This is a genomic window from Ideonella azotifigens, assembly GCF_021043325.1.
Classification (GTDB): Bacteria; Pseudomonadota; Gammaproteobacteria; order Burkholderiales; family Burkholderiaceae_C; genus Ideonella; species Ideonella azotifigens.
The window spans coordinates 111,469-167,369 of record NZ_JAJNKD010000008.1 but is presented as its reverse complement, the minus strand read 5'-3'; the positions used below and the strand labels follow the sequence as shown (position 1 = coordinate 167,369).

The following is a 55,901-nucleotide window of genomic DNA, read 5'->3' as shown; positions in this document are numbered from 1 at the left end:
GCGGCAGGCCAGCGGGTCCTCGGGCATCAGCGCCTGCGCCTGGCGGCTGGCGTCGATGGCGGCGTCCAGCGCGCCGCCGGCCAGTTGCGCGCGGGCCAGGTTCAGCCACATCAGCCGGTCAGAGGGCGCAAGACGCGCGCCCTGGCCGAACTCGGCGATGGCGCGGTCCCAGGCGCGGTTTTTCAAGGCTTGCAGCCCCGCTTGCCAATGGCGTTCGAGGGCATTGGGGACGGCGGTGGCATGGCGGCTCATCCTTGCCACTGTGGCAGCGCTGGCGCGGCGGCAGGCGCGGATAAGCAGGCCCGCAGCCGGCCAGTTCCCTGCTATTCGACCCGCAGCCGGTCCAGCGCCGGGTCGGACGGCGGGTAGCGCAGCTTGAGCCGCTGCAGCTGGTCCTTCAGCACGGTGGCAATCATCAGGTTGCGGTGGGTCTTGGAGTCTGCCGGCACGATGGTCCATGGCGCCCAGGCGGTCGCGGTGGCGGCGATGGCCCGCTGGTAGGCCTGCTGGTAGGCGTCCCACTGCTTGCGCACGGTGAGGTCGCCGGACTGGAATTTCCAGCGCTTGGTCGGGTCGTCCAGCCGGTCCTGCAGGCGCTGGCGCTGCTCCTTGTTGGAGATGTGCAGCATGAACTTGACGATGACCGTGCCGGTTTCGCTCAGCAGGCGCTCGAAGTCGTTGATCTGGGCGTAGCGCTGCGAGGTCTGCCTGGGGCTCAGCTGGCCATTGACGACCGGCACCAGCACGTCTTCATAGTGGCTGCGGTTGAAGACGGCGATCTCGCCGGCAGCGGGCAACTGCTGGTGGATGCGCCAGAGGAAGTCATGCGCGCGCTCCGGTTCGGTCGGCGCCTTCCAGCCCACGGTGCGCACGCCCAGCGGGCTCATGCGGCCGAACACGCCGCGCAGCGTGCCGTCCTTGCCGCTGGTGTCCAGGCCTTGCAGCACGACCAGCAGCTTGAAGCGGCGGTCGGCGAAGAAGAGGTTCTGCAGCGTGTCGAGCTCCAGCGCCAGCGCGTCGACCGCGGCCTTGTCATCGGCCTTGTCGCCGCCGGAGAAGGGCTTGGCGGCGGTGTCGATGGCCGCAAGCTTGAATTCGCGGTTGGGCTTGGCGAACTGGTGGTTGGCCAGCAGCTGTTTCAGGGGGGGTTGGCGGGCAGGCATGCCGCCATGATGACAGGCGGAAGCTGGTCGACCCCGGCTTCAGCCTGCGTCAGCCAGGGCGCGGCAGGAGGCGGCTTCGGCCGGGCGGTCCATCAAGTCGTACAGCAGTGCCAGGTTGTTGGCCGCCAGCACGCTGCCGCGGCCGGCCACCGCGCCTTCCAGCTCCGGCCGCTCGCCCAGGTGCAGGCAGCGCTGCCAGGCCTGTTCGATGATCGGCAGCAGGTGTTCGGCGCGGTGGGGTTCGTCGGCGGCCCAGTCCAGCAGCAGGTCGCCCAAGGCAAAGAAGAAGTCGGGTGATTCGGCCCAGGCCACCAGCGCTTCCTCGGCCCATTGCAAGGCCTGGGCGTGGCGGCCACAGCGCTTCCAGGCGTGCAGGCGGCGGATCACCAGGTCGTGCAGCCAGGCCGGACGGCCGCGGCCGGCGCTGAGGGTCAGTGCCTCGGCGCGGTCGAAGGCGGCCACGGCGTCTGCGTAACGCTCGTACACGTCGTGGTCCTTGCCCAGCTGGTACCAGAGGTAGGCATCGGCTGGCTGTTCGCGCAAATCTGCCAGCAGCAGCCTGGCATTGCGGCCGGCCTTGGCGGCCAGTGCGGCCGGCGCGTAGCCGCTGTGGCCCACGGCCACCGGCAGGCGCTGCACATCCAGTTGGTGCTGCGGCTGTTCATGGATCCGGCCGGCGTAGCGCACATGGCCTGGCAGCACGCGGCTGAGCCAACTGGGCGCGGTGCTGGCCTGCGGGCCTTCGCCCTGGCGACTGTCCACCCGCACGGCGCCAACAAAAGTGGGTGCAAACTCACTCAGAGAAGCAAGCGCAGGGCCGCCCTCGGCAATCCATTCGTCGGCGTCCAGCACCAGGTGCCAGTCCGCACCGGCGAGGGCGAGCGCGGCATTGCGCGCCGCAGCAAAGTCATGGGTCCACTGGAAATGGGCCACGCGCGCGCCTGCGGCGCGTGCGAGGGCCACGGTGTTGTCGGTGGAGCCGGTGTCCAGCACCAGCGCTTCGTCCACCCAGGGCAGGGCACTGGCCAGCGCCCTGCCGAGCTGCTGCGACTCGTTGCGCACGATCATCACCAGCGCCACCCGGAAGCGCTGGGTGCCGGGCGGTGGGTCTTGCGGGCGGGGAGGCGGGGGCTTGGCCGTCATTTTGGAAACTTTAGGACTGCAGGGTGTCTTCAATCGGTCGATAAGCAGGGTGGGCGGTGGCCATTTGGTCGGCAAGACGACCGGCTGCCACCCAGGCCGCAAAGCGCGTCCGGTTGATCGAAGGAAAAGCGGGAAAAAAAACCCTCAAGTCCGGCGATCAAGGTTCCGAAATCCAGGGTACGGCCCCAACAAACTGAAGCGGGGGCGCAACCCCAGGGCCATTCCGGTCCTTGTTATCAAGCCCCGTGCAGGAGTTATCCCAATGTCTTCCACCATCAACACCAACGTTGCTTCGCTGAACGCACAGCGCAACCTGTCGGCCTCGCAATCGTCGTTGTCCACTTCGATGCAACGCCTGTCTTCCGGCTTGCGCATCAATTCAGCCAAGGACGACGCTGCCGGCCTGTCGATCGCCGAACGCATGAATGCGCAGGTCAGGGGCATGAACGTGGCCATCCGCAATGCCAACGACGGCATCTCGATGGCGCAGACCGCTGAAGGCGCGCTGGCCAAGGTGGGCGACTCGCTGCAGCGCATGCGTGAACTGGCGGTCCAGGCCCGCAACTCGACCAACACCAGCTCCGACAAGGACTCGCTGAACAAGGAGTTTGGCCAGCTGCAGAGCGAAATCAACCGAGTGATGGGCGGCACCAGCTTCAACGGCAAGCACATGCTGGGCGCCGATGCGACCGCCATGACCTTCCAGATCGGTGCCAACACCACCAACGACGACGTGATCAATGTCAGCACCACCAACATGGTGACTAACAGCGACATGCAGGCGGTGACCGGCTCCTCGGCGAGCATCGACGCCTCGGCCACCTCGGGCGCCATCGCCTCGGTGATCGACGACATCGACACCGCCCTGGACACGGTCAACAACCAGCGCGCGACCTTCGGTGCGACGCAAAGCCGCTTCGACGCCGTGATCTCCCAGCTGCAGCAGGGCGTAGAGGCGCAGAGCGCCGCCCGCGGCCGCATCATGGACGCCGACTTCGCGACCGAAACCGCCAACATGAGCCGCGCCCAGATCCTGCAGCAGGCAGGCACTGCGATGGTCGCCCAGGCGAACCAGCTGCCCCAGCAAGTGCTGTCGCTGCTTCGATGACGCCAAGGCGGCCCAGCAAGGGTCGCAGGTTGAACCGGTTCTGTCCGAACCGGCCTGAACCCACTGAATCCCCGAACCGGCGTTGCCAGGACGCTGCTTCGGGGTGCAGGCGCAGATAGTCCTAAAGGTTCCAAAAGTCGCATCCGATATCCCACTCACAGGACGCAAACAACGGTGTCCTGTAGGTCCGGTGAGATGGCCAAGGGTCAGGCAAATGAGTAGTTGCCCGACCGGAGGAGCACCCGGCGCTTAGGCGAAAGACGAACCGCCGGTGCTTTAACCGGAAGACTTTTGGAACCCATTCTGGAGTAACTATCATGGCTCAAACCATCAATACCAACGTTGCCTCGCTGAACGCTCAACGCAACCTGGCTTCTTCGCAATCGTCGCTGTCCACCTCGATGCAGCGCCTGTCTTCGGGCATGCGCATCAACTCGGCCAAGGACGACGCCGCTGGCCTGTCGATCGCCGAACGGATGAATTCGCAGGTTCGCGGCATGAACGTCGCGATCCGCAATGCCAACGACGGCATTTCGCTGGCGCAGACCGCTGAAGGTGCACTGGCCAAGGTGGGCGACTCGCTGCAACGCATGCGTGAACTGGCAGTGCAGGCACGCAACGCCACCAACACCAGCTCCGACAAGGATTCGCTGAACAAGGAATTCGGCCAGCTGCAGGAAGAAATCACCCGTGTGATGGGGGGTACCTCCTTCAACGGCAAGCACATGCTGGGCGCCGATGCGACCGCCATGACCTTCCAGATCGGCGCGAACACCAGCGCGGACGACACCATCACCGTGAACACCACCAACATGGTGACGAACACGGACATGATCGCTGTCACCGGCTCGTCGGCTGCCATCGATGCAAGCGCCACCTCGGGTGCCCTGGCGACGGTGATCGACAACATCGACACCGCCATCAACACGGTGAACGACCAGCGCGCCACCTTCGGTGCCACGCAAAGCCGCTTCGACGCGGTGATCGCCAACCTGCAGCAAGGCGTGGAATCGCAAAGCGCAGCCCGCGGCCGCATCATGGACGCTGACTTCGCGACGGAAACCGCGAACATGAGCCGCGCCCAGATCCTGCAGCAGGCCGGCACCGCGATGGTCGCCCAGGCCAACCAGCTGCCGCAGCAGGTCCTGCGTCTGCTGCAGTAAACAAAGGGCTGAGGAAGCCGGCGACACGGGGGCGACCCCGGCCTCGCTGGCCTCCTTCTGAACGTTGGCCCCCCATCCGCACCCGGCTTTTGGCCGGGTTCGGCGTCCCGGCGAAAGCCAGGATGGAAGAAGACCCGATTCGGCTTGCATTTCGCGGCTTTGCAGATCGGGCACTGCTTTGAGAATCACACCTAACGCATCGCCCTTGCTCGGGCGGCGTGGTCCGGAAGCACTGACGAGTCCGGTGCCGTGTCAATCCGACGCGGCGCTTTTCGACGGTGATCGAGTGCCGGGCTGTAGGGCCCGCGGCGGTTTCAAACCCGCAGCGGTTCATGCAAGCCGGCACGTTCGCCGGGTGTGGTTGATTCTTGAGGAGTGCTCACATGCCGCAGACCATTAACACGAACATCGCTTCGCTCAACGCGCAGCGAAACCTGAACATGTCGCAGTCGTCGTTGCAGACGTCGATGCAGCGACTGTCGTCCGGCATGCGTGTCAATTCCGCCAAGGATGACGCTGCAGGCCTGGCGATTGCAGAACGCATGAATTCGCAGGTGCGCGGCATGAACGTTGCGATCCGCAACGCGAATGACGGCATCTCGCTCTCGCAGACCGCGGAAGGCGCTTTGTCCAAGGTGGGCGACGCGTTGCAGCGCATGCGGGAACTGGCTGTCCAGGCACGAAACTCGACGAACTCGAGTTCCGACAAGGACTCGCTGAACAAGGAATTCACCCAGCTGCAGTCGGAAATCAACCGAGTGCTGGGTGGCACGACCTTCAACGGCAAGCACATCCTGGGCGCCGATGCGACGACGCTGACCTTCCAGATCGGCGCCAACACGACGACCGACGACGTGATCGACGTGGCGACGACCAACATGGCGACGTCCAGCGACATCACCACGGTCACCTCGACCAGCGCGGTGATCGATGCTGCGGCGACCTCGGGCGCGATTGCCGATGTGATCAACAACATCGACGCGGCCATCGACACCGTCAACAACACCCGTGCGACCTTCGGTGCGACCCAGAGCCGCTTCGACGCGATCATCTCCAACCTGCAGCAATCGGTCGAGAACCAGGCCGCCGCGCGCAGCCGGATCATGGACGCCGACTACGCGCAGGAAACCGCCAACATGAGCCGCGCGCAGATCCTGCAGCAGGCCGGCACGGCGATGGTGGCCCAGGCCAACCAGCTGCCGCAGTCGGTGCTGAAGCTGCTGGGCTGATCTCCGGCCGGGGGCCGCGCAAACGCGGCGCGACGCCGGCTTTCTTTCCGGTGCGCAGCCCCTCAAGTTCGTGGTGCTCGCGCCGACATTGTTGTCACAGAACCGGTGATTCCTCGCCGGACAGAAGGACGGGCCGACCATGACCAGCAGCACTCTTTCCTCGATGGGCGTTGGCTCCGGGCTGGACGTCACTTCCATCATCAAGTCGCTGATGGCGGTCGAGCACAGGCCGGTTGACCTGCTGGCCACCGAGCAGACGACGCTCAGCACCACGCTGTCCTCAATGGGCAAGATGCAGAGCTATGCCTCGACCATGGGCGACAAGGCCCAGGCGCTGGCCGACCTCAGCCTGTGGTCGAAGAAGAGTTTCACTTCCAGCGACAGCACGGCCGTTGCCGGCTCGGCCGAAGATGGCACAGCCGCTGGCAGCTATTCCGTCTCCGTGCAGGCCCTGGCCTCGTCCCAGACGCTCACCTCGGGCGCGTTTTCGTCTTCCAGCGCAACGCTGAGCGAAGGCACGTTGACGATCGAACTGGGCACCTGGGGCAGCGGCAGTCCTGCGAGTGGCTTCACTGCCAAGGATGGCAGCAGCGCGCTGAACATCACCATCGGCCCGGACGACACCAGCCTGACGTCCGTTCGGGACAAGATCAACGCGGCGGGTGCCGGCGTCACGGCCAGCATCGTCACTGACGCCAACGGCTCGCGCCTGTCGCTGCGCTCCACCGCCACCGGCGCCGAGAACGGCTTCCGCATCACGGCGAGCGAAACCAGTGACGATGGCGATGCCGGCACCGGTCTGTCGGCACTGGCTTATGACGCCACCGCGTCCAGCAACACGATGACACGTAACCTGGCGGCCGGCAATGCCAAAGCCACGGTCAACGGCATCCAGGTCGAGTCCAGCACCAACACCTTCAGCACCGTGGCCGAAGGCGTGACCTTCACCGTGGGCAAAGTGACTGGTGACGCGACCACCGAGATCACCATCACCGACAACACCGACGCGGTGACCACCGGCATCAAGGATTTCGTCAAGGCCTTCAATGACTTGGCCAGCTACATCAAGGACCAGACCAAGTACGACGAAACGGCCAAGAAGGGCGCGCCGCTGCAGGGTGACCGCACCGCCATCGGCTTCCAGTGGCAGATGCGCGGCATCATCAACGACGGCACCAAGGCCTCGTCTTCGCTGTCGCACCTGTCCGACATCGGCATCTCCATGGCCGCGGACGGCACCCTGAAGCTGGACAGCGCCAAGCTTGAAACTGCGATGAAGAATCCGGCCGAGGTGCGCAAGGCGCTGGCCACCGACGGCGCCGATGCCGAGAGCTCCGGCTTCATGGATCGCTTCCGCGACCTTGCCGACGCCGCCACCGCTTCGGACGGCAGCCTGCAGACCCGGCAGGATGCGCTGAACGCCGCGATCAAACGCAACCAGTCGCAGCAGGACTCGATGGAGGCCCGTTTGGTCGGCGTCCAGGCCCGCTACGAGGCCCAGTACCAGGCGCTGGACACGCAGATGGCGTCGCTCAACGCCTTGTCGTCCTATGTCACCCAGCAGATGGCGGCCTTGTCGTCGTCGTCCTGAGCGCCGGAAAGATAGGTACTTTCCCTAGGTTCATGTCATCGAAGGCGCCTGCGGGCGCCTTTTTTCATGGGCTTTCCAGGGCCGTTCCACAGAGGGAAAAGCCCCTGGATCTGTCTTGAAACTGTCCGGAAACCCGGGGTGATACGGGAGATCGGTCCGCCTCAAGTGCCCGCACGGGGCACCGATAAACAACACAAGCGGAACAACAAACGGACTTCACAAAATGTTCACCCCCAGCTTCTCCTACGCGCTCGGCCAAGCCGGTGCCATGGCCCACGCCTACCGCCGCGTGAGTGTCGAGACCAGCATCGTCGATGCTTCGCCGCACAAACTGGTGGAGATGTTGTTCGACGGCTTCATGGAATCCGTCAGCCAGGCCCGCGGCTACATGCGCTCTGGCGAGATCGAGTCCAAGGGCAAGGCCATCAGCCGTGCCGCCCGCATCGTCGAAGAAGGGCTGAAGGCCGGCCTGAACCTGAAGGATGGCGGCCGCCTGGCGCTGGACCTGCAGTCGCTCTACGCCTACCTGACCATGCGCCTGACGCTGGCCAACATCCGCAACGACGAAAAGATCCTCGATGAGTGCGCCTCGCTCGTCGATCCCCTGCGCCAAGCCTGGAAGGCCATTGGCCCTCAGGTCCACCAAGGCCTGAACTGAGCCGTGCGTTTTGACACGCCGAGACCCGACACGACATGCCGGAACACTGAAATGAGCACCAACTTGCTGAACTTTTACGAGGCGATCGAACGCGCCAGCGCCGACATGGTCGAAGCCGCCCGCGTTGGCAACTGGGATGAAGTCGTCAAGCTCGAAGGCGCTTGCGCCGTCCTGATTGCCCAGTTGAAGAACGCTGCCCACTCCGAATCGCTGCAGGCCGAGGAAAGCAAGGTCAAGTCGCGCATCATGCAGCGCATCTTGCTGAACGATGCCGAGATCCGCCATCTGGCCGAGCCCTGGCTGGACGACCTCGACCAGATGATGACCGGCCGCAGCAAGACGCTGCACTGAGCGGCTGTCCGCAGCCCCACGCGCTCATCGCCTCCGGACTGGATTCACCGATGTTTTCCGACACCCGCCCGGCCCCGATCAACCCGCATGCGGGTTCATCGATGCAGGAGTTCCGCATTGACGAGCCGCACGAGATCCGCGCACTGCTCAAGGCGCTGATGGACCGCAGCGTGGTGATCAACCTCAGCGGGTCCGACGGCACGGCCTACCAGACCACGCTGTGGAGCATCGACGCGACACAGGGCAAGCTGGCCTTCAGCGTGGACCTGATGTCGCCCGCCGCGCAGCGCCTGGTCGAGGCCGAAGAGGCCTCGGCCGTCGGCTATCTGGACCAGATCAAGCTGCAGTTCGACGTGACCGACCGGTTGCTGGTGCATGGCAAGAACGCCTGCGTGCTGCAGACCAGCATGCCGCGCGAACTCTTCCGCTTCCAGCGCCGCTCAGCCTACCGCGTGCGCACGCTGGAACGCACCTCGCCGACGGCGAGCTTTCGCCACCCGCAGATCCCCGACATGCGGCTCGAGCTGCGTGTGCTGGACGTCAGTGCTGGCGGTTGCGCGCTGTTCCTGCCGGAAAACGTGCCCCCGGTCGAGCCTGGCGTGGTCATCCACGGCACCCGGCTCTCGCTGGACGGCGACACCGAATTCCAGACCAGCCTGATGGTCCACCACGTCACCTCCATCCAGCCGCAAGCCAAGGGCGTGCGCCTGGGCTGCGAACTGACCCGCCTGGACGCCAACGCGACCCGCGCGCTTCAGCGGTATATCGACAACACCCAGAAGCGCCGACGCATGCTGTCGCTGGACTGAGGCCCTTCGGCCCGGCCTCAGCACCAGTCGCGCAGCGACGCCACCACGCGCCCGAGCACCGTCACGGCGGGCGTGGCCTCCAGGTCCAGGTCGAAGGCGGGATACGCCGGGTTGGCGCTGCTCACCCGGATCAAGCCGTCCGGCAGCCGCTGGCACAACCTCACCAGCGTTTCCGGGCCTTGCAGCAGCGCGTACATGAAGCCGCTGCGCGGCACGGTGTCCTTCAGATGGATCACCACCAGGTCGCCGCTTCGCAGGGCCGGCTCCATGGCATTGCCATCCACCGTGACCACGCAAAGGGCCTCCGGCTTCAGCTCCCGTGCCGCCAGCCAGTCCTCTGGCAGCCGCAGCGCATGGCCTGGCCCGTAGCGGGCCGTCGGCTCGTTCACGCCATCCACCCTGTGCCAGCCGATGGCCGGGGCTTGGTCCGCGCGCTGCATCGGCGATTCACCCGTCAACAGCCAGACGGGATTGATGCCATACGCCGCGTGCAGCCCGGCCAGGAACTCGGCGCTGGGCAGGCGCCTGCCTGAGAGATATGCCCGCACCGTGCTGAACGGAACACCGGCCCGGCTGGCGAACCGCGCCTGATCCACGCCCGCCTCGGCCATCGCCGAGCGCAGCCGCGCCGTGACCGCAGCGACGTCAAGTGCCGGCGCCTGACGGGAAGACGCGGCATCCGCGCTGGGCACGAAAGACTTGGAAGGCATGAGGGGTGGCGGAATTGATAGCGATTCGCTACGAATTCTCCCCCAGTTCACCCCTGTGCCCGGGTGAGCTTCGCCGTGACGAACCTGTGCCCTTGCGCTTTTCATCCCCATGCCAGAGGACAGGATGCTCTTGTGGATGTCCTTTATGGAGCTTTATCATTGATCCAAAACGAGCATCAAACTCAGGGGAATTGATCAATGAGGTCTCGAAAAGAGCAATGTCCTCCGCTTCTGACGCCGGAAGAGGTCAAGACCCGGTTGAAGCAGGAGGGCATGACACTCAAGCAGTGGGCAGAACTCAACGACTTTCGCTATCAGGCCGTGAGCCAGGTGCTCCGTGGCGTGAACCGTGCCACTTTCGGAGATGGCCATCGCATTGCCAAGGCGCTGGGGCTCAAATGACCGCGGCGCCCACCCCCTGGACCGCCGGCGACATGCGGCCCCGCCGGCTGTACCTGTCCATCTGCCATGCCTATGAGCGCCTGGGCCCTCATGCCCGCAGCGCGCTGCGCCAGGCTGTGGGCCCGGAAAGCTCGCTGCCGAATGTGATGGCGGCCGCCCAGCTCATCGTGGGCACCACCGATGCCGATGACCTCGCGCTGGTCGTGGCGCGACTCATCAGCATGAGCAACGAAAACGCCGCCAGCGTGGGTCTGCATTGGCCACAGCCGTCCGGCGATCCGGGAGACCCGTGATGAGAACTGCTGCCTGTATCCGTCAAATGCCTCACCAGATACCCCGTTTTGGGGATGGGCGACCACCCCTTCCTCACCTAATCTCCAACGCGCAAAAAACACGGAGGGTGGAATGTCCAGAACGATCAAATGCCTGATGGCATTGGCAGGCGCATTGCTGCTGCATGGGGTGCATGCGGACGAGTATGACGAAGCTTATAAGCGGGTAGGTGCACTCAAAACGATCACGGCTTACGGTCCCGATCTATTCGGTGACAAAGTCAATCTGTACGACGGTTCTCTTGAATTTATCCAGCAGGACGTTTCTCTGCCAGGAAATAATGGTTTGGAAGTGGCGGTGGGTCGACGGCGCGGCACGGGGACCCCTATCAACGTGTCGACATCTCAGCCTTCGGGGATGACTGGGTCCTTCGGAGACTGGGAGCTGGAGATCCCGCATTTGCACGGAAGATTCTCTTTCGGAGTTCGTAACAAGGGTTGGTCTCCGGATGATGGCGGCAGCTACAAGCGATGCACCAGGTTTGGCATCCCGATCGGCGCCGTCAGTTCCGACGGAACACTCTATACCGATTCGCGTGGTTTTTGGCATGGCTCATTTCTGTATATCCCGGGCAAGGGTGACCAAGAAATGGTTATCAGGTCCTCCGTCAATACGGCCGCGCCTGGCGGCAGTGCGACAAATTATCCCATCGTCACGCACGACGGCTATCAAGTCAGATGCGGCATTGATTTGGTCAATGGATCCGGTGAGGGATTTTTGGTTCTTTCACCTCAAGGGGTGACGTATCGTTTTGATCGGATCATGTCTTGGTATGCACCGGCATACCCGGTCAGTGGCACTGCACTGGCAAATCGGAGAAAGGCAGACCGGTTGAAGGCGGGTATCGCACCGTCAGGGGATGCCGGGGCGATTGGCGTTAGCACAGCGGAGTACTGGATCGTACCGAGTAGCGTAACCGACCGTTTTGGCAATACCGTCACCTACAACTGGGATGCGACGCAGCCGAAGAAGCTGAATTCGATTGTTGCAAGTGATGGGCGAAGAATAGATTTCGCTTACGATGCCATACCAAATATCACACAAATATCTGTTGGCTCCCAGATTTGGAAATATGGATATACCAATGGCTATCTAAGTTCCGTCACGTTGCCAGACAATTCTGCTTGGGGTTTTTCGATTTCGCCTGCTCAAGCAACTGCCTCATTTGTGGGGGGTGGCAATTGCAATGTCGAGGGCGATCTGTATGGTGCGAATCAAACAGTGACATTCGCACATCCCTCGGGAGCCATGGGGACGTTTCAGTTGGCACCTGTGAAGCATGGCCGTGCGCTTGTATCGAGCAATTGCGCATCAGCTGCAGGCAACCCTGCTTTAAGCTACCCGCTGTATCCCCGTTACTACCCGGTGATGTCGCTCATGTCCAAGAGCATCACCGGGCCGGGCTTGGGTAATTTGAGCTGGAACTATGGCTATCCAACGGCCGTCGGCTCGTGGAGCAGCTGCACTTCGGGTTGCGGGGGGACCAAGACTGTCGCTGTCACTGACAGCGAAGGCAAGGTCGTCAAGCACACCTTTGGCACCGTCTGGGGCGCCAACGACGGCCAGTTGCTGACCGTCGCGGAAGGCACGGCGACCACGGTCTTGAAGACCACCAACTACAGCTATGGCGCGTGGTCCGACGGCGGCGGCCAGCCCTTCCCGCAGCAGATCGGCTACAGCGACGCCGAAGGCGACCACTTCCGGGTGGAGCAACTCACGCCGCAACGCAGCAAGATCATCAGTCAGCAAGGTTCGACATTCCAGTGGTATGCCAATGCCTACGATAAATTTGCTCGCCCTATTGATGTGACCAGGTCGAGCAGCCTAGGCTATTCAAAGGAAGAGTCCCTTACCTACAAAGACCTTTTCTCCTATCCGGACAATTCTCCTTTGTGGGTCATCGGGTTGCCCCAGAGTTCGACGATTGTTCAACCTACCCCCGCGACGCAGCTCTATTGGAACTCCTATGACACGCTCGGTCGCCTGACCACCGACTACAGATTCGGTTTCTGGCAGCACATTCGCACCTACAACACTGACGGCACGTTGGCCACGGTAACGGACGGGGCACAGGCCGCGCACGTCATTGGACTGAGCAACTGGAAACGCGGCGTGCCGCAAACCATCAGTTACCCCACCGGCCACAGCAAGAGCGCCGTCGTCAACGACTACGGCCGCATCACATCGCTGACAGACGAGGCGGGCGCCACCACCGGCTATGACTACGACGCACTGGGCCGGCTCAAGACCATCACCTATCCCGCTGAAACCGGATTCACCTACAACGCCACCAACGTCACCTTCGCGCCCATCACCGGCAGCGCGCCCTACGGTCTGGCCGCAGGAACCTGGAAACAGACGCTGACCACCGGCAATCTGCTCGAAGAAAACTACTTCGACGCCCTGTGGCGCCCGGTGATCTCCCACCGCAAGGACACCGGCAGCGGCAAGGAACGCTTCGTCGTCAAGTCCTATGACGTGGACGGCCACACGCTGTTCGAGTCCTACCCGCTGGACAGCCTGAGCAGCTACAGCGGCGAGTTCGCCGGCACCAACACCTTGCGCGACGCGCTGAGCCGGCCGTACCAGATCCAGCAGTCGAGCGAGCTGGGCACGCTGCCCCTGACCACGTACATCGACTACCTCAGCGGCCTGCAGACCAAGACCACCAACCCGCGCGGCAAGGCCACCACCGTCTCGTACCAGGCGTTTGACGAGCCGGGCGACGGCGCGCCGGTGAAGATCGCAGCACCGATCGCCACCACCGCCATCGACCGCAACGTCTTTGGCGAAACCAAGGCCATCACGCGCTCGGGTGCCCTCAACGGCGCCACCGTCTCGGCCACGCGCAGCTACGTCTACGACGGCTACCACCGCCTGTGCAAGCGCATCGACCCGGAAAGCGGCGCCACCGTGATGGGCTACGACGCTGCGGGCAACATCGCCTGGCAGGCCGAAGGACTGGCGCTGCCGGACACGGCGGCCTGCAACCAGGGCTCCGTCGGCGCAACGGCCAAGGCCAACTTCGGCTACGACGCCCGCAACCGCCTGCTCACCACGTCCTACGGCGACGGCACGACCCTGGGCACCACCCGCACGCTGACCGGCGACGGCTTGCCCGCCACCGTGGCCAAGGGCAACACCAGCTGGACCTACACCTACAACAACCGCCGCCTGCTCACCGACGAAGTGCTCGCCTTCACCGGTGGCAGCAGCTACGCCATCAAGCACGAGTACAACGCCAACGGCGATGAAAGTTACTTGACCTATCCGGACAGTGCCCGCCCTGCCCAGAGCCCCACCGCCTTCGGCGAACAAGGCAGCGCCGGCACCCATGCCACAGCTGTCACCCGAAAAGCCAATGGCGCGCTGACTGGCTACACATTCGGCAATGGCATCGTGCGCCAGATTTCGTTGAACGACCGCTTCCTGCCCAGCAGCATCACCGACACCAACCCCGGCGCGGGCACGGTCTACCAGGTCGGCCTCACCTACGATGCCAATGCCAACGTCGCCACGCTGAACGACTACCTGGCCACGACCGACACCACCGCCGGCTCGCACAACCGCACGATGGGGTATGACGACCTGGACCGCCTGAAGACCGCCAGTTCACCCAACGAATGGGGAGACGCCGTCTATTGGTATGACCCGCTGGACAACCTGCGCACCCGAACCCGCACCGGGCAGGAAGTCTGGACCGGCTACGGCAGCGACAACCGCATCAACGGCTTCACCGTCAACGGCGTGGGCCACACCCTCACACAGGACGCCAGGGGCAACATCACCCAGCGCGGCAACCTGGTGATGAACTGGGACGCCGAGAACCGCCTCACCTCCGTCACCGGCCCCACCAGCCAGAGCTACGAATACGACGGCAACGGCCGCCGGGCGCTGGTGCACAACGCAGACGGCAGCAGCCTGGTGCAGGTCTACAGCAGCAAGGGCCTGCTGCTGTTCGGCCAGAAGCTCAACGCCAGCGGCGCCGTCACCCAGAACACCAAGACCTTCTTCCTCGACGGCAAACCCATCGTCGAGATCAACGGCAGCACGGCCAGCTACCTGCACACCGACGCGCTGGGCAGCCCCGTGCTGCGCACCGACAGCAGCCGCGCCGGCACCGCAGACACCGCCTACGACCCCTGGGGCGACACCTGGACCGGCAACGAACCCAGCACCTTCGGCTACACCGGCCACGTCAACGACACGGCCACCGGGCTGGTGCAGATGCAGCAGCGGTATTACGATCCGTTGCTGGGGAGGTTTTTGACGGCGGATCCGGAGCCGGTCAATACCAAGGATGGTTCGAACTTCAATCGGTATTGGTATGCGAATAATAATCCGTATCGCTTCACGGATCCGGATGGGCGACTCAGTTGTGCCGACATGGGAGGGAATTGCCAAAGCTTTGGCAGCTTGCCCTCAAGGCAGACCACGCTCGTCACAGCAGGCGCAGTATTGGGTGGCACCGTGGGAGCGGTCGGTGCGACCGCTTGCACTACCCTCACTGGAGGTATTTGCGGGTTGGGTGCACCGACCATTGTGGTGGCCAGCATCACGGGCGGTGCCCTTGTGGGAGGGCTCATCAACAATGCCGCGTCCTGGCTTGAAGATGTGCTTCTCAACGAGGGGACAAACAGCGAAAATAAGCCGAAGAATACGGTAAGTCCCGGTACCTCGAATCCGATGGAAGGCGAGCCTGGTTCTACGAGCACCAGCAACAACAGCAAGGGCAACAAAAATCAAGTCCGAACCTATGGTACGGACGGCTGGCCGGAGAAGGACGTTGACTACGACCATAGTCATGGAAAGGGAAGGAATAACGTGGGAAGTCCGCACGCTCATGATTGGGGAAGGCCTGCAGGTGGTGGCCGCCCAACTCAGGCTGATCGTGGGCCTGCGCGACCACTCCTGCCCGGTGAAGGAAGTTGAGATGAACCCGCTTGTATTTGAAGAAACAGGCTCGCTGGGGGACCCGGCGCTGCACGATGCGTGCATCTATCGGATCGACTTCGGGGACAAGCAAGTAACTTTTTTTTGCCGTGCCCCAGACGGGCAGAGCACTCGACTAGAGCTTCGCGGAGTGGAGCACATGCTTTCGAACGGGCTTGCCGAGCAAAACGTCCTGCTAGACGTCTGCGTAGAGGATGATTCAGATGTCTGTGTTCAAGTCCTCAGTCGCGTTCTCCCGGGCGCAGGGGTATCCCAGCAGGCATACCGCGATCTAGTACTGCAACGGCTTCAACAGAAGCAATTGATGCTTCTTCGATTCTCTCCCTCGTACGGGGGCGAAATACTGGTGCTCTGCAAAGAGGCGCTGTACGAGAGTGAGTCATGACCAATCCACCGAACTTAAGCCATGTCATCCCTTGTAAGCAAAACGGGGATGAGGCTTGACACGATCAGTTGGGCGGGGAGTGGATCGGCCGGTGATGAACTGCTGGGTGTTGGCGGCCAAGGCAGCCAGGATCTCTTTGATGAGGCCCAGCACATCGCCCACCAGCAGCAACACCGCGGGCAACGTGCGTCCTGATTAGTCACGAGTCTCAGCTTGTTGACGAATATCCCGCTCAGTCAGTGGACGCCCTCGGGCCACATTACCGAGCAGATCCCGGAGCAAGCCGTGCAGGTCAAACCGATGGTTGAAGCGGTAGTTGAAGGCGCCAAGGTAGTGAGACGCGTACTTGGCGAACCGGAAGGCCTTGTGAGCGCCGCTGATGGCCGTCTTGAGGTTGCCCAGCACCGTGTTGACCCACTTGAGGATTTCCATCTCTCGTGGCTTGCGCTGGCCCACGACGATGAAAGAGTGCGCGCAGCCCGCATCGATCACCCCGGCAAAGCAGTTGAGCCCGTCGCTCAGCACGTCTGTGCCGGGCTGAAGGTTCAAGCCTGCCCACTGCGCAATGGCCTGACGGGTGAAGCCGCTCAAGGCCGAGATCCTGGCCTGCATCGGGTGGCCTTGCTGATTGAGCGAGACCGCCGCCACGATGGGCACCTTGTTGGGCGAACCCCGCCCGCCAGGGCCGGGGCGTTCTCCGCCGAGATAGGCATCATCAAGCAGCACCTGGCCTTGCAGCGGCACCTGGGCATCGGCCTGGGACATCGTGTCCATCAGCTTGTGTTGCACCAACCAGGCGGTGCGGTAGCTCACTCCCAGGTGACGCTTCAAGGCCAGGGCCGACAAGCCTGTCTTGGCCTGGCTGATGAGGTACATCGCCAGAAACCAAGTCCTCAGCGGCAGCTTGGTGCCTTCCAGCACCGTGCCCGCGGTCAGCGAAGTCTGATGCCGGCAAGCGCCGCACTGCAGCAACGTGCGGCTGCCATGGTGAACGCGGTAGTGCCCCGTCCAGCCATAGGCTGGGCAATGGAACCCGGTGGGCCAGCGCGCCTTCTCCAGCGCCAACGCACATTGCACCTCAGTGCCAAAGTCCTGCATGAACTCGTGCAGCGACATGCCTTGCTGAAACTGGACTCGGTTCATCGCCATCACGATCTCCTGGCCTGCGAATCCGTTCAGGCTACGCGGCCACTGGCTCACAGGGTGCGCCAGGCTGAGGGTCATGACTAATCAGGACGTGCGTTGCAGGCAGATGGCGGCGTGGCTGCGGTTGCAGCGGCGCTCGGCTTTGCGATCCCGGGTCACCCATTAGCCGCCTCCGTCAATAGGGACGAGCAGATTTCTGCGGCCGTCCCCGCATTTTTCAATTCAAAGCCTGCATTCCCAGCCGTTGAGGTCACTGCACACTTGGTTCTCGAAGATTGGTTGCGTCGCTGCGCAAGCGTCACCCATCAGGATCAAGGCCTGGGCGCTCTGTAGCGCTTGGCCCTTGGTGGCGTTTGCTGTCCCAAGAACCCCTGGCAGCCTGTTGGAAGAAAACTACTTCGACGCGCTGTGGCGCCCGGTGATCTCCCGTCGCAAGGACAACACCACCGGCAAGGAGCGCTTCGTCGTCAAATCCTACGACGTGGACGGCCACACCCTGTTCGAGTCCTACCCCCTGGACAGCCTGAGCAGCTACAGCGGCCAGTTCGCAGGCACCAACACCCTGCGTGATAGGGATTTGCGTCTTCGCGCAATCTCCTGACACTGCTCTGCACCACCACCCGCAGCCTCATGAGGGCTTGGGGCTGGCTTCGCGCATTGCGAAGCCGGCCGCGGGTGCCTCTTTGTCCTGCGGAGTATTTGATGTTGTTTGCTGCTGTCTGGCGCGCCGTGCTGGTGCTGGGAATTTCTTCTTCGGCGCTGGGTGCGTCGGCTGCCATCGCCGCGCCCTTGTGGCGTGACGTGCCGCCCGCGCAGGCGGCCCAGGCCTTTTCGGTGCAGGCTGCACTGGCTGCGCCCAAGGCCCGCTGGGTGCAGTGGGACAGCGCTTTGCTGCAGGCGCTGGTCGAGCGTGTGCCGGCCGCCAGCAGTGCCGAGGCCTTGCGCCCGCTGCTGGACCTGCCGATGCCCGATGGCAGCATGCTCACCTTCCGCCTCTCGCCGGTGGACGTGATGGCACCCGGCCTTGCCGCGCGCTACCCGCAGATCCACAGCCTGGTTGGCACAGCGGTCGACCAGCCTGGCGTGACGGCCCGCATCGACTTCAGCCCGCACGGCTTCAAGGCCATGGTGTTCACGCCGCAGGGCCGGGTCTTCATCGACCCGGGCCGCGATGCGAATGCCGGCCTGCACCAGGTCTACCTGCGCCAGGACCTGCCGCTGCGCCACCGCGACGCAGACCAGGTGCTCACGCCGCCGGGTGGCAAGGCCTCGTCTGCCCGCGCGACTGCAGGCCTGGCGGGCGCCACCACCGGCACCGAGCTGCTGACCTACCGGCTGGCGCTGGCCACCACCGGCGAATACGCCAAGTTCCAGGATCCGGACGCCTCGCCGACCAACAAAGCCGGCGTGCTGGCCGAACTGGTCAGCCTGACCAACCGCGTCACTGGCGTCTACGAGCGCGAGGTGGGCATTCGCCTGCAACTGATCGAAGGCGAAGACGCCATCATCTACACCGATGCCGGCACCGATCCGTATGCCAACAACAATGGCAGCTCGATGCTGGGCCAGAACATCCGCACGCTGCGCACGGTGCTGGGCAACGACGCCTTCGACATCGGCCATGTGGTGAGCACCGGCGGCGGCGGCGTGGCCTACCTGGGCGTGATCTGCAGCAGCAACAAAGCCGGCGGCGTGACCGGCCTCGGCTCGCCGGTGGGCGACGGTTTCTACATCGACTACGTGGCGCACGAGATGGGCCACCAGTTCGGTGCCAACCACACCTTCAACAGCGTGACCGGCTCTTGCGGCGGCGGCAACCGCGCTGCCAGCGCGGCCTACGAGCCGGGCAGCGGCACCACCATCATGGGCTATGCCGGCATCTGCGGCGCGGACGACATCCAGCCGCACAGCGACGCCCAGTTCCACAGCGCCAGCTACGACGAGATCGTGGCCTACACCCGCAGCGGCGGCGGCGCGAGCTGCGCCGCGGTGACCGCTTCGGGCAACACGCCGCCTACCGCCACGGCGCCAGCCGGTGGCTTCACCATCCCGGCCAACACGCCTTTCGAGCTCACCGGCAAGGGCAAGGACGCGGATGGCAAGAAGACGCTGAGCTACCAGTGGGAAGAGCGCGACCTGGGTCCCGGCGGCTCGCCTGACGCGCCCACCGGCACCGCGCCGCTGTTCCGCGCCTTCCCGCCGGTGGCCTCGACCACGCGCACCTTCCCGCAGCTGAGCGACCTGCTGGGCAACACCCACACGCTGGGCGAGCTGCTGCCCACCGAAACCCGCCCGCTGAACTTCCGCTTCATCGTGCGTGACAACCAGGCGGCGCCGTCTGCCGGTGGCCTGGCCAGCGCCGACCTGAGCTTCAACGTGACGGCAGACGCCGGCCCGTTCAAGGTCACCGCGCCGAACACCAACGTGCAGGCCACGGCTGGCGGCACGCTGAAGGTCAAGTGGGACGTGGCCAAGACCGACGTGGCGCCTGTGTCCTGCGCGGCCGTGGAGATCTGGCTGTCCACTGACGGCGGCCAGACCATGGGCTACCAACTGAAGGCCAAGGCTGCCAACACCGGCTCGGCGAAGGTCACGCTGCCGGCGGTGAGCACCTCGCAGGCCCGCATCAAGGTGAAGTGCCACGGCAACGTGTTCTTCGACATCTCGGACGTGGATTTCCGCATCGGCGGATGAAGCCGCTCGGGATTCGCCCATGAAAAAACGCGGCCTCGGCCGCGTTTTGCGTTGCGTTGCCGCCGAGGCGGCCTGGCAGATCAGCGTTCTTCGCCGGCAATCGTGCGGTAGGCGAAGGCGCCGAGCAGGGCACCGGCAATCGGTGCCACCCAGAACAGCCACAGCTGGCCGAGCGCCCAGTCGCCGACGAACACCGCCACGCCGGTGCTGCGCGCCGGGTTGACCGAGGTGTTGGTCACCGGGATGCTGATCAGGTGGATCAGCGTCAGCGCCAGGCCGATGGCGATCGGGGCGAAGCCGGCCGGCGCACGCTTGTCGGTCGCGCCCAGGATCACCAGCAGGAAGAACATCGTCATCACGACCTCGGTGACCAGCGCGGCCAGCAAGGAGTAGCCGCCTGGCGAGTGAGCGCCGTAGCCGTTGGAGGCAAAGCCCTTGCTGACGTCAAAGCCGGGCGCGCCGCTGGCAATCACGTACAGCACCGCGCCGGCCGCCAGGCCGCCCAGCACCTGGGCCACGATGTAGGGCAGCAACTGGTTGGCCGGAAAGCGGCCGCCGGCCCACAGGCCGACTGACACGGCCGGATTCAGGTGGCAGCCAGAGATGTGGCCGATGGCAAACGCCATCGTCAGCACTGTCAGGCCGAAAGCCAGTGACACGCCATGCAGGCCGATGCCCACATTCGGAAAGGCGGCCGCCAGCACCGCGCTGCCGCAGCCTCCCAGCACCAGCCAGAATGTTCCCAAAAACTCTGCGCCGTATTGCCGCATGTTGTTTTCCCGTTTGAATTGATCGAGCCAAGGTTTCAAAAGCCGGCGCAGCTTGCCACAAGCTGCTGGCCCGAAGGGTCAGGCGGCGTCATTCAAATTGGGGATGCTGGACGAGGCTGGCGGCAGCCTGCTGCGCCACCCGCGCGTGGGCCAGGCGGCTGAGGGCGGAGGGCTGCAGCCGGTTCAGGCCTTGCGGGTCATAGCGGGCGACCAGTTCAAGGTCGCTGCAATCAGCGAGCAGCTCGAAGCCCAGCGCCGCCAGGTCCAGCCTGTCACCCCAGGGGTCCCGAGATTGGCATCGCCGCCGCTTGCCAGGCCCTGGGAGAAGCGGCGGTTGCTCGCGGGTCCGTAGCATCGCGCAAAAGCGGCCGCCGCCGCAACGCTCTCCCCAAGCCCCTGCAGCGCGCGTTCAGGCGCGGCTCAGCACCCGGCTCACCGGCGCGTCAGCGCGCAGCCGCGTGGCCAGCGCATGCAGCACCTGCGGGAAGTCCTCGGTCACGGCCTTGCCGATCATCTCGGCTTCGGGCCCATGCACGGTTGCAGCGTAGGTGATGCGCACGCAGCCGTTGTCGGTCCGCTCGATGCGGTGGTCCACCAGCACGCGCACGTCGTCGATGACGGTTTCGTCGGTGAAGCCGAGGTTCTCCTGCACCGCCAGCAAGCGGCTGGTGAAAGCCGGCTGGCCGGGTGTCTTCATGACGAACTGGGTGCCGCTGGCAAACGGCCCTTCGAGCGTGATGTGTTCAATGCCGACGTTCCAGCGCGGCCAGCCGGCCACGTCTGAGAACAGCCGCCAGACGGCGGCGGGAGAGGCGGCTGCCAGGATGCTGAATTCGCTTTGCCACATGGTGTTGTCTGCCTGTTGAGTGGGTCAATCTGGCAGCCAGTGTCGGGGGGGCCTGCTGACAGCGTGATGGCAGCAGGCCGTGGCAATGCAGCTTCGCGGGCATCGCCGTGATGACCCGGTTGCCGGGTCATCGGGTGCCTGGCCTGGCTTACTTGCCGAGGCGGCCGCGCGGGCTGCCCACGCCGGTGCATTGGTCCCAGCCCACGGTGGCTGCAGCACCGTTGTTGCCGGTGGTCACGTCATAGAAGTTGGTGCCGTATTCCTTGGCGGTGTGCAGCTGCGCGTACAACAGGTTGTTCTCCATGTTGCCGTAGTAGCCGCCGGCCGAGGGCGCCACGCCCAGGCGGTTGCCTGCGCCGTTGACCAGGCCAGCCACCAACGGTGCAGACAGGCTGGTACCGCCGACGACGTACCAGGCGCCAGCGCTGTAGACGTATGCGCCGCTGGCCGGGTCGGCTGCGTACGAGATGTCGGGCGTGTGGCGGGCCGAGGGGCCGAACTGCGCGTACTGGAAGCCGGTCCATGGGCCGGTGCCGGTGCCGAAGGTGGTGCTCCAGGTCTCGTAGGCGCTGGTGCCACCGCCCGAGCCAGCCCAGCAGCTTTCGCTCAGGAAGGCGTTGGTGGTGGCGTCGCGGTTGATGGTGGTGCCGCCCACCGAGGTCACCCACGGCGAGGAGCTGGGCCACTGGGCGCCCAGGCCGGCGTCACCGGCCGAGAAGAAGAAGCTCACGGTCTTGCCTTCGAGCCAGTTCGAGCGGAAGACCCAATCCCAGTCCGAGGACTCGGTGCTCCACTCGGCGCCGCCCCAGCTGTTGGAGATCTGGCCGCCGCCGTAGGAATTGGCCTGCTGGATGGCGATCTGCTCGGCGTACATCATGTCGGCCCAGCTGTTGGAGCAGGCTTCGACCAGCACGATGTGGGCGCCAGGCGCCATCGCGTGGGCATATTGCAGGTCCAGCGCGGTTTCGAGCGCCCAGCCGGAGTTGGTGGGCGGGGTGACGCAGGCGCCGTTGCCGTTGGCGATCACCTTCTTGAACTTTGCCGCGGGCAGGCCGAAGTAGGTGCTGAAGTAGGCCAGGTCGGCTGCCGCCGTGGGGGTGTCGTACGCGTCGACGATGACGATCACGCGGCTGCCGCCGGTGGCGTTGTAGGCCGCGTTGTTGACCGGCTTGCAGCCGCTGTAGGCGGGGCCGGCCTTGGCGATGCAGGCCAGCGATGCCGGGTATTCGGTGCCCGAGGCATTCGGGCCCGGGTTGGCTTCGGGTTCCGGCACGGCCAGGTCTTCCAGCCGGTTGACCTGGACGCCGTGGCGGTTGTGCACCACGAAGTTGGTGTGCACCCGCAGGCCGCGGTCCGCGGCGCGGCGCACGCTGCTTTCCGGGCGGAACACGGTGGCCGGCAGCACGTAGCGGCCCACGGCCTCGGGCTGGGGGGCGGCCAGGGCTTCGGCGCCCGGGGTCATCGGGCTGTCGGAAGCGGCGGCGGCCATGGCGAGGCCGGGCAGGACCGCAACGGCGGCCGCCAGCAGGCAACGTGTCAGGTGGACAGAGGTGTCTCTCATGTATCTCTCCGAATGGAATGAATGCAAAGGCAGTGCGCACGGGCAGGCGGATGCATGCCTGCCGGCCGGCCGGCGTGTCAGACCTGGTGCCGGGCGAACGCGAGCGCAGTCTGTGCGTTTGCAAGCGGCTCCGCATCCTCTTTTTCGGGCTGCGTGAACCGTGTCCCACACTCCTGGGCAATCTGCTTCCGGAAGGGTGAGGCGGTGGCACTTCCGGGCCGGATTTCACGTTCAAGGCGCGTAGGTGACCACGCCTCGTCCACCGGCAGTTGCCGCTTCGGAACCGCGGAGTGCCGCCCACGAAAAAGCGGACCTGCAGGCGGGAAGGCCGTGGCCTTTGCCTTGCAGGTCCGCTGGAAGGCCTGGTGCCAGGCCGTCAGGAGGAGGGAGATGGACGCTGGCTTACTTGCCGACGCGGCCGCGCGGGCTGCCCACGCCGGTGCACTGGTCCCAGCCCACGGCGGCTGCGGCGCCGTTGTTGCCGGTGGTCACGTCATAGAAATTGACGCCGTAGTCCTTGTTCGTCAGCAGCTCGGCGTACAGCAGGTTGTTCTGCGCGTTCGTGTAGTAGCCGCCAGCCTTGGGCGCCATGCCCAGGCGGTTGTTGGACGTGTTGGTAATGCCGGCCACCAGCGGTGCGGCCAGGCTGGTGCCGCCGACCACGTACCAGTTGCCGGCGTTGTAGACCCAGGCGCCGCTGGCCGGGTCGGCGTCAAACGAGATGTCCGGCGAATGGCGTGCGGCCTGGCCGAACAGCGGGTACTGGTAGTTGGTCCAGGGGCCGGTGCCGCTGCCGAACGTGGTGCTGTAGGTTTCGTAGGCGCTGGTGCCGCCGCCCGAACCCGCCCAGCAGCTTTCGCTCAGGAAGGCCTGGGTGGTCGGGTCACGGTTGATGGTGGTGCCGCCCACCGAGGTCACCCACGGCGAGGCGCTGGGGTATTGGGCGCCCAGGCCAGAGTCGCCCGCCGAGAAGAAGAAGTTGACCGGCTTGTTCGCGACCCAGTTGGAACGGAAGACCCAGTCCCAGTCGGTGGATTCAGTGCTCCATTCGGCACCGCCCCAACTGTTCGAGATTTCCCCGCCACCGGCGGCATTCGCCTGCTGGATGGCGATCTGCTCGGCGTACATCATGTCGGCCCAGCTGTTGGAGCAGGCCTCGACCAGGATGATCTTGGCCTTGGGCGCCATGGCGTGGGCCCACTGCACGTCCAGCGCAGCTTCCAGCGCCCAGCCCGAGTTGTAGGGTGGGGTGACGCAGGCGCCGTTGCCGTTGGCGATCACCTTGGTGAAGTTGGCCGCCGGCAGGCCGAAGAAGGAGCTGAAGGTGGCCAGGTCGGCCGCCGCGGTGGGGTAGTCGTAGGCATCGACGATGACGATCGCACGGCCGCCGCCGGTGGCGTTGTAGGCCGAGTTGTTGGTCGGCACGCAGCCGCTGTAGGCGGGACCGACCTTGGCAATGCAGGCCAGCGAAGCCGGGTACTCGGCGAACGTGGCGTTGGGGGCGGGATTGGCCTCGGGGGCTGGCAGGGCAAGGTCTTCCAGGCGGTTGACCTTGACCCCGTTGCGGTTGTGCATCACGTAGTTGGTGTGGACACGCTGGCCGCGATCTTCGGCGCGGCGCACGCTGCTGTCCGGGCGGAACACGTTGGGCGGCAGGACATAGCGGCCCACCGCGTCAGGTTCGGGTGCGGCCAGCGCGTCTGCACCGGGGGTCATCGCGCTGTCGGTGGCTGCGGCCATGCTCAGGCCGGGCAGGGTGGCAACGGCGGCTGCGAGCAGGCAGCGCTTGAAGTGAGTAGAGGCGTCTCTCATGTTGTTCTCCAGAAGGAATGGATGCAGTCATCAGCGCCCCGGCGGCCGGTGCATTCCGGCCTGTGAGTCAGCCTTGTGAAGGCTTGGAGCGCGACCGCAGTCTGTGCTTCTGGCAGGAGAGCGACACCCCTCTTGCAGGGGGTGTCGTGCACGTCGTCCCCTTTTTGAGCGTCCCCCAAAACGGAGATGGTGCCGCGGCACCGGTGCGTCACACCTGCATGTTCATGATGTCGGTGTAGGCCTGCACCAGCCGGTTGCGCACCGACAGCGTGGCCTGGAAGCCGAGCTGCGATTTCTGCATCGCGATCATGGTGTCTTCCAGGCTGACGGACGGGTTGTCCAGCTGCAGTTCCTTCTGCATGCGCTGGGTTTCGAGCTGCGAGTCGCTGACCGACTTCAGCGCGCTGCTCATGGCCGTCTGGAAGCTGCCTTTTTCGACGCTGTTCGTCGCTTTGGCGCGCGAAAGCGGCATGCCGTCCTGGGACAGGCCTGCTTTGGCAACTGCTTGCGCGAAGTCGAAAGGTTTGAGCTTCAGGTCCATGGCATTTCCTTCTCTAGGGGCCCTAAAGAAGTGGAGGGCATGACCGAAATGGTAGAGATCGCCGGGCTTCTCTATGGATGGAACTGCGAGGCGATTGGCGGGTTTCTCGCGTCTTGGTGAACCGCGGCGCTGGCGAACAATTCGGTCCGTGCCCTCTTGTGGGGCCGTTGACCTTTTCGCTGCTGAGTGCCCGATCCCATGGACCAAGCCCTTGTCGCCCCCGTACCCGCCGAGCTGACCCCGGTCGCCCCCCAAGGCGCCGTGGCCAAGCTGATGGCCATGCCGCCCGCCACCAAGCTCAAGCTTGGCGGTGCGGTGGCCGCCGTGCTGGCGGCCATGGTGGCGATGATGCTGTGGGCCAGCCAGGGCGACTGGCGCATCCTCTACAGCGGCCTGCCGGACAAGGAAGCCGGCGCCATCCTGGCCCAGCTCCAGCAGATGGGCGTGCCCTACAAGCACAGCGACGGCGGCGCCTCCATCATGGTGCCGGCCGACAAGGTCTACGACCTGAAGATGAAGCTCGCCGCTGCCGGCCTGCCCAAGGCCAGCGTCACCGGCAACGAGCTGCTGGACAACGCCCGCTTCGGCCAGACCGATCGCCAGGAACGCCTGAACATGCAGCGCGCGCTGGAAGGCGAACTGGTGCGCACCATCACCAAGCTGGACGGCGTGGAAGATGCCCGCGTCCACCTGGCCCTGCCGAACCAGAACGGCTTCTTCCGCGAGCAGCAAAAACCCAGCGCCAGCGTGATGCTGACGCTGATGCCCGGTCGCACGCTGGACCGTGGGCAGTCCGCGGCCATCGTGCACCTGGTCTCGTCCAGCGTGCCGGACCTGAATGCCAAGGCCGTCAGCGTGCTGGACCAGCGCGGCACCCTGCTCTCTGGCCCTGGCGAAGACAGTGCCCGCAGCCTGGACGAACAGCAGCTGCAGTACGTGCATCAGATCGAGGCCAGCTACCTCAAGCGGGTGCAGGACCTGCTGGAGCCGGTGGTCGGCCGCGACAACCTGCGCGCCTCGGTGACCGCCGACATCGACTTCAACCAGACCGAAGCCACTTCCGAGCAATACCGCCCCAACCAGGGCAACGAGCCGGCCGCGGTGCGCAGCACCCAGAGCGCCGAATCCAATGGCGCCGGCAACCCCATGCCCACCGGCGTGCCGGGTGCCGCGACCAACCAGCCCCCGGTGCCGGCCACGGCGCCGATCAACGGCGCCTCGGCCCCGCTGCAGGCCACCCAGATGGGCGGCAGCGGCGGCAGCTCGCGCCGCGAAGCCACCACCAACTACGAGGTCGACAAGACCGTGCGCGTGACGCGCAATGCCACTGGCGCGGTGCGCCGGCTGAACGCTGCCGTGGTGGTCAACCACCGCACCTCGACCGATGCCAAGGGCAAGACCACCACCTTGCCATTGCCGCCCGAGGAAATCGAGAAGCTGACCGCGCTGGTGCAGGAAGCCGTGGGCTTCAGCAAGGAGCGCGGCGACTCGGTCAAGGTCATCAACGCGCCGTTCAAGCCTGTCACCGAACCTGCGGCCGACGATCTGCCACTGTGGAAGCAGCCGTGGCTGCTGGACCTGGCGCGTGCCTCCGGCGTGCCTGCAGCATTGACCCTGGTGGCCCTGGCCTTGATCTTTGGCGTGATCCGGCCTGGCATCCGCCAGGTGCTGACGCCGATCGAGGTCGAGAAGGACGACAAGGGCCAGCAGCTCGATGCGGTGGTGGATGACGACAACATCCTGCCGGCCCTGGCCGGCGGCAGTGGACTGCCTGCGCTTGAGGCACCTCTTGAGAACACCCAGCTGGAAGCCGCAAGACGGCTGGCCCGTGACAACCCAGGCGCCGTGGCCAACATCATGCGCGAATGGGTGACCGGCGAAATCGCCACCTGAACAGGCAACGAACGACCCCATGGCTGGAAATTCGAAAGACGACGAAGGCGCCGAAAACGCCGCCATCCTCCTGATGTCCCTCGGGGAGGAAGAGGCGGCTGGCGTGTTCAAGCACCTCGGGCCCAAGGAGGTCCAGAAGCTGGGCGAAACCATTGCCCGGCTGAAGGTCATCCCGCGCGAGCGGGTCGAGCGGGTGCTGGAGAAATTCAGCAAGCAGGCCGAAGCCCAGCACATGCTGGTGGCCGACACCGACGAATACGTCAAGGCCGTGCTGCGCAAGGCCCTGGGCGACGACAAGGCCAACCTGCTGATCGACCGCATCCTGCAGGGCAGCGATGTGAGCGGCATCGAGAGCCTGAAGTGGATGGACGGCGGCTCGGTGGCCGAGCTGCTGCGCAACGAACACCCGCAGATCATCGCGGCCATCCTGGTGCACCTGGACTTCGACCAGTCCTCCACCGTGCTGAAGTCATTCACCGAGCGCCAGCGCAACGAAGTGCTGATCCGCATTGCCACGCTGGACGGCATCCAGCCTTCTGCGCTGAAGGACTTGAACGAAGTGCTGAACAAGGTGCTGGCCGGCGGCGACCGCCTGCGCAAGGCCTCGCTGGGCGGCGCCAAGGCCGCGGCCGAGATCATCAACATGATGGGCTCCTCGGTCGAGACCTCGGTGCTGGACTACATCCGCGAAGCCGACGGCGACCTGGCCCAGAAGATCATGGACAACATGTTCACCTTCGAGGACATGAACAAGCTCGACGACAAGGGCTTCCAGGCCGTGCTGAAGGAAGTCCAGAGCGACTCGCTGGTCGTGGCGCTGAAGGGCGCCACCGCCGAGATGCGCGAGAAGGTCTTCCGCAACATGTCCAGCCGCGCCGCCGAAACGCTGCGCGAGGATCTGGAATCGCGCGGCCCGATGCGTGTTTCCGAAGTCGAAGCCGAGCAGAAGGAACTGCTGAAGATCGTCCGCCGCCTGGTCGACGAAGGCCAGATCGTGCTGGCATCGGGAGGCGCCGATGACTTCCTCTAAACCGAACACCCCGCGCCCGGTGCCGCCGCCGCAAGGCGGCAACCGCCCGGCCAACGCCTACACCCGCTTCATTCCCCGCGAGGAGCTGGACAACTTCGCCGCCTGGACGCCCGACACCTTTGGTGGCGGCCTGGGCGGGTTGCCGCCCGGCGTCGTCGTCAATCCGCCGCCGGCCGCGCAGGCGCCGGTGGCGCCGCCGCCGCCCGCACCGCCGCCACCCCCCGCGCCCACGCTGGAAGAGCTGATGCAGGCCAGCCGCAAGCAGGCGGTCGATGCACGGCAGAGCGGCTACCAGGAAGGCTACCGCGACGGGCTGGAGGCGCTGGAAGCTGCCAAGCGCCAGTTCGCCCAGCAGATCAGCGCGCAGATGGCGCAGGTCGTGGCCGAATTCCAGGACCAGCTCGGCGGCCTCGAAACCCGCATGGCCGACTCTCTCGTGCAGACCGCCCTGAAGCTGGCCCGCCAGGTCGTGCGCAGCGAACTGGAACAGCGGCCGGACTGCGTGGTCCAGGTCGCGCAGCAAGCCGTGGCCGCGGTCATGGTCACCGCCAAGCACCTGGTGCTGCGGCTGCACCCCGAAGACGTGGTGCTGGTCGAAATGGGCGCTGCCGACACGCTGCGCACGCGCGACGTGATGGTGATCGCCGACCCGCAGGTTGCCCGTGGCGGCTGCATCGTCGAGTCCGACCTGGGCCGCGTGGACGCGCGCATCGAAAGCCGCTGGGCGCAGGCCGCTGCGGTGTTTGCCGTGCCGCTGGCCTGGCAAGGCGGCGCAGCCGCCGAGGCCGAGCCGCTTGAACCCGAACCCGAAACAGACGCCTGATGCTCACCACCCGCCCCGAGCGCTGGCAGCGCTTCCTGCAGGACATCCAGAACTACGCCTCCTTGCCGCAGCCGCTGGAAATGCAGGGCTCGCTGGTGCGCGTGACCGGCCTGGTGCTGGAAGCCGCCGGCGTGCGTGCGCCGGTCGGCGCCGTCTGCTCGGTGGGCGTGCCCGGCGAGTCGCCGGTCACTGCCGAAGTGGTCGGCTTCCATGGCGACCGCGCCTACCTGATGCCCACCGGCGAGCTGCATGGCCTGGCCAGTGGCGCCCAGGTGGTGCCGCTGCCGGTGCCGCAGATTCCCCCTCGCCTGGGCGTGGAAAACCATCCCTGGCGGCGCAGCGAAGACCGTGGCCTGCACCTGCCGATGGGCGAAGGCCTGCTGGGCCGCGTGGTCGATGCCCATGGCCACCCGATGGACCGCGGCGGCCCGTTGCAGGACGTGCTCAACGAACCGATGGTGCGCCGCCCGATCAATGCGATGGACCGCGACCCGGTGCGCCAGCCGCTGGACACCGGTGTGCGCGCGATCAACTCGCTGCTCACCGTGGGCCGCGGCCAGCGCATCGGCCTGTTTGCTGGCACCGGCGTGGGCAAATCGGTGCTGCTGGGCATGATGGCCCGCTACACCGCGGCCGACGTGATCGTTGTCGGGCTGATCGGCGAGCGGGGTCGTGAAGTCAAGGAATTCATCGAAGACATCCTGGGTGACGAAGGCCTCCAGCGCGCGGTCGTCGTCGCCGCGCCGGCCGACGCCCCGCCGCTGGTGCGCATGCAGGGCGCCAGCTATGCCACCGCGGTGGCCGAGCATTTCCGCGACAAGGGCCAGCACGTGCTGCTGCTGATGGACTCGCTGACCCGCTACGCGATGGCGCAGCGCGAGATCGGCCTGGCCATCGGCGAGCCGCCGGCCACCAAGGGCTATCCGCCAAGCTGTTTCGCCAAGCTGCCGCAGCTGGTTGAACGCTCTGGCAATGGCCTCAACGGCGTGGGCTCCATCACCGCCTTCTACACCGTGCTGACCGAAGGCGACGACCCGCAGGACCCGATTGCCGACGCGGCCCGAGGCATCCTGGACGGGCACATCGTGCTGTCGCGCGAGCTCGCCGAAAGCGGCCATTTCCCGGCCATCGACGTGGAGAAATCCATCTCCCGCGTGATGACCGCGGTGGCGCCGCGCGATCACCTGGAGGGCGCCCGCCGTGCCCGCCAGTGGATGGCCAAGTTCAACAAGGCGCGCGACCTGATCCAGCTCGGCGCTTACGTGCCCGGCGCCGATCCCGAGCTGGACGCTGCCGTCAAGGTGCACCCGCAGCTGGTGGCGCTGCTGCAGCAAGGCATGCAGGAGCGCGCCCCGCTGGAAGCCAGCCGCCGCGCGCTGCTGCGCCTGAACCCTGCTGGCCAGCCCCAGAACCAGGCGGGCGGCTGAGTGCTGCCTGGCTGAATCCCACAAGAAGGCATTGTTGAAGGTGTTGTTCCTCGCAGTGCAGGCCGGCCTTTCGGCGCAAGCTGCTGCTTCGTCCCGGCTGTTGTTGCAGTGTCCGTAGCCCTCGTCGCAGTCCTTCTTCAGGAATCGCCCAATGAACCGCATGGAACTTCTTCGCACGCTGCTGGAACGCGAACAGCGCCGCCGTGACGACGCGATCGCCGAATGGCGCGAAACCGAGCGCATGGCCGAAGCCGCGCGTGAACAGGCCGATTCGCTGGTGACCTACCGCGGCGAATACCGCAAGCGCTGGGCTGCGCAGTTCGCCAAGGGCGGCGCCATTGAGCTGGTGCGCTGCTACCACGGCTTTGTCGGCCGGCTGGACCAGGCGATTGCCTCGCAGCAAGGCGTGGTCATGCAGGCCGACCAGCGGGTGCGCGCCGCACACCAGCGCGTGCAGCAGCGCGAGCTGAAGGTCGCCACCGTGCGCCGGCTGATCGAGCGCCGCCAGCACAGCCTGCTGCAGGACGAGCGCAAGCGCGAGCAGAAGCAGGCCGACGAGGCCAACCAGCGCCGTGCCTGGGCCTCGCGCCAGTCCATGGCCGGTGCGGCAGCCTGAACGTCCCGAACCCGAATCCGTCTTCTTGAATTTCCCGCAGGAGTACACGCATGCCTTTGGACACCCCTCTGGAGCCCGTGGCACCGGTCAAGCCGGTGTCGTCGCGCGTGGCGCAGCGCGCGCCGCAGCGCCAGGATGCCGGCAGCCACGGCAGCTTCGCCGACATGCTGCGTGGCCAGGGCGCCAAGAGCCTGAAGGCCGCACCTGACACCGACCAGGCGCCGACCACCGACAGCGCGCCGAAAGCCGATCGCAAGTCCGACGCGGACCAGGCCGAGGCCAGCGGCGACACCGAGGCCGCCGACAAGGGCGATGCCAAGGACGAAACCGCCGACGCGCCGAAGAAAACCGCGCTCAGCGCCGAGGACCTGCCAGCCCAGCCCAGCACCTTGCAGCTGGTGGCCAAGCGCGAAGACCTGGGCGGTGCCTCGCGCGGCCTGGACGCACTGAAAGGCCGCGGCCATGCCGGCGGTGCAGGGGCCCGACGCGCTGGTGAACTGAAGGACGCGGGCGGCATTGCAGCCACCGGCGATGCCGCCACGGCAGACGGCTTCCGCAGCAGCCTGCTGGCCGCCCGCCAGGCCAGTGGCGACAGCCCGGCCGATGCCGCCAGCATGAGCCTGGCCGCTGCCCCGGTGGCCGAGCGTGCCAGCGAAAGAGAGTCGGACGGCAGCCTGCCCAGCCTGGCCGGCATGGCCGACCTTGCGGCCAGCCGCCCGGCCACCGATGCCAGCGCCGAGCTGCAGGCCGCGCCGGCCCAGGCCCAGCTGCCCACGCCGCCTGACAGCCCGCTGTTCCCGCAGGCCCTGGGCGTGCAGCTCAGCACCTGGATGGACGAAGGCGTGTCGCATGCCAAGCTGGAACTGAACCCGGCCGACCTGGGGCCGATCGAGGTCCGCATTGCCGTGCACGAAGGCAGCACCCGCATTGAGTTGAATGCCGACGTGGCCTCGACCCGCTCCGCGCTCAGCGAAGCACTGCCCCAGCTGGCCGAACAACTCGGCGACGTGGGCCTGAGCCTCGCGGGCGGCAGCGTGTCCGACCAGACCAGCCAGGGCCAGCGCCAGGGCGACTCCGGTGCCCAGCAAGCCGGCGGTGGCCGCGCGTTTGGCATGGGCGGGCGTGGCAACAGCGGCGACGAAGCGCTGGACAACGCCACGATGAGCCCCGCGCGCACCGCCGTGAACCGCCGTGGCCTGCTGGACATGTACGCCTAGTCATGGGGCACCCGGTCTCAGGGTTACCTGAGACCACCCGCCGAGCGGGTTGGCGCAGCCGCCTGGGGCGGCCCGGCGCCGGCTGCGCTGCGCTTCGGCACGGCGCTTTCGCCGTCGGGCTTGGTGCTGTCCAGCCTGAGGACCACCGGTAAAACCGCCGCTTTTCGTGGCTTCTGCACGGGGCTTGGCTCTCAATAATTCCTCCTATTCGGTCCCGACGCCCCATGCTTGCGGTGTCTGGGTCCTCCAGAGGAATCAAGGAGCCCCGTCCATGTCTGCTGCCGCAGCTGCCCCCGCCGGCGACGCCCCCAAGAAGGGCAAGAAAAAACTGATCCTGATCCTTGCCGTGGTGGTGTTGCTGGCCGCGGTTGGGGGCGGTGTCGCGCTGGTGATGAAGAAGAACCACGACGCCGAAGCGGCCGCTGCCGCCGAAGATGGCGAAGAGAGCAGCGGGCACCAAGAAAAGAAGAGTGCCAAGAAGGACAAGAAGAAGGACGACAAGCACGCGCTGCCGGTCTTCGTGCCGCTGGACCCGTTTGTCGTCAACCTGGCCGACCGCGAGACCGACCGTTTCGCCCAGATCGGCCTGACGCTGGAAGTCCAGGACGCGCACGTGGCCGACGAGATCAAGGCCTACCTGCCGGCGATCCGCAACAACGTGCTGCTGCTGCTGGGCCACAAGACCTCGGCCGAGCTGATGACGCCCGACGGCAAGGAAGTGCTGGCCCGCCAGCTGCGCCGCGTCGCGGTGCAGCCCATGGGCATCGAGCTGGAAGACGAGGACGCGGTGGAAGAAGAAGCCCCGCCCACGCCGGGCAAGAAGAAAAAGCGCAAGCGCTTCGACAGCCTCGACGACTCGCCGGTGAAGTCGGTCCAGTTTTCCTCGTTCATCATTCAATAAGCCCGACACGCCCGGTCGCAGGATCTCATCCGTGAACCAGCAAATCCTCTCGCAGGACGAAGTCGACGCGCTGCTGCAGGGCATCACCGGCGAGAGCCAGAAGCTCGAGCAGGAAGAAGCGCCCACTGGCGGCATTCGCAACTACGACCTGGCCAGCCAGGAACGCATCGTCCGTGGTCGCATGCCGACCATGGAGATCATCAACGAACGCTTTGCGCGCAACATCCGCGTGGGGCTGTTCAACATGATCCGCAAGAGCCCGGAAGTCTCGATCGGCGGCATCAAGGTGCAGAAGTACAGCGCCTTCCTGCGCGAGATCGTGGTGCCCACCAACTTCAACATCGTGCAGGTGCGCCCGCTGCGCGGCTCGGGCCTGATCGTCTGCGACCCCAGCATCGTGTTCGCGGTGATCGACGCGCTGTTTGGCGGCGTGGGCAAGTTCCACACCCGCATCGAAGGCCGCGACTTTTCGGCCACCGAGCAGCGCGTGATCGAACGCCTGGTCGGCTGCATCACCGAGGAATACAAGCGTGCCTGGCGCGGCATCTATCCGCTGGAGCTGGACTACCAGCGCTCGGAAATGCAGCCGCAGTTCGCCAACGTGGCCACGCCCAGCGAGATCGTCGTCTGCACCTCGTTTTCGCTGGAGCTTGGCGAGACCTCCGGCTCGGTGCACTTCTGCATTCCGTACTCCACGCTGGAGCCCATTCGCGACGTGCTGTATTCGTCGATGCAGGGCGACTCGGTGGAGCCGGACCACCGCTGGGTCAACCTGCTGAAGGAACAGATCCAGTCGGCCAACGTGGACCTGGTGGCCGAGCTGGGTACCGCGCCGGCCACCGTCGAACAACTGCTGTCGCTCAAGCCTGGCGACTTCATCGAGCTCGATCTTGAGCCGCTGATCCAGGCCAAGATCGACGGCGTCCCGGTGTTCGACTGCCACTACGGCACCTCCGATGGCCACTACGCCATCAAGATCGATCGCATGTTGACCAGCCCGAACTTCGGCTGGTTGGGAGATACGAATGTCAGCTGATCAAGCACCCGACGACGCCCAGGACGACATGGCCGACGCCTGGGCTGCGGCCCTGGCCGAGTCCAAGGGATCCTCCGGTGGCGAGGTGGCCGAGCAGGTCGCGGCCGAACAGGTCGCACCCGCCTCGTTCGCCAACTTCTCGCCGACCGCCGCCACCTCCGGCGCCGGCAACGACATCAACATGATCCTGGACATCCCCGTCCAGCTCACGGTTGAACTTGGCCGCACCCGCATCCCGATCAAGAACATCCTGCAGCTGGCGCAGGGCTCGGTGGTCGAGCTCGAAGCGCTGGCCGGCGAACCGATGGACGTGCTGGTCAACGGCTTCCTGATCGCCCAGGGCGAGGTGGTGGTCGTCAACGACAAGTTCGGCATTCGCCTGACCGACATCGTCACGCCCAGCGAGCGCATGCGCCGCCTGAGCCGCCTCTGAATTTCACCCACCCAGTCGCTGTCCCCAAGGAACGCCGGAATGACTTCTTCGCTGATGCCGCTGATCGCCTTTGGTGCGGTCGTGGCCATGATCCCGCTGGCTTTGTGGCTGATGCGCCGTTCCGGCATCGGCGGCGCCGGCACGCCCGGGCTGTTGCGCAACGTTGGCAGCCTGTCGCTGTCGCCGTCTCAGCGCGTGGTGGTGGTCGAGCTGATGCAGGGCGCGAATGCCCGCTGGCTGGTCGTGGGCGTGAGCCCGGACCGCATCACCACGCTGACCACGCTGGACGCGCCGGACGAAGTGCCGGCCGAGATCCTGAACCCGCAAGCCCACTCGGTGAGCCAGCTCATCAGCCGCTGGCGCCGCAATACCGGCAGCCCGGACGGGAACCAGCCATGACCCGCCGCACCCTGCAACGCTGCGCGATGACCGCAGCGCTGGCGGCGCTCGCCCTGTCGCTGCCGGGGGCCGCAATGGCCCAGGCCGCACCGACCGCACCCGGCCTGCCGCTGCTGGTCGGCCAGAGCGCCGGTGGCACCAGCTACTCGGTGCCCATCCAGACGCTGCTGTTCTTCACCGCGCTGTCCTTCCTGCCCGCGGTGCTGCTGCTGATGACGGGCTTCACCCGCATCGTCATCGTGCTGTCGCTGGTGCGCCAGGCCATGGGCACGCAGTCGGCGCCGCCCAACCAGGTGGTGGTCGGCCTGTCGCTGTTCCTGACCTTCTTCGTGATGTCGCCCACCATCGACAAGGTCTACGAGCAGGCCTGGGCACCGTACCAGGCCAACCAGATCGACTTCACCGAAGCCTTGAAGCGCGGCGAATCGCCGATGCGCGAGTTCATGCTCAAGCAGACCCGCCAGTCGGACGTGGAGCTGTTCGCCAAGCTGGCCAAGCTGGACGCCGGCATCAAGGGCGAGGACGTGCCGCTGAAAGTCCTGCTGCCCGCCTTCGTGACCAGTGAGCTGAAAACCGCCTTCCAGATCGGCTTTCTCATCTTCATCCCGTTCCTGATCATCGACATGATCGTGGCCAGCGTGCTGATGTCGCTGGGGATGATGATGTTGTCGCCGGTGCTGGTCTCGCTGCCCTTCAAGCTGATGCTGTTCGTGCTGGCCGATGGCTGGAACCTGTTGCTGGGCTCGCTCGCCGCCAGCTTCGCCCAATAAGGAAAGTCCGCACCATGGAACCGTCCCAGGTCTTCACGATCGGCCAGCAAGGCCTCTACATGCTGCTCACCGTATCGGCACCGATGCTGCTGGTGGTGCTGGTGGTCGGCGTGCTGGTCAGCATCTTCCAGGCGGCCACGCAGATCAACGAAGCCACGCTGAGCTTCGTGCCCAAGCTGGTCGCCGCGGTCGCGGTGATGGCGGTGGCCGGCCCCTGGATGATGACCCAGCTGGTCGATTACATCCGCGCGATGTTGTTGTCGATTCCTTCCGCAGCGGGTGGCTAGATGTCCGCCCCCAGTCGCTTCGCGCCAGCCCCCCGAGGGGGCGCCCAGCCGCCTTGGGGCGGCCCGGCGCCGGCTGGGCAAGCCTTGTTCATGGTCGTCACCGTCGGATGATCTCCTTCAACGAAGCCCAGGTCATGGCCTGGCTCACGCCGGTGCTGTGGCCGTTCCTGCGGGTGCTGGCACTGTTCCAGGTCCTGCCGGTGTTCGGGCAGCGCACGGTGCCGGCGCGGGTGCGCGTGGCGCTGGCCTTCATGGTGGCGGTGTGTGCTTCGGGCGTGGGCCCTCCCGTGCCCGTGGTGGCGCTGGATTCGGCCCTGGCGGTGATGCTGGTGATCCAGCAGCTGGTGATCGGCGTGACGCTGGGTTTTGCGGTGCGCATCGTGTTCGCCGCAGTCGAGTTCGCCGGTGAATTGGCGGGGCTGCAGATGGGCATGAACTTCGCCGGCTTCTTCGACCCGGTGATGGCCAGCCAGTCCACTGCCGCGAGCCGCTTCTTTGCCACGCTGGTGGCCTTCATGTTCATCGTCATCAACGGCCACCTGACGGTGATCGAGACGGTGGTCGAGAGCCTGCAGGCCTTCCCGGTCAGCGACCAGCCGTTTGCCTTCCTGCACAAGGTGGCGCCGCAGCAATGGGGCGCGCAGGTCTTCAGCATGGGCCTGTGGGTGGCCATGCCGATGATCGCGGTGCTGATGTTCGTGAACCTGGTGCTGGGCGTGATTTCGCGCGTGGCGCCGCAGTCCAACATATTCGCACTCGGGTTTCCCATCACCATGGGCGTGGGACTTGTGTCGATGATGGCGATGCTGCCGATGATGCAGACACCTTTTGTCGCCGCGCTTGAGCGAATGCTCGCGGTTTTTGGCCACTGAGCGCCACGCACCCCACACAAGGCACAGGATTTCGCCATGGCTGCCTTGCTCGCTGACTGCACCGCGCTGATCATTGACCCCAACCCGACCTCGCGCAGCGTGCTCTCGGCCCAGCTGAGAGACGCTGGCATGGTGATGGTGATGCAGAGCGGCCGCGTCGTCGATGCACGGCGCCAGCTGGAGACCCGCGAGTTCGACGTGGTGCTGTGTGAGATGGACTTCCACGGCAACGCCCCCAGCGCGGGCGTTCGCACCCAGACGGGCCAGGAGCTGCTGGACGAGTTGCGCGCGGCCAACCTGCTGCCATGGGCCACGGTGTTCATCATGGTCACCGGCGAGCGCAGCTACGCCAAGGTGGCCGAGGCGGCCGAATCGGCGCTGGACAGCTACCTGCTCAAGCCCTTCACGACCCAGGCCCTGCACGACCGCATGATGCAGGCGCGCCAGCGCAAGAAGGTCTTGAAGGACATCTACGTTGCGATCGAGGATGGCCAGTTCGAGACCGCCGCGCGCCTGTGCACCGAACGCTTCCGCCATCGCGACACCTACTGGCTTTACGCCGCCAGGCTCGGCGCCGAGTTGCTGCTAAGGCTGGAGATGCACACCGCGGCGCGCGAGCTGCTGGACGCTGTCGTCGCCCACCAGGCGCTGCCCTGGGCCCGGCTTGGCATCGCCCGCGCCCAGCTCGGTGCGCAGCAGACCACGCCCGCGCTGCGCTCGCTCGAAAGCCTGATCGCAGATGAGCCATCCTTTGCCGACGCCTACGACGTGATGGGCCGTACCCAGGTGGCGCAGGGCCACCTGCAGGAAGCGATGGTGACCTACCAGAAGGCCTGCGACCTGACCCCCGGCTCGCTGCGCCGCCAGCAGAAGCTGGGCATGCTGGCGTTTTATGCCGGTGACCAGGTGGCAGCCGCCAAGGCGCTGGACAAGGCCCAGATCCTCGGCCAGGGCTCCAAGCTGTTCGACTTCCAGAGCGTGGTGCTGCTGGCCATCGTGCGCTTTCGCCAGCGCGACAGCAAAGGCCTGGGCCGCTGCTCGGTGGATCTGGCCAGGGCGCTGGAAAAGGCGCCTCAAAGCAAGCGGCTGCAGCGCATGAGCGGCATCGTCGGCGCGTTTGACCTGATGCTGAGGCACCAGGTCGGCCAGGTGGTTGAGACGCTGAAGCGGCTGGCGAGCGAGGTGCGCGCCAAGGATTTCGACATGGAAGCCGCCTGCAACCTGCTGACCGCGATTGCCCAGCTGACCGCCGCCGAGCTGAACCTGCCCGATGCCGAAACCTGGGTCCAGGCCATTGGCCAGCGCTTCACCGGCACCAAGGGCGTCAGCGAGCTGATGGCCGGCGCGGCCAGTGCCCATGCGCCGTATGGCGAGCTGATCAAGCAGTGCCATGCGCAGGTCGCCGAGTCGGTCGAGCGCTCGATGATGCATTGCGTGTCCGGCCGGCCCGACGCTGCGCTGGACGCGCTGCTGGGCCATGCCCGCAGCACCTTGAACCAGAAGTTCGTCGACACCGCGCGCGGTGTGCTCAAGCGCTATGCCGACAAGCTGGAAGATGCGCCGCGCCACCTCGCGGCGCTGGAAGAACTGGCGCGCCTGCTGGGCGCTAGGCCGGCGCCCATGGCCAGCGTCGGCATGGAAGATGCCGATGCCGGCGGCCTGCGCATCCGCGCCGGGGCCGCTGCCCCGGCCGCCGAACCCAAGCTGGTAGCCTGACTGCCTGACGCCAGGCCGCCGTTCAGGGCGCCAGGACCGGCGCGCCGCTGCGGCTCAGCGTGGGCGTGCCTGCGCTCAGGTGCTTGCTGCCACTGGTAACCTGCCAGGTCGTCGACAGGCTTTCCACCGTGCTGGGTGCCGTGATGGTGTCCACGTTCCAGAACTCGCAGACCACGCGGCTCGCATCGATGTCCAGCAGCATGTAGCCGCGCCGGTTCAGGTCGATGTGCTTGAAGTGCGGGTTCTGCGACTTCAGGTAGCCGGCGATCTGGTTGCTCGGATCGTCAATGCCCGGCGAGGTCACCGAGGTGCCGACGAATTCGACCGCTGCCGAGCCGGCGCCGGTGCTGGCGTTGTAGCCGCCGCTGCTCACGTCGCTGTTGTTCGGGTCCTGGCTCAGGTCGGCCGCCCAGGCGCTGTGGATGTCGCCGGTCAGCACCACCACGTTGCCCACCGCGGCGTGTTGCGTCGTGCCCTTGAGCACCTTGTAGATGCGGTCGCGCTGGGGCTGGTAGCCGTCCCACTGGTCCGGGTTCAGGAAGGCGCCGCCGCCGGCGGAGTTCGGCGCGCCCTGCGCCTTCAGCTGGGCGAACATCACGCCCTGGCCCAGCAGGCGCCAACTGGTGGTGGACTTGCGCAGGCCCTTGGTCAGCCACTGTTCTTCGGTGTCGCCCAGCAGCGTGCGGCTCGGGTCGAGAAAGTCGCCGGTCTGCGTGAAGCCCAGGCCCAGCGGGGTGGGCACGGTGGCGGGCAGTTGTTCGCTGCGGGCGTTGACGCGCTCTTCCAGCATGTACAGGTCGACCAGGTTGCCGAAGCGCACATTGCGGTTGTTGCGGCGCGGGTTGTCCTTGTCGACCATGCGCACCGGCATCCACTCGTAGTAGGCCTGCAGCGCGGCGGCCACGCGGTCGGACCAGCTGCCTTCGCCGGCGTTCTGGTTCTCGGCGCCGTCCTTCCACGCGTTGTTCGCGGTTTCGTGGTCGTCCCAGATGGCGATCATCGGGTGCTGGCGGTGCATGGCCTGCGCATCGGCGTCGGTCTTGTACTGGGCGTGGCGCATGCGGTAGTCGGCCAGGCTCAGGATCTCGGTCGAGGGCTGCAGCTTGCGCAGGTTGCCGTACTGGCCGTCGCCGTATTCGTAGAGGTAGTCGCCCAGGTGCAGCACCGCGTCCAGGTCGGCACGCTCGGCAATGCGGCCGTAGGCATTGAAGTAGCCGTAGGCGTAGTTCGAGCAGCTCACCACCGCCAGGCGCAGCTGGTCCACGTTGCCGGCGGGCAGCGTGCGGGTGCGGCCGATGGGCGAAAGCTTGTCCAGGTGGCTGAACTGGTAGTAGTAGGTGGTGCCGGGCTGCAGGCCCGTCACGTCGACCTTGACGGTGAAGTCACGGCTTGGCGTGGTCATCACCTGGCCGGTGGTGACCACGTCGCTCAGGGCCGGGTCGCGGGCGACCACGTAGCTGGCGTAGACCTTGTCCTTGGGCTGCGTGGGCGTCACGCGGGTCCAGAGGATGACGCGGTCGGTCAGTGGGTCGCCGCTGGCCACGCCGTGCTGGAAGGCGCCTTTGTAGCTGCCGGCCTGGGCGTCCAGCGACAGCGCGGGCAGGGCCGCGATGGCCACGGCAGCGGAACTGGAGCGCTTGAAAAAGTCGCGGCGGCTGGTGCCTTGCGGCGCGGGCTTGACGGAGCTGGGGCGTCCCATGATGACTTCCTTGAGGTGGCCGGCGACGGCCGGCTCGAACTGAGCGCCTCACGGTAGTTCTGGGTTTTGACAGCGTGTTGACACGGCCCGCCGTGCGGATCACCGTGGTTTTTCAGCCTGTTTTCCAGCTCAGGTCCTGGCGCCGCCCGAGGCACCATCTCGGTCAACCATGGCTGATTCCGCCCAAGACCGCAACTTACCGGCTTCTTCCAAGAAGAAGAGCAAGGCCCGCGAAGAAGGCCAGGTCCCCCGATCGCGGGACCTGGGTCATTTCACCGCGCTGGCCGCAGGCGGCGCCGGGCTGGCCGCGATCGCCGTGCCGCTGTCGGGCTGGCTGCAGCAGATGCTGGCGAGCGCGCTGCGCTTTGACCGCAGCACCGTGGCAGATCCCGGCCAGATGAGCGCGCAGCTTGCCGCCATGATGATGAAGGCCTTGCTGGTCATCGTGCCCATGGGCCTGGTGATGGCCGGCGTCGGCATCCTCACGGCTGTGCTGTCCGGCGGCTGGAACATGAGCTTCAAGGTGCTGGAGCCCAGCTTCGGCAAGCTCAACCCCATCTCCGGGCTGGGCCGCATGTTTGCCAAGCAGCACCTGATCGACGTCGGCAAGATGCTGGTGATGGCCTTGCTGCTCGGCAGCGTCGGCTACTACTACCTGAAGGCCCAGTTCATGGGCATGGTCAGCCTGATGGCCGTGCCGCTGCCCAGCGCCGTAGGCCAGCTCGCCAGCACCATTGCCGGCGGCTTCGGGCTGCTGCTGCTGGTGCTGGGCGTGTGGGCCCTGATCGACGTGCCCTTGCAGCACCACCTGTGGCTGGAGAAGCTCAAGATGAGCCGCGAGGAAGTCAAGCAGGAACACAAGGACGCGGAAGGCAACGTCGAGATCAAGGCCAAGATCCGGGCGCGCATGCGCGAGATGGTCAAGAAACGCATGTTGGCCGCCGTGCCAACGGCCGACCTGATCGTCATGAACCCGACCCACTACGCCGTCGCGCTGAAGTACGACGAATCCCAGATGGGCGCACCCCGCGTGGTCGCCAAGGGCGCAGACCTGCTGGCCCTGAAGATCCGCGACATCGCCCGCGAATCCAAGGTCCCAGTGCTGCAAGCCCCGCCGCTGGCGCGAGCGCTGTACGCCCACTGTGAGCTGGACCACGAGGTGCCCGCCGCGCTGTTCGCCGCCGTCGCCCAGGTGCTGGCCTGGGTCTACCAGCTGCGCGGCAAGCCCGGCTACATCGCCCCGCCGGAAGTGCATGTGCCGCCGGAACTGGATCCGCACAATGCGCCGGACAACAAGATGCCCTAGTCCATGTGCCTGATGTCTGGCGGCATGCTCACCCAGCTGTGCATGCGCTCCTCGTAGACCGAGAACGTCGGGCCAGGGAACTTCGGGTCGGCGAACGCACCGACCGGAATGATGACGAAGCCTTCCATGCCTTCGACGGTGTAGAACACCGTGGCGCCGCACTCCGGGCAGAACCTGAACGTCGCACGTGAGCCCTCGTCGCCCACCCGCACGTATTCCTTGCTGGCACCCGTCACCGTGACGGCACTGGCGTCAAAACGCGCCTGCGCCGCGAAGACACTGCCGGTTCGCCGCTGGCAGGCCAGGCAATGGCAAACCGAAACGCCGATGGGGTCTGACGTGACCTCGGCTTGAAGTTGGCCACAGCTGCAGGATGCGGTTCGGAGGGTCATGGTCTGGTGTTACTCATCAACGGAACCGGCGAAATGCGAAGGCTGTGGCCAAAGCGGTAAACATCAGCGCGCCGATGGGCGGACCATAGGCAGGCCTGAAGAAAGCCACAAAAAAATTCAGATCGGGTGCGACGCCCCCATCGTTGGAGCGGCGGCTGAATTCTTGGTAGAGCCCCATTGTTCCCGCCAGTTGCCACAACAGCAGGGCGCCCGCGAGGCACGTCATCGCCAGAAGAAGCCAGCGAGACCAAGCGCGTTCTTGGAACAGGCCAATGCCTGCCGTCAGCGCAAGGCTTCCAATGGCGATGTAGAGGCCTGCGGCGGACAGCGCGCCAACTGACAACTCACCAACGCTCGCCGTGAACAACAGTATGAGAACGCCGCAGAGGAGAAGCGGCATGCCGATGGCGCAGCATACAACCGCAATCGCAATGACCGCGATTCGCGATAGCTTCATACCTGCCTTAACGCCTCAACGACGACCGCCCAGCGGTTGTGTACGCATCAAGCCTCCGGCTTGTGGCAAACCGCTTCGATGTTGTGCCCGTCTGGATCGATCACAAAGGCCGCGTAGTAGTTCGCGTGGTATTTCGGGCGCAGGCCGGGCGGGCCGTTGTCCTTGCCGCCGGCTTCCAGCGCTGCGCGGTAGAAGGCGTCCACCTGCTGGCGACTCTCCGCCACGAACGCAAGGTGAAGATGCGCCGGCTTCTCGTCGGTCTGGAACAGGCACAGCGAAATCTCGCCGTCCGGGTGGCAAAGCTCGATGCCGTAGGCAGGCTCAGCCTCTGAACCCGCTACCACGCCCAATGGTGCGAGTGCCTTGAGGTAGAACAGCTTGCTCGCCGCGTAGTCGCTGGCGCCGAATTTGACGTGGTCGAACATGGGCCTCCGGAAGTGTGGCGCTGGGAATTCTCCGGTCGATTCTTGCACCACGCCACTCCGGCCGGCCACATGGCGGGCAGGCCGCATTGGCAAGCTGGCCTGGATGATGGCGCGGCCATTCGGTCCACGCCGAGTCCGAGGTTCAGGCGGGGCTGAACGTGTCCAGCTGGGCGCGCATCGCCGCGAGCTCGGCCGCGTGGTGGTCGCGCGCGGTGACCGCGCCCACCAGTTCCATCTCTGCCGCCAGCCGCGCATCCGACTCGGCCGCGGTGTTCGCCACCTGACGTTCCAGCTGCGCCCGCAGGTCGGCCAGCTGGGCGTCCTTGCCCTGGATCGCCAGCTGGTCCTTGGCCTTGCCGACCAGCGCGTCGGCCGCGATGTCGCGCGCCTGGCGCAGCTCCACGGTCAGCCGCGCAATGCGGGCCTCGCGCTCGGCCAGCGTGGCCCGGGTCCGGGCCAGCTCGGCCTCGGCCTCGCCGCTCAATGCCAGCAGGAAGGCCAAGTCACTTTCGGTCTTGGCTTGCGCGTCACGTTGGCCGGCGGCGGCCTGGTCCATCAGCTGCTGTGCCCAGTCGCCCAGCGCGGTGATCAGTGCCGCTGGCGGCGCCACGTTGATCGGCTCAGCCGGCTCTGCCTGTGCCGCGCGCCAGGCGCTCAGGTGCTGGTGCAGCACCTGCGTCGGGCCGGCTTCCTTTTGCTTGCCGGCCAAGGCTTCGCGCAGTGCGCGCAGATCCACCGGCAATCCGTCGTCCGCCAGCCCCTGAGCGGCTGCGGCGACGTCGTCGTATGCGAGAGGCGAAGGGTGGGGAGCTTTGTCCAGTGATTGCTGATCAGCCATGTCGTCCAGTTCCAGTCGGGGGCGCGCGGCGGCAAGAACGTAGAAGCGCCCGCCAACCCGCTCGCCAGCACCCGACACGCTATCTGGTTCGGCCGCGCGGCACTCATCAGTAAGCCGGGACTATCAGGCTCAACTCTTGGCTTTCGGCGCCGGCTTCAAAACCAGGAAAGGAAAACAAGGCAGGCGCAGCGCACAAAAAATAAATGGGGTCAGAGTCAATTTATCTGGATCCGGCCGTGCCGTGCTCACCTGTTTCCGCAAGATAAATTGACTCTGACCCCATTTATTTTTGAACCGTGGCCGTACTGCCATCCTGATTTCACCCGTCAAGCAGCCGAAGACAAAGATTTCGCAAAAAAATCAGGATGCGAGTTTCAACCGTTGCACCGCGGAACGCCTTCGCCTCATCAGTGGACTCACGCCTGCGTTGATTGCGCCGGATAGAGATGCTTGCAGAACTTCCACTCATTCAACGGCTGGTCGTCAATGTATACCGTCGGCTTGGCGAGGAATGCTTCAAAGCAATGCGAAATTCCCAGTTCTGCGGCGGTGTTCCTGCAGTATTCGGCGCCGCCCGAACTCCAAAGATACAAGGTCGTACCTTCCTGCTTCAATCTACGAACCTGATCGATGACGGCAGGCATGGGGATGCGTTTGGTGCCAACGGAGCGAACCATTGTGTCGTCAATGTCAACGTAGACGATTTTGTTCATGTGTAGGTACGCAAGGTAGCGCTGCTCGCTTGATGTGCCAGCGCTGCATAAACTGGGGAAAAGAAACCGAACTCTCCGCTTTCGATGCGTTTGGAAATGGTGTGATACGGAAAACCTCGGAATTGCCTGTCTATACCATTGACGGCCAGTGTGGTTCCGTATTGGTCGGTCAGTTTAATCCATTGCATGTGCAAATGCTCGATGCAGTATTGGCCGAATGCCGCGCCGAGAATTTCAACGACTGCATCGCTAGAGTAGCCGTGCTTGTCCTTGCCAGAAAGCCAAGCCTCGAATGCCTGGTCAAGGTTCTGAAGGGTCCAACCAGGGGACGAAGTTCCAAGAAAGACATTGATGAATGCGCCGGCAAATGATGCATTCTCCAAAATCGGAGCCGTTTCTGCGTCGCTCAAAGCCACCATCGTTTCGGGCGAAGGTTCAATTGTCGCGATGAATGCTTCAACAGGTCCGTCGGGTGAAGGAATCGATTGGCGCTTCTGTGCCAATAGCGTCTTCCCCTCCAGTTGGGCGTTCTGGCGTGCCAAAGCAGACCGTTGCGTTGGCTTACCGAAGCGACGCAAAGCGTCGAGGATGTCGGTGACTATGCTCATGGAAATTCAGGGGGCGGTCTCAAGTCTTTCATTGCAACATTCCAGCGGGGCCGATCTGTACGACGATTGCGGCGCCGGGTGGAATCAATGTCGCAGTGCAAGACTTGGCCCGGCGATTCTTGTTTTTTGAATAATTCAACGTAAGAATTTTGGAATGCAAAACTCGGTTATTTTCGATATTTTGACTTGCTAAATAAATTCGAAGCGAATGTGACGTTCAACGTTTCTGCCCAGTCTATTGGCACAAGTTCGATCCAGCTAAGCGCCTGCAACAGGGTGACCAAGCCTAGGCCGAATGCATTTCCTGCTGCAGGCTCGACTCTGAGGCCAGCCCAGTACTTGCTATCGTAGAAAAGTGCGCCTTTAATTCCGTCGGGGCCTAGTAGGACGGACTGCGTAGCGATGTGATTCGACCCAAGGACAAGAAGGTCAGGATCGAGCGCGTGGGGTTGATTTGAGATGCATATCCGAGGATCAAAAGTCCTTGTGAAGATTGCGCAGAAGGGCTGGTTCTTGAACGGAGGATAGTTGCGCGGCCAGTCCCGTACTTTGCCGCCTTCGATTGGACCTTCCTCTTCATGTTCCGGATTCGTCCGGTTCGGACGGGTGAGCATGAGCTCTTTGACTTTTCGAGTCTGGAGAATTGCCGTCTCGACTACTGAGCTATCCGTAATCGAGTGCTTGCACTCGATATATGCGTAGACGGCATCTACAGGAATCTGCTCCTTGACTGAGTACTGAAGACCAATATTGGCGCGCAACGTTGGGCACGACATTTTGTCGTAGATGATCAAATCATCTCCAGCTGCACGCCCATCCTCGGTGATCACGAAGCCGCGGCAGACACCAAATCTAGCAGGGAGGATGTCTTCAAGTAGTGCACACATGGCGACTTCGAACTCCGCACCTAGGTCGAAGTTGAAGATCGCCTCTATGTCGGTCAACCGAGCCTCGACCTTGCGTGACAGTCGTTCTATATAGCCGCCGTACGTGCTCAATTAGTTTCCGATCTGCTGAAGCCAGAGGTGAGTATCGATGCTTTCCGTCAAGGTTAATCGAAGAAAAGCGAAGCATTTTTGTCGTCGTTGAACGCGTTTAGGTATTCGCGCTCCACAGAACCTTGCGCGCCAGGAGTTCCGCTTGCCGTGCAAATCCAACCGGTGGTTCTGAGGTTGAGCCGTGCGCAATGTCATCCCGTGCACCTTTGAGCAACTTGAACTGGGAAATGTCGGTGTCATTCAGTTTGGACCAAACACATGTTGCGCACCACACAAACCGGTCATAAAGATTCTTTAGGTTATCGACTTGCGTTTGAAGCAACTTCGTCGCGGCCTGACCATGCGAGCCCTTGTCACTTAGGAGCTTGCAAAGCTCAGATGCGTGGTCAATGCGCCCATACACAGCGTGTGTTTCAACTTCAAGTGCGAGGAAGAAGTAGAGGAACCGTTTCAGTTGATCTTTTTCGCCGAGTCCCAGTGCAAAGAACCGAGCGGCCTTGGCGTTTAGCGATGTGGTCACTTCTCGCGCGGCCTCCAGCTTTCCAGCCAGTTGCGGCCCTTGTAAGTTGTACGCTGTGTACAGCTCAGCGTGAAGCTGCATGCGGATGTCATTGACTACAACCCCGCTCGCCGTTCGGCCGACAGATGCACGCTCAAGCTTGCGCAATTCTACGTAGCGATTCTCTTCATTCAGTACGCAGGTCAAGCCGGAGACTATTGGAGGAAGAGCTCTCGACTCAAACTGCGAAAGCTCTATTCGAACGTTCGGAAAACAGTCGTAGGTAGTGACACTGCCGTCATCCTCCCTCTTGATTCGGCCAGTATCGCACTTGTGTTCTCGTGTCGGGCCGATCTGCACCAAGATGAACGGTCCCTGGCTTTTGGTCTCTTTCTTCCATTCTTCTTCATTGTCGACGAAGACGTCAGCCACAAGGGCAGTGCAAGCGGAATTCACACTTGACCCGACTGCAAGCCGATAGTCCACTCCTGCGACCCTTCCTTGAGATACTTCCGTAGTGCCTTCTGCCAAAGCAATTCCTCGAGCCTCATAGACGGTGATGCTCGAAAATGACGCCGATATTGATTCGGCTTCCGCTAATTCGCGGAAGCCCATTGCCTGCGTGAGTCGGTTTGATAAGGTAAGCGACATATGGGTGACTATTTACGATGCCTACGCATTGTGTTCATCACCACACTGCCGTATTCAACCACGCCCGCCTGCGTAACAGCCCCACCCCTCCAGGCGCAAGTTCTTGATCCATCTGAATTCCCCTCCCCATTCGTTGGCTCCCTCCACTCCATAAATCCGCTGCCAAAACCGGCACCTGTTACAGATTCTGCTGGCAAGCCCTGGACTTGCCAAGCGTCGGATGAAGGATGCGGGTCGATGGCGGCACGGCGCGGAAGACAGGCGCTTTCCCCCCTCTTATCCGGCTCAAGTCCGCGGCCCTCCCGCGGCACCATGGCGGGGCACCTGATTGCTGCCCAAGCCACGCCCACATGAACGCTCTCACCCTTCAGCTGAAGAACCTCTTCGGCGAGAACACGGCCATGATCAAGGCGCTGATGGCGCCGTTGTTCATCGTCATGGTGTTGTCCATGATGGTGCTGCCGTTGCCGCCGTTTGCGCTGGACGTGCTGTTCACCTTCAACATCGCGATGTCGCTGATGGTCATGCTGGTGGCGGCCAACATGATCAAGCCGCTGGACTTTGCGGCGTTCCCGACCGTGCTGCTGGTCACGACGCTGCTGCGGCTCTCGCTGAACGTGGCGTCCACCCGGGTGGTGCTGGTGCAGGGCCACACAGGCGCGGGCGCGGCGGGCAAGGTGATCGAGGCGTTTGGGCACTTCCTGATCGGGGGCAACTTCGCGGTCGGCCTGATCGTGTTTGCGATCCTGGTGGTGATCAACTTCGTGGTGGTGACCAAGGGCGCGGAGCGCATCGCTGAAGTCGGCGCGCGCTTCACCCTGGATGCGATGCCAGGCAAGCAGATGGCGATCGACGCCGACCTGAATGCCGGCCTGATCGACGAGAAGGAAGCCAAGAAGCGGCGCTCGGAAGTGAGCGAAGAAGCGGACTTCTTCGGCTCCATGGACGGTGCGCTGAAGTTCGTGCGCGGCGATGCGATGGCCGGCATGCTGATCCTGGTGATCAACATCGTGGGCGGCTTCATCATCGGCGTCGCACAGCACGGCCTGTCGGTCTCCGAAGCGGCAAGCTCGTACATCCTGCTGGCGGTGGGTGACGCGCTGGTGGCGCAGATTCCGGGCCTGCTGATCTCGGTCGCCGCAGCCATGGTGGTGTCGCGTGTCGGTTCCGGTGAAGACACCGGCAGCCAGATCCGCAACCAGATGTTCACCTCGCCGCGCTCGCTGGGGCTGACGGCGGCCATCATCGGCGCGCTGGGCCTGATCCCCGGCATGCCCAACATCGTCTTCCTGGCCATGGCCAGCCTGATCGGCTACTACGCTTGGTGGCTGACCAAGCGCCAGAAGGAAGAAGCCACCGAGGCGACCCGGCCGGTGGTGGACAACGCGCCGGCCTCGAACGCCGAGGCCACCTGGGACGACCTGCAGCCGGTGGACACCCTTGGCCTGGAAGTCGGCTACCGGCTGATCGCGCTGGTCGACAAGGCGCGCCAGGGCGACCTGCTGGGCCGCATCAAGGGCGTGCGCAAGAAGTTCGCCCAGGAAGTGGGTTTCCTGCCGCCCTCGGTGCACATCCGCGACAACCTGGACCTCAAGCCCAGCATGTACCGCGTCACGCTGCGCGGCGCCACCATCGGCGAGGGCGAGGCCTATCCGGGCATGTACCTGGCGATCAACCCCGGCGGCAACGCGCCGCAGCTGCCCGGCACCAAGACCGTGGACCCGGCATTCGGTTTGCCCGCGGTGTGGATAGAGGAGCGCCAGAAGGAGCAGGCCCAAATGGCTGGATTTACGGTTGTTGATTGCTCGACCGTGGTGGCCACCCATCTTTCACACTTGATGCAAATGAATGCGGCCAAGTTGCTGGGCAGAACCGAAGCCCAGGCCCTGGTCGAACATGTCACCAAGCTCGCTCCCAAACTCATCGAAGACGTGGTCCCCAAGATGGTCGGCATCGCTACCCTGCAAAAAGTCCTCCAGCTGCTGCTGGAAGAGGGCGTGCACATCCGCGATTTCCGCTCCATCGTCGAATGCCTGGCCGAACACGCCAGCATGGTGACCGACCCGGCCGAACTGGCCCGCCGCATCCGCATTCACCTGGCCCCGGCCATCGTGCAGCAGATCTACGGCCCGGCCAAGGAGCTCGACGTGATCGCGCTGGAACCCGAACTCGAACGCCTGGTGACCCAGGCCCTGAACTCGCCGCACGGCGCTGCGCTGGACCCGGGCGTGGCCGACACGCTGACCCGCCAGGCGGCGGAGAGCGCGAAGAAGCAGGAGAACCTGGGCCACCCGGCCTGCCTGCTGGTGCCTGACGCACTGCGCGCACCGCTGGCGCGCCTGCTCAAGCGGGCGGCACCGCGCCTGAAGGTGCTGGCCCACAGCGAGATTCCGGAAACGCATTCGATCCGCATCGGCTCGATCATCGGAGGTGCCGCATGACCTCCTTCTTCCGAGCTCAAGGTAGTTGGCGCGCCGCCCCCTCGGTGGCTTCGCAGGAGCAAGCAGCATGAACGTCAAGAGATTCACCGCGCGCACGTCGCGCGAGGCCTTCGCCCTGGTGCGCCAGGCCTTTGGCGAAGACGCGGTTGTGCTGTCCACCAAACCCTGCGCCGAAGGCATGGAAGTGCTGGCCATGGCGCCGGACTCGGTCGAGCAGCTGGAGCGTGTCTCCAGCCAGGCCGCCGCGCCGGCTGCTGGCCGCCCGGCCGCCCGTGAATCGCTGGCTGCGCGCGCCGAGCGCCTGCAGGCCGAGCGTGCCGCGCCCGGCCGCCGCCTGGCCGACCGCCTGCCGCCGCCGGCTGCCGAACCTTCGCCGATGGAACACGACCTGAGCGCTGGCGTGAACGACGACGTCGAACAGCTGGCGATGAGCACGCTGTCCTTCCAGGACTATGTGCGCGACCGCATGCTGCGCCGCCGCCAGGCCGCGATCGACAGCAGCGCCGAGCCGCAACACGAACCGCCGGCGCCCGCGCCGCAACCGCAAGCCATGGCCCGCGCCCAGGCACCCATCCAGCAGCCGCAGCGCGCCCCGGCGCCCACCGCAGCCATGCTGGCCCAGGCCCCCACGCTGTCGGCCCGCATGTCGGTGCCGGCACCCACGGCACCGGTGCGCCGCGGCCCGGTGCGCCGCCAGCCCGATCACCTGGGCATGGACATTCCCACGCTGGGCGAGCCGGTCGGCCAGCAACGCGACCAGATCGACATGGTTAACGAGCTGCGCTCGATGAAGGGCCTGATCGAAGAACGCTTCGGCACGCTGGCCTTCATGGAAAAGCTGCAGCGCGAGCCACGCCAGGCCGTGCTGTCGCAAAAGCTGATGGACTGCGGCTTCACGCCCGGCCTGACGCGCAAGCTGGTTGAGTCCCTGCCTGCCGGCACCAGCGACGAACTGACCTGGGCCACCACCGTGCTGGAGCGCAACCTGCTGACTGGTGAGCAAGAGCCGGCCCTGGAAGAGCAGGGCGGCGTGTTCGCGATGATCGGCTCCACCGGCGTGGGCAAGACTACCACCACCGCCAAGCTGGCCGCCGCCTTTGCCACCGCGCATGGCGCCAACCACCTCGGCCTGATCACGCTGGACGCTTACCGTGTTGGCGCCCACGAGCAGCTGCGCGCCTATGGCCGCATCCTCGGCGTGCCCGTCCACACCGCCCATGACCGCGCTTCGCTGGAAGACCTGCTGGACCTGCTGTCGGGCAAGAAGATGGTCCTGATCGACACCGCCGGCATGGCCCAGCGCGACGCGCGCTGCCGCGAACTGCTGGAAATGCTGCAGCACCGTTCCATCCAGCGCCTGCTGGTGGTGGACGCTTCGTCGCAAGGCGAAACCATCGACGACGTGATGACCGCCTGGCGCGCCGCGCAGTGCAAGGGCGTGATCCTCTCCAAGCTCGACGAGGCCGTGAAGCTGGCCCCCGCGCTGGACGCCGTGATCCGCCACCGCATGAAGGTGCTGGGCGTGGCCAACGGCCAGCGTGTGCCCGAAGACTGGCACCGCCTGTCGGCCAACGCGCTGATGCACCGCGCGATGCGCGGCGGCGGCAGCGCGGCCTACCGGATCGATGCCAACGACGTGCAGCTGGTCTTCTCGGCCCTGCACCGCCCGGCCGCCGCGCCCGGTGCCGCGCCGATGCAGCGCCTGTAACCCCAGTGAATGCCAGTAGCCGTATGAACGCCTTCACCTCCAACGCTTCCACCACCGCCGACCAGGCCGATGGCCTGCGCCGCCTCTTTGCCGGCCAGCAGGTGCAGATCGTGCCGGTCGTCGCCAACCCGCATGTCGACATGGCCGCCGTGATGCTGGAGCGCCTCAGCCTGGCCTTTGCCGAGCTGGGTGCCCATGCCCTGGTGCTGGACGCCGCAGACAGCTCGCCGCTGCCCAACGAGCTGGTCGACATGGACCTGCCGTCCTGCATTGAACGCCTGGGCGACAGCGTTTCCTACCTGGCCGCCCGCGGCCTTCCGCGCCGCCATGTCAACAGCCGCGGCTCCAGCGAAGCTTGGCTGGCGGCGGTGGAACAGGCCGCACCGTTTGCCCACGTCATCATCGTGCACGCCGAGGCGCGCGACCTGTGCCGCCTGCTGGGTGCGCGCGAGGTCTGCCCCATCCTGATGGCCGGCCTCGAATCGGTCAGCCTCACCGAGGCCTATGCCGCGATGAAGCTGCTGTCGCAGCGCCTGGGGCTGATGGCTTTTGACCTGCTGGTCGGCATGGCCTCGCGGCCGCGCCGCGCCGAGCGCGTGGCCGACCGCCTGTCCAGCTGCGCCGACAACTTCCTGGCCGCCGCAATGCGCAACTGGGCTGCGGTCGACCGTGACATTGCCCTGAACAAGCCCGCCTCGCCCGAGTTGTCCCAGCTGGCGGAAGACCAGTTGACTGGCCTGGCCGCGCCTTCCTCCTTCGCCCCCAGCCCGGCACTTGCCGGCCAGGGCGCCTCACTTTCCCTGGATTGATAGACGGAGACTGCATTCATGTACACCGCCACCGGCCGTCTCGACGCCAATGCGTTGCTCAAGCAGTACAGCCCTCTGGTGCGCCGCCTCGCGCACCAGATGATTGCCAAGCTGCCTGCCAACGTCGAGATCGACGACCTGATACAGGTCGGCATGATCGGACTGAACGATGCGCTGGGCCGCTTCGACGTGGGCCAGGGCGTGCAGTTCGAGACCTTCGCCACCCAGCGCATCCGCGGCGCCATGCTCGACGAGCTGCGCGGCACCGACTGGATGAGTCGTGGCAACCGCCGCCAGCAGCGCGAGATCGAAGCTGCCGTGCATCGCCTCGAACAGCAGCTGGGCCGCCCGCCGCAGGAAAGCGAAATCGCCAAGGAAATGGGCGTCTCGCTGGACGCCTACCAGGACACGCTGACCAAGGTGCGCGGCACCCAGCTGGTCTACCTGGAAGACATGTCGGGCGACGAAGGCGGCGACGAATACCTCGACCGCCACGTGGCCGACGCGGAAGCCAACCCGCTGGCCATGCTGCAGGACCACCGCATGCGCGAGGCCCTGGTCGAAGCCATCAAGAACCTGCCCGAGCGCGAACAGTACGTGATGAGCATGTACTACGAGCACGACATGAACCTGAAGGAAATCGCCGCCGTGCTCGGCGTCACCGAGTCCCGCGTCTGCCAGCTGCACAGCCAGTCCATCGCCCGCCTGCGGGTCAAGCTGCGCGCCTGGTAAGCCCCCGTTTTTCCGGCCGTGCCTTGCGCACGGCCATCCCCGTCGAAAGAGCCGTTGTTGGGAACCAGTGGCACAACCACCAGGCAGTGCCTCGGCACTCTGATGTTGGCAGTCTCAACCCACCCCGGGTTGATCGCATTGTTTTCGTGTTGACTCCTCCTCCGACTTGCGAAAAGTCGTTAGAGCCCCGCGCTGATGTCCGGCCCGGGGCTTTCTTTTTGGGCGGCCCGTGTCGCGTGCCTACCGCGACAGCCAGCGCGACAGCAGTCGGGTATAGCGCGGCATGACCAGGTAGGTCATCAGGAACACGGTGGCGCTGGAGACGGCCAGGTTGCCGGCCAGGCGGCCCCAGGGTGTGGGCCAGCCGTGGACCAGGGGACCGATCAGCAGGCCGAGCACGGTGGTCAGCGGATAGATCACCGAGAGCGTGGCCAGCGCCTGCTTCGCGCGGCGTGGCGCAGGCATGGCGGCGCGCGGCTCGAACCAGAATTCCAGCCCGGTGACGGTCTTCACTTCCTCCGGGCCGGTCAGCATGGGCTCGGCTTCTCGGAGCAGCGCCTGGCGCGCCTCTGAGCGAAACCAGTCGTCGGCATGGGCGATGGTGTCGAACTGGATGGTGATGGTGTAGAGCGTCTCGCCGGGCGACGGCGGAATGACGTGGGCGCCTCTGTGGCCGGGAAAGCGGGCGGCGACCAGGATGATGCGGTGCAGCCAGGCCTCATAGTCGCCGCGCCGCGCGGGGTCCACACGCTGGCGGATCACCGCGGTGATCATTTCGGCCTGAGGCAGTTCGCTGGCCACGATCTGAAGCAGGTCTGCAGAGCGCAGTTCCGGGCGTCTTTCATCGGTGGCATGTGCCGGGGGAATGCGAGCGCTGTCCATGCCGCACTGTGGGCGCAAAAGGCCCGGCCTGGCTTCGGCCAAATGGCCGATGCAGCCCTCCCCACTGCGGTGGATTTGCGCAAGAAGTGGCCAGCGCCCGCCTCAGGCTCTCAGCGGTCGTCTTCCCGAGCGGCAGCCTGGCCGGCAGCGAACCCGCGCGGAGAGACGCCGAAGCGCTGCTTGAACAGCCGGGAGAAGTGCGAGGCGTCGTTGAAGCCCCAGCGCAAGGCCACCGCCAGGACGCCCGGATGGCCGGGTCTGCGCAGGTCGCTGGCGCTGCGCTGCAGGCGCAGCTCCCGGATCAGGCTGCTGACGGACAGCGGCGCCTCCTCGAACAGGCCGTAGAGCGTGCGGCGGGAAACCCGGAAGCGCGCGGCAAGCTGGTCCGGCCCGAGCTGTGGCTCCATCAGGTGGTCGGCAATGTAGGTCTCGACCGCCTGGCGGAAGGCTGCGCGCACCGGCAGCCGGTCCTGTTCCTGGGCCTCCAGCGTCGCGCCCAGCGCGGTGGTGATGATGCCGTTGAGCGCGGCGCTGAGCCCGTCCTGCGCGCTGATGCTGGTGGCGGCGCCCACCTGTTCCAGCGAACGGGCGAAGCGGGCTGCGACCAGGCCCAGCCCGGTCTGTCCGCTGACGCAGCGTGCAGTCGCCTGGCGCGGTGCCGCGAGCCGGGACACAAGCTGGTTCCTGGGGATGCGGAACGACAGCACGCGCCAGTCCTCACGGAAGTCGAGGAAATACGGCCGCGTGCTGTCCACGATGGAGAAGTCGCCAGGCGATACCAGCGTTTCCTGGCCATCCTGGCGAACCACGCACGAGCCTTCCAACTGGAAGTTCGCGAAGCAGAACTCGACCGGATTGCGGCGGATCTCGTCCCAGCGGCGCTGGACGAACTGGCTGCGTGAGAACACGTGGGTCTGCATGCTCAGCGAGAGCGGGCTGGAACTGGCCTCGCCGGTGAAATCGGGCCCTGGGTCGCTTTGCTTGAGGACGGGATTGAGCGAAACAAAGGCCTGGCAGAGGACCTCGCGCCAGTAGCTGAATCGCTCGTGCTGCGCACAGGCTTCGGTGGTCCAGACCCGCTGCATTTCTGGCTACTCCGCGGGCACACGCGCGGCCCATGTCAGGCGCGGGCGCCGCTCGGCGGTGGCGCGGCATGGCATGCCGTTCAAGCGCGTCATGTGGGTGCTCGCTTTGCACAGATCGTCAACTGGCCTTGCACGAAAAGACAACTCATGGCGTGACGGGCTTGCAGCGTGTGCCCATGCTGTGCACGAGGCGCGCGCAGGCTGCGTCATCTCGGTGCAGCCTTTTCGCACGCCGGTGCGGTGGCAGGTGGCGCAGGCCCGGATCCAGGCGCCTGCGGACCGAAAAGATGCAAGGTCCGGGCCAGAGCACGGAGGCCATCGCGTGCCGGCGGTGGCGCGAACGGGCGTGCCCGCGCCTTGGCGAGAGCGGTGGAGGGCGGCGCTGCCGTGCTTGCGCGAATCATCAATTGGGCCTGCATGGACTGGCGAGATGACAGCAGACCCCCTGCCTACGATCCATCGTCGCTTTCCCCAACCCCCGCAAGAAAGGTCGTTTCGCATGGCTATCGATTTCCAGCTCTCCGAGGCGCAGCAGGGCCTGCAAATGGGCGCGCGTGCGTTCGGTGCCGAGGTCCTGCGCAAGGTCGCGGCCACCATCGCCCCGATCCCCCGGCCCGAGGACCGGTTTTACGCCACGCGCCCGTTCTACAAGGCCATGGCCGACGCTGGTTTCGTCAAGGCGCTGCTGCCGGCCTCGATCGGCGGCACGGCGCTCAGCACGCTGGACTTCGCTTTGGCAGCCGAAGAGCTCGCCGCCGTCGATGTCAATGTGCCGACCACCCTGCTGGGCACCGGCCTGGGACTGCATGCGGTGCTGCATCACGGCACCGAGGCGCAGAAGCAGCGCTTCCTGCCGGACTTCGCCGAGG

The 55,901-nt window shown here is 65.3% G+C and carries 55 protein-coding genes (2 of these 55 only partly in view); 33 read left to right on the top strand and 22 right to left on the bottom strand.

Translation table 11 applies throughout. The features are described from left to right. From LRH25_RS18080 to LRH25_RS18070, 3 genes are all read right to left on the bottom strand, one after another. Positions 1-252, bottom strand: partial view of an O-linked N-acetylglucosamine transferase, SPINDLY family protein gene (locus LRH25_RS18080; RefSeq protein WP_231011868.1) — the 5' portion only. Its footprint begins 1,665 nt before the window's first position; 252 of the gene's 1,917 nt are visible here — the first part of the coding sequence; its start codon is at positions 250-252; its stop codon lies off the left edge, out of view. Positions 253-323: 71 nt separating this feature from the next. After that, entirely contained in the window at positions 324-1,163 is an 840-nt protein-coding gene (locus LRH25_RS18075; protein WP_141285047.1) for a PPK2 family polyphosphate kinase, read from the bottom strand. A 39-nt stretch (positions 1,164-1,202) separates the two neighbouring features. Next, positions 1,203-2,306 (bottom strand): glycosyltransferase, encoded by a 1,104-nt coding sequence (locus LRH25_RS18070; protein WP_141285049.1) that lies wholly within the window; start codon positions 2,304-2,306, stop codon positions 1,203-1,205. A gap of 262 nt (positions 2,307-2,568) precedes the next feature. Between LRH25_RS18070 and LRH25_RS18065 the strand changes: the two genes are divergently transcribed. The 7 genes from LRH25_RS18065 (at position 2,569) to LRH25_RS18035 (ending at position 9,215) form a co-directional block, all read left to right on the top strand. After that, the gene (locus LRH25_RS18065) at positions 2,569-3,414 is read left to right on the top strand and encodes a flagellin domain-containing protein (RefSeq protein ID WP_141285051.1); all 846 of its coding nucleotides are present in this window, start codon (positions 2,569-2,571) and stop codon (positions 3,412-3,414) included. Between the two features lie 317 nt (positions 3,415-3,731). Then, positions 3,732-4,577, top strand: a complete 846-nt coding sequence (locus tag LRH25_RS18060; RefSeq protein WP_141285053.1) for a flagellin domain-containing protein — start codon at positions 3,732-3,734, stop codon at positions 4,575-4,577. 383 nt (positions 4,578-4,960) lie between these two features. Continuing rightward, positions 4,961-5,806, top strand: a complete 846-nt coding sequence (locus LRH25_RS18055; protein WP_141285055.1) for a flagellin domain-containing protein — start codon at positions 4,961-4,963, stop codon at positions 5,804-5,806. Positions 5,807-5,945: 139 nt separating this feature from the next. After that, positions 5,946-7,397 carry a flagellar filament capping protein FliD gene (gene fliD, locus LRH25_RS18050; protein WP_141285057.1) on the top strand — a complete coding sequence of 484 codons (1,452 nt, stop codon included), beginning with the start codon at positions 5,946-5,948 and terminating at the stop codon, positions 7,395-7,397. A gap of 223 nt (positions 7,398-7,620) precedes the next feature. Further along, on the top strand, positions 7,621-8,055 hold the full coding sequence (gene fliS, locus LRH25_RS18045) for a flagellar export chaperone FliS (protein ID WP_141285059.1): 435 nt from the start codon (positions 7,621-7,623) through the stop codon (positions 8,053-8,055). Between the two features lie 51 nt (positions 8,056-8,106). Further along, a complete protein-coding gene (locus tag LRH25_RS18040; RefSeq protein ID WP_141285061.1) occupies positions 8,107-8,406 on the top strand; it encodes a flagellar protein FliT in 300 nt (99 codons plus the stop codon). Between the two features lie 50 nt (positions 8,407-8,456). Beyond that, complete coding sequence (locus tag LRH25_RS18035; protein ID WP_141285063.1) at positions 8,457-9,215, top strand: flagellar brake protein; 759 nt, start codon at positions 8,457-8,459, stop codon at positions 9,213-9,215. Between the two features lie 17 nt (positions 9,216-9,232). On the opposite strand, the gene LRH25_RS18030 is transcribed toward LRH25_RS18035, so the two are convergent. Beyond that, positions 9,233-9,925 (bottom strand): XRE family transcriptional regulator, encoded by a 693-nt coding sequence (locus tag LRH25_RS18030; RefSeq protein WP_170200725.1) that lies wholly within the window; start codon positions 9,923-9,925, stop codon positions 9,233-9,235. Between the two features lie 273 nt (positions 9,926-10,198). On the opposite strand from LRH25_RS18030, the gene LRH25_RS18025 reads away from it, so the two are divergent. The 4 genes from LRH25_RS18025 (at position 10,199) to LRH25_RS18010 (ending at position 15,998) form a co-directional block, all read left to right on the top strand. Further along, on the top strand, positions 10,199-10,327 hold the full coding sequence (locus LRH25_RS18025; RefSeq protein ID WP_231011867.1) for a BcepMu_gp16 family phage-derived protein: 129 nt from the start codon (positions 10,199-10,201) through the stop codon (positions 10,325-10,327). Next, complete coding sequence (locus tag LRH25_RS18020) at positions 10,324-10,620, top strand: hypothetical protein (RefSeq protein ID WP_141285067.1); 297 nt, start codon at positions 10,324-10,326, stop codon at positions 10,618-10,620. The genes LRH25_RS18025 and LRH25_RS18020 overlap by 4 nt, the downstream gene beginning before the upstream one ends. A 112-nt stretch (positions 10,621-10,732) precedes the next feature. Then, complete coding sequence (locus LRH25_RS18015) at positions 10,733-15,592, top strand: RHS repeat-associated core domain-containing protein (RefSeq protein WP_141285069.1); 4,860 nt, start codon at positions 10,733-10,735, stop codon at positions 15,590-15,592. A 1-nt stretch (position 15,593) separates the two neighbouring features. Further along, positions 15,594-15,998 (top strand): hypothetical protein, encoded by a 405-nt coding sequence (locus tag LRH25_RS18010; RefSeq protein ID WP_141285071.1) that lies wholly within the window; start codon positions 15,594-15,596, stop codon positions 15,996-15,998. A gap of 24 nt (positions 15,999-16,022) precedes the next feature. Here the strand turns inward: LRH25_RS18010 and LRH25_RS18005 are convergent, their stop codons facing one another. Continuing rightward, positions 16,023-16,181 carry a hypothetical protein gene (locus LRH25_RS18005; protein WP_170200726.1) on the bottom strand — a complete coding sequence of 53 codons (159 nt, stop codon included), beginning with the start codon at positions 16,179-16,181 and terminating at the stop codon, positions 16,023-16,025. 12 nt (positions 16,182-16,193) lie between these two features. Beyond that, positions 16,194-17,147: an IS1595 family transposase gene (locus LRH25_RS18000; protein WP_141285084.1), complete on the bottom strand. Its 954-nt coding sequence runs from the start codon at positions 17,145-17,147 to the stop codon at positions 16,194-16,196. Between the two features lie 379 nt (positions 17,148-17,526). On the opposite strand from LRH25_RS18000, the gene LRH25_RS17995 reads away from it, so the two are divergent. Both LRH25_RS17995 and LRH25_RS17990 read left to right on the top strand, forming a co-directional pair. Further along, complete coding sequence (locus LRH25_RS17995; protein WP_141285073.1) at positions 17,527-17,745, top strand: hypothetical protein; 219 nt, start codon at positions 17,527-17,529, stop codon at positions 17,743-17,745. Positions 17,746-17,846: 101 nt separating this feature from the next. After that, on the top strand, positions 17,847-19,838 hold the full coding sequence (locus tag LRH25_RS17990; RefSeq protein ID WP_141285075.1) for a reprolysin-like metallopeptidase: 1,992 nt from the start codon (positions 17,847-17,849) through the stop codon (positions 19,836-19,838). A gap of 80 nt (positions 19,839-19,918) precedes the next feature. On the opposite strand, the gene aqpZ is transcribed toward LRH25_RS17990, so the two are convergent. The 5 genes from aqpZ to fliE all read right to left on the bottom strand — a co-directional run bounded on the left by aqpZ (position 19,919) and on the right by fliE (position 25,369). Beyond that, a complete protein-coding gene (gene aqpZ / locus LRH25_RS17985; protein ID WP_259372423.1) occupies positions 19,919-20,647 on the bottom strand; it encodes an aquaporin Z in 729 nt (242 codons plus the stop codon). A gap of 370 nt (positions 20,648-21,017) precedes the next feature. Next, positions 21,018-21,455: an SRPBCC family protein gene (locus tag LRH25_RS17980; protein WP_141285078.1), complete on the bottom strand. Its 438-nt coding sequence runs from the start codon at positions 21,453-21,455 to the stop codon at positions 21,018-21,020. Positions 21,456-21,603: 148 nt separating this feature from the next. Beyond that, a complete protein-coding gene (locus tag LRH25_RS17975) occupies positions 21,604-23,016 on the bottom strand; it encodes a S53 family peptidase (protein WP_231011866.1) in 1,413 nt (470 codons plus the stop codon). Positions 23,017-23,418: 402 nt separating this feature from the next. Further along, positions 23,419-24,828: a S53 family peptidase gene (locus tag LRH25_RS17970; protein ID WP_141290249.1), complete on the bottom strand. Its 1,410-nt coding sequence runs from the start codon at positions 24,826-24,828 to the stop codon at positions 23,419-23,421. A 208-nt stretch (positions 24,829-25,036) separates the two neighbouring features. After that, a complete protein-coding gene (gene fliE, locus LRH25_RS17965; RefSeq protein WP_141290248.1) occupies positions 25,037-25,369 on the bottom strand; it encodes a flagellar hook-basal body complex protein FliE in 333 nt (110 codons plus the stop codon). Positions 25,370-25,567: 198 nt separating this feature from the next. Here fliE and fliF point away from each other — a divergent pair, with 198 nt between their 5' ends. From fliF to LRH25_RS17895, 14 genes are all read left to right on the top strand, one after another. Then, positions 25,568-27,262: a flagellar basal-body MS-ring/collar protein FliF gene (gene fliF / locus LRH25_RS17960; protein WP_231011865.1), complete on the top strand. Its 1,695-nt coding sequence runs from the start codon at positions 25,568-25,570 to the stop codon at positions 27,260-27,262. Positions 27,263-27,281: 19 nt separating this feature from the next. Continuing rightward, positions 27,282-28,292, top strand: coding sequence for a flagellar motor switch protein FliG (gene fliG / locus LRH25_RS17955; protein WP_141291723.1), 1,011 nt, complete (start codon positions 27,282-27,284; stop codon positions 28,290-28,292). Beyond that, positions 28,279-29,115 (top strand): FliH/SctL family protein, encoded by an 837-nt coding sequence (locus tag LRH25_RS17950; protein ID WP_231011864.1) that lies wholly within the window; start codon positions 28,279-28,281, stop codon positions 29,113-29,115. Before fliG ends, LRH25_RS17950 begins: the two co-directional genes overlap by 14 nt. Continuing rightward, positions 29,115-30,542, top strand: a complete 1,428-nt coding sequence (gene fliI / locus LRH25_RS17945; RefSeq protein ID WP_141290616.1) for a flagellar protein export ATPase FliI — start codon at positions 29,115-29,117, stop codon at positions 30,540-30,542. The genes LRH25_RS17950 and fliI overlap by 1 nt, the downstream gene beginning before the upstream one ends. A gap of 151 nt (positions 30,543-30,693) precedes the next feature. Further along, entirely contained in the window at positions 30,694-31,158 is a 465-nt protein-coding gene (locus tag LRH25_RS17940; protein WP_141290614.1) for a flagellar export protein FliJ, read from the top strand. A 50-nt stretch (positions 31,159-31,208) separates the two neighbouring features. Next, on the top strand, positions 31,209-32,375 hold the full coding sequence (locus LRH25_RS17935) for a flagellar hook-length control protein FliK (RefSeq protein ID WP_231011863.1): 1,167 nt from the start codon (positions 31,209-31,211) through the stop codon (positions 32,373-32,375). A gap of 271 nt (positions 32,376-32,646) precedes the next feature. Then, positions 32,647-33,276 carry a flagellar basal body-associated FliL family protein gene (locus LRH25_RS17930; protein WP_141288612.1) on the top strand — a complete coding sequence of 210 codons (630 nt, stop codon included), beginning with the start codon at positions 32,647-32,649 and terminating at the stop codon, positions 33,274-33,276. Positions 33,277-33,307: 31 nt separating this feature from the next. Further along, entirely contained in the window at positions 33,308-34,312 is a 1,005-nt protein-coding gene (gene fliM, locus LRH25_RS17925; protein ID WP_141288611.1) for a flagellar motor switch protein FliM, read from the top strand. After that, positions 34,302-34,745 (top strand): flagellar motor switch protein FliN, encoded by a 444-nt coding sequence (gene fliN / locus LRH25_RS17920; protein ID WP_141288610.1) that lies wholly within the window; start codon positions 34,302-34,304, stop codon positions 34,743-34,745. The genes fliM and fliN overlap by 11 nt, the downstream gene beginning before the upstream one ends. Positions 34,746-34,784: 39 nt before the next feature. Next, the gene (locus tag LRH25_RS17915) at positions 34,785-35,144 is read left to right on the top strand and encodes a FliO/MopB family protein (protein ID WP_141288609.1); all 360 of its coding nucleotides are present in this window, start codon (positions 34,785-34,787) and stop codon (positions 35,142-35,144) included. After that, positions 35,141-35,914 carry a flagellar type III secretion system pore protein FliP gene (gene fliP, locus LRH25_RS17910; RefSeq protein ID WP_141288608.1) on the top strand — a complete coding sequence of 258 codons (774 nt, stop codon included), beginning with the start codon at positions 35,141-35,143 and terminating at the stop codon, positions 35,912-35,914. The genes LRH25_RS17915 and fliP overlap by 4 nt, the downstream gene beginning before the upstream one ends. Positions 35,915-35,928: 14 nt before the next feature. Then, positions 35,929-36,201: a flagellar biosynthesis protein FliQ gene (gene fliQ, locus LRH25_RS17905; RefSeq protein ID WP_141288607.1), complete on the top strand. Its 273-nt coding sequence runs from the start codon at positions 35,929-35,931 to the stop codon at positions 36,199-36,201. Positions 36,202-36,308: 107 nt separating this feature from the next. Then, positions 36,309-37,073 carry a flagellar biosynthetic protein FliR gene (gene fliR, locus LRH25_RS17900; protein WP_141288606.1) on the top strand — a complete coding sequence of 255 codons (765 nt, stop codon included), beginning with the start codon at positions 36,309-36,311 and terminating at the stop codon, positions 37,071-37,073. A 36-nt stretch (positions 37,074-37,109) separates the two neighbouring features. Further along, on the top strand, positions 37,110-38,789 hold the full coding sequence (locus tag LRH25_RS17895; RefSeq protein WP_231011862.1) for a response regulator: 1,680 nt from the start codon (positions 37,110-37,112) through the stop codon (positions 38,787-38,789). A 22-nt stretch (positions 38,790-38,811) separates the two neighbouring features. Here the strand turns inward: LRH25_RS17895 and LRH25_RS17890 are convergent, their stop codons facing one another. Beyond that, positions 38,812-40,488: an alkaline phosphatase D family protein gene (locus LRH25_RS17890; RefSeq protein ID WP_141289786.1), complete on the bottom strand. Its 1,677-nt coding sequence runs from the start codon at positions 40,486-40,488 to the stop codon at positions 38,812-38,814. Between the two features lie 169 nt (positions 40,489-40,657). Between LRH25_RS17890 and flhB the strand changes: the two genes are divergently transcribed. After that, on the top strand, positions 40,658-41,794 hold the full coding sequence (flhB, locus tag LRH25_RS17885; protein ID WP_141289785.1) for a flagellar biosynthesis protein FlhB: 1,137 nt from the start codon (positions 40,658-40,660) through the stop codon (positions 41,792-41,794). Here flhB and LRH25_RS17880 read toward each other — a convergent pair. The 8 genes from LRH25_RS17880 to LRH25_RS17845 all read right to left on the bottom strand — a co-directional run bounded on the left by LRH25_RS17880 (position 41,791) and on the right by LRH25_RS17845 (position 47,375). Then, complete coding sequence (locus tag LRH25_RS17880) at positions 41,791-42,186, bottom strand: GFA family protein (RefSeq protein ID WP_141289784.1); 396 nt, start codon at positions 42,184-42,186, stop codon at positions 41,791-41,793. The two genes, flhB and LRH25_RS17880, sit on opposite strands and share 4 nt — an antisense overlap. Before the next feature lie 16 nt (positions 42,187-42,202). Then, on the bottom strand, positions 42,203-42,643 hold the full coding sequence (locus LRH25_RS17875) for a hypothetical protein (protein ID WP_141289783.1): 441 nt from the start codon (positions 42,641-42,643) through the stop codon (positions 42,203-42,205). Between the two features lie 47 nt (positions 42,644-42,690). Beyond that, on the bottom strand, positions 42,691-43,068 hold the full coding sequence (locus tag LRH25_RS17870) for a VOC family protein (protein WP_141289782.1): 378 nt from the start codon (positions 43,066-43,068) through the stop codon (positions 42,691-42,693). A gap of 142 nt (positions 43,069-43,210) precedes the next feature. Beyond that, entirely contained in the window at positions 43,211-43,906 is a 696-nt protein-coding gene (locus tag LRH25_RS17865) for a coiled-coil domain-containing protein (RefSeq protein ID WP_231011860.1), read from the bottom strand. 416 nt (positions 43,907-44,322) lie between these two features. After that, positions 44,323-44,619, bottom strand: coding sequence for a DUF705 domain-containing protein (locus tag LRH25_RS17860; protein ID WP_141288793.1), 297 nt, complete (start codon positions 44,617-44,619; stop codon positions 44,323-44,325). Then, entirely contained in the window at positions 44,616-45,227 is a 612-nt protein-coding gene (locus LRH25_RS17855; protein WP_141288791.1) for a DUF3806 domain-containing protein, read from the bottom strand. Before LRH25_RS17855 ends, LRH25_RS17860 begins: the two co-directional genes overlap by 4 nt. 167 nt (positions 45,228-45,394) lie before the next feature. Then, positions 45,395-46,225: a DUF6602 domain-containing protein gene (locus LRH25_RS17850; RefSeq protein WP_141288789.1), complete on the bottom strand. Its 831-nt coding sequence runs from the start codon at positions 46,223-46,225 to the stop codon at positions 45,395-45,397. A 97-nt stretch (positions 46,226-46,322) separates the two neighbouring features. Beyond that, positions 46,323-47,375, bottom strand: a complete 1,053-nt coding sequence (locus LRH25_RS17845) for a hypothetical protein (protein WP_231011859.1) — start codon at positions 47,373-47,375, stop codon at positions 46,323-46,325. A 401-nt stretch (positions 47,376-47,776) separates the two neighbouring features. Between LRH25_RS17845 and flhA the strand changes: the two genes are divergently transcribed. The 4 genes from flhA (at position 47,777) to LRH25_RS17825 (ending at position 53,065) form a co-directional block, all read left to right on the top strand. Then, a complete protein-coding gene (gene flhA / locus LRH25_RS17840; RefSeq protein WP_375140591.1) occupies positions 47,777-49,816 on the top strand; it encodes a flagellar biosynthesis protein FlhA in 2,040 nt (679 codons plus the stop codon). A 67-nt stretch (positions 49,817-49,883) separates the two neighbouring features. After that, positions 49,884-51,524 (top strand): flagellar biosynthesis GTPase FlhF, encoded by a 1,641-nt coding sequence (flhF, locus tag LRH25_RS17835; RefSeq protein WP_231011858.1) that lies wholly within the window; start codon positions 49,884-49,886, stop codon positions 51,522-51,524. 23 nt (positions 51,525-51,547) lie between these two features. Beyond that, a complete protein-coding gene (locus LRH25_RS17830; RefSeq protein WP_141286915.1) occupies positions 51,548-52,333 on the top strand; it encodes a P-loop NTPase family protein in 786 nt (261 codons plus the stop codon). 18 nt (positions 52,334-52,351) lie between these two features. Then, a complete protein-coding gene (locus LRH25_RS17825; RefSeq protein ID WP_141286913.1) occupies positions 52,352-53,065 on the top strand; it encodes an RNA polymerase sigma factor FliA in 714 nt (237 codons plus the stop codon). Positions 53,066-53,305: 240 nt separating this feature from the next. Here the strand turns inward: LRH25_RS17825 and LRH25_RS17820 are convergent, their stop codons facing one another. Further along, positions 53,306-53,947: an antibiotic biosynthesis monooxygenase gene (locus LRH25_RS17820; protein WP_141286912.1), complete on the bottom strand. Its 642-nt coding sequence runs from the start codon at positions 53,945-53,947 to the stop codon at positions 53,306-53,308. Between the two features lie 110 nt (positions 53,948-54,057). After that, positions 54,058-55,032, bottom strand: a complete 975-nt coding sequence (locus LRH25_RS17815; protein WP_141286910.1) for an AraC-like ligand-binding domain-containing protein — start codon at positions 55,030-55,032, stop codon at positions 54,058-54,060. 499 nt (positions 55,033-55,531) lie between these two features. Here LRH25_RS17815 and LRH25_RS17810 point away from each other — a divergent pair, with 499 nt between their 5' ends. Then, positions 55,532-55,901, top strand: the 5' end (the start) of a protein-coding gene (locus LRH25_RS17810; RefSeq protein WP_141286909.1) for an acyl-CoA dehydrogenase family protein. The gene runs 878 nt beyond the window's last position; only the first 370 of its 1,248 coding nucleotides appear in the window; its start codon is at positions 55,532-55,534; its stop codon lies beyond the right edge, outside the window.

What these genes read in the sequence shown, in the direction of transcription:
- LRH25_RS18065 (WP_141285051.1), top strand. Translation starts at nt 2,569, where the DNA reads ATGTCTTCCACCATCAACACCAACGTTGCTTCGCTGAACGCACAGCGC.
- LRH25_RS18075 (WP_141285047.1), bottom strand. Translation starts at nt 1,163, where the DNA reads ATGCCTGCCCGCCAACCCCCCCTGAAACAGCTGCTGGCCAACCACCAG.
- LRH25_RS17825 (WP_141286913.1), top strand. Translation starts at nt 52,352, where the DNA reads ATGTACACCGCCACCGGCCGTCTCGACGCCAATGCGTTGCTCAAGCAG.
- LRH25_RS18030 (WP_170200725.1), bottom strand. Translation starts at nt 9,925, where the DNA reads ATGCCTTCCAAGTCTTTCGTGCCCAGCGCGGATGCCGCGTCTTCCCGT.
- fliD (WP_141285057.1), top strand. Translation starts at nt 5,946, where the DNA reads ATGACCAGCAGCACTCTTTCCTCGATGGGCGTTGGCTCCGGGCTGGAC.
- fliP (WP_141288608.1), top strand. Translation starts at nt 35,141, where the DNA reads ATGACCCGCCGCACCCTGCAACGCTGCGCGATGACCGCAGCGCTGGCG.
- LRH25_RS17870 (WP_141289782.1), bottom strand. Translation starts at nt 43,068, where the DNA reads ATGTTCGACCACGTCAAATTCGGCGCCAGCGACTACGCGGCGAGCAAG.
- LRH25_RS18035 (WP_141285063.1), top strand. Translation starts at nt 8,457, where the DNA reads ATGTTTTCCGACACCCGCCCGGCCCCGATCAACCCGCATGCGGGTTCA.
- LRH25_RS18025 (WP_231011867.1), top strand. Translation starts at nt 10,199, where the DNA reads ATGACACTCAAGCAGTGGGCAGAACTCAACGACTTTCGCTATCAGGCC.
- LRH25_RS17860 (WP_141288793.1), bottom strand. Translation starts at nt 44,619, where the DNA reads ATGAACAAAATCGTCTACGTTGACATTGACGACACAATGGTTCGCTCC.
- fliQ (WP_141288607.1), top strand. Translation starts at nt 35,929, where the DNA reads ATGGAACCGTCCCAGGTCTTCACGATCGGCCAGCAAGGCCTCTACATG.
- LRH25_RS18000 (WP_141285084.1), bottom strand. Translation starts at nt 17,147, where the DNA reads ATGGCGATGAACCGAGTCCAGTTTCAGCAAGGCATGTCGCTGCACGAG.
- LRH25_RS17855 (WP_141288791.1), bottom strand. Translation starts at nt 45,227, where the DNA reads ATGAGCATAGTCACCGACATCCTCGACGCTTTGCGTCGCTTCGGTAAG.
- fliG (WP_141291723.1), top strand. Translation starts at nt 27,282, where the DNA reads ATGGCTGGAAATTCGAAAGACGACGAAGGCGCCGAAAACGCCGCCATC.
- LRH25_RS17815 (WP_141286910.1), bottom strand. Translation starts at nt 55,032, where the DNA reads ATGCAGCGGGTCTGGACCACCGAAGCCTGTGCGCAGCACGAGCGATTC.
- LRH25_RS17930 (WP_141288612.1), top strand. Translation starts at nt 32,647, where the DNA reads ATGTCTGCTGCCGCAGCTGCCCCCGCCGGCGACGCCCCCAAGAAGGGC.
- LRH25_RS17935 (WP_231011863.1), top strand. Translation starts at nt 31,209, where the DNA reads ATGCCTTTGGACACCCCTCTGGAGCCCGTGGCACCGGTCAAGCCGGTG.
- LRH25_RS17975 (WP_231011866.1), bottom strand. Translation starts at nt 23,016, where the DNA reads ATGAGAGACACCTCTGTCCACCTGACACGTTGCCTGCTGGCGGCCGCC.
- LRH25_RS18070 (WP_141285049.1), bottom strand. Translation starts at nt 2,306, where the DNA reads ATGACGGCCAAGCCCCCGCCTCCCCGCCCGCAAGACCCACCGCCCGGC.
- LRH25_RS17820 (WP_141286912.1), bottom strand. Translation starts at nt 53,947, where the DNA reads ATGGACAGCGCTCGCATTCCCCCGGCACATGCCACCGATGAAAGACGC.
- fliF (WP_231011865.1), top strand. Translation starts at nt 25,568, where the DNA reads ATGGACCAAGCCCTTGTCGCCCCCGTACCCGCCGAGCTGACCCCGGTC.
- fliI (WP_141290616.1), top strand. Translation starts at nt 29,115, where the DNA reads ATGCTCACCACCCGCCCCGAGCGCTGGCAGCGCTTCCTGCAGGACATC.
- fliN (WP_141288610.1), top strand. Translation starts at nt 34,302, where the DNA reads ATGTCAGCTGATCAAGCACCCGACGACGCCCAGGACGACATGGCCGAC.
- LRH25_RS17845 (WP_231011859.1), bottom strand. Translation starts at nt 47,375, where the DNA reads ATGTCGCTTACCTTATCAAACCGACTCACGCAGGCAATGGGCTTCCGC.
- fliS (WP_141285059.1), top strand. Translation starts at nt 7,621, where the DNA reads ATGTTCACCCCCAGCTTCTCCTACGCGCTCGGCCAAGCCGGTGCCATG.
- LRH25_RS17950 (WP_231011864.1), top strand. Translation starts at nt 28,279, where the DNA reads ATGACTTCCTCTAAACCGAACACCCCGCGCCCGGTGCCGCCGCCGCAA.
- LRH25_RS17865 (WP_231011860.1), bottom strand. Translation starts at nt 43,906, where the DNA reads ATGGCTGATCAGCAATCACTGGACAAAGCTCCCCACCCTTCGCCTCTC.
- fliR (WP_141288606.1), top strand. Translation starts at nt 36,309, where the DNA reads ATGATCTCCTTCAACGAAGCCCAGGTCATGGCCTGGCTCACGCCGGTG.
- flhF (WP_231011858.1), top strand. Translation starts at nt 49,884, where the DNA reads ATGAACGTCAAGAGATTCACCGCGCGCACGTCGCGCGAGGCCTTCGCC.
- flhB (WP_141289785.1), top strand. Translation starts at nt 40,658, where the DNA reads ATGGCTGATTCCGCCCAAGACCGCAACTTACCGGCTTCTTCCAAGAAG.
- LRH25_RS18040 (WP_141285061.1), top strand. Translation starts at nt 8,107, where the DNA reads ATGAGCACCAACTTGCTGAACTTTTACGAGGCGATCGAACGCGCCAGC.
- LRH25_RS18020 (WP_141285067.1), top strand. Translation starts at nt 10,324, where the DNA reads ATGACCGCGGCGCCCACCCCCTGGACCGCCGGCGACATGCGGCCCCGC.
- LRH25_RS17990 (WP_141285075.1), top strand. Translation starts at nt 17,847, where the DNA reads ATGTTGTTTGCTGCTGTCTGGCGCGCCGTGCTGGTGCTGGGAATTTCT.
- LRH25_RS17830 (WP_141286915.1), top strand. Translation starts at nt 51,548, where the DNA reads ATGAACGCCTTCACCTCCAACGCTTCCACCACCGCCGACCAGGCCGAT.
- LRH25_RS17970 (WP_141290249.1), bottom strand. Translation starts at nt 24,828, where the DNA reads ATGAGAGACGCCTCTACTCACTTCAAGCGCTGCCTGCTCGCAGCCGCC.
- LRH25_RS17895 (WP_231011862.1), top strand. Translation starts at nt 37,110, where the DNA reads ATGGCTGCCTTGCTCGCTGACTGCACCGCGCTGATCATTGACCCCAAC.
- LRH25_RS17915 (WP_141288609.1), top strand. Translation starts at nt 34,785, where the DNA reads ATGACTTCTTCGCTGATGCCGCTGATCGCCTTTGGTGCGGTCGTGGCC.
- LRH25_RS17890 (WP_141289786.1), bottom strand. Translation starts at nt 40,488, where the DNA reads ATGGGACGCCCCAGCTCCGTCAAGCCCGCGCCGCAAGGCACCAGCCGC.
- LRH25_RS18060 (WP_141285053.1), top strand. Translation starts at nt 3,732, where the DNA reads ATGGCTCAAACCATCAATACCAACGTTGCCTCGCTGAACGCTCAACGC.
- flhA (WP_375140591.1), top strand. Translation starts at nt 47,777, where the DNA reads ATGATCAAGGCGCTGATGGCGCCGTTGTTCATCGTCATGGTGTTGTCC.
- LRH25_RS17940 (WP_141290614.1), top strand. Translation starts at nt 30,694, where the DNA reads ATGAACCGCATGGAACTTCTTCGCACGCTGCTGGAACGCGAACAGCGC.
- LRH25_RS18010 (WP_141285071.1), top strand. Translation starts at nt 15,594, where the DNA reads ATGAACCCGCTTGTATTTGAAGAAACAGGCTCGCTGGGGGACCCGGCG.
- LRH25_RS18015 (WP_141285069.1), top strand. Translation starts at nt 10,733, where the DNA reads ATGTCCAGAACGATCAAATGCCTGATGGCATTGGCAGGCGCATTGCTG.
- LRH25_RS18055 (WP_141285055.1), top strand. Translation starts at nt 4,961, where the DNA reads ATGCCGCAGACCATTAACACGAACATCGCTTCGCTCAACGCGCAGCGA.
- fliE (WP_141290248.1), bottom strand. Translation starts at nt 25,369, where the DNA reads ATGGACCTGAAGCTCAAACCTTTCGACTTCGCGCAAGCAGTTGCCAAA.
- LRH25_RS17875 (WP_141289783.1), bottom strand. Translation starts at nt 42,643, where the DNA reads ATGAAGCTATCGCGAATCGCGGTCATTGCGATTGCGGTTGTATGCTGC.
- LRH25_RS17880 (WP_141289784.1), bottom strand. Translation starts at nt 42,186, where the DNA reads ATGACCCTCCGAACCGCATCCTGCAGCTGTGGCCAACTTCAAGCCGAG.
- LRH25_RS17980 (WP_141285078.1), bottom strand. Translation starts at nt 21,455, where the DNA reads ATGTGGCAAAGCGAATTCAGCATCCTGGCAGCCGCCTCTCCCGCCGCC.